This window comes from Pseudomonas sp. YJ42, from assembly GCF_047225135.1.
Classification (GTDB): Bacteria; Pseudomonadota; Gammaproteobacteria; order Pseudomonadales; family Pseudomonadaceae; genus Stutzerimonas; species Stutzerimonas stutzeri_E.
Genome location: NZ_CP178378.1, coordinates 4067164 through 4121483 on the forward strand (window position 1 = coordinate 4067164; position 54320 = coordinate 4121483).

Consider the following 54320-nt stretch of genomic DNA (forward strand, 5'->3'; position numbering starts at 1 on the left):
ATTCACCAAGGCTTGGCAGGCTGTCGCCTTCCTCCAATCGCTTCAGTGGCGGTCTGACCAGGCTCAGCGGATAGGGCGCCACCGCAAGGTCGGCGACCATTGCCGCTTCTTGCCCGGCGCACTGCTCGCTGGAGTAGGCAATGCGATAGGGACGGCCTGCGCGGTCCAGTGCGTCCAGTGCCTGTCGTCGCCATGCGCATTCAGGGCTCGAAAGGGCCAGTGGCAATGGGTTGCGCTCGACCGCGACACCTCCGGCGCGGCCGGCCCAGACCAGGGGCTCGCTGTGAATGACCTCGCCGCGCGAGTCGTCCTGTCCGAGGTTTCCAACACTGACGATCGCGACGTCCAGTTCGCCGGCATCGATGCGCTGGATCATGTCGACACTACGGCCGACCGAGACATTCACTTCGATGCCTGGATGGGTTCGGGCGAACAGTGACAGTAGCCCGGGCAGGATGTGCGTGCCGATATCAGCCGGGGTGCCAAAGCGAACCCGTCCGCTCAGCCGCGGGGCGATGAAGGCGCTGACTGTCTCTTCGTTAAGCTTGAGCAGCCGTCGTGCATAACCCAGCAGTCGCTCGCCTTCGGCGGTAAGCGCAATGCGTCGGGCCTCGCGAACGAACAGTGCGCAGCCGAGCATGGTCTCGAGTCGTTTTATCTGCATGCTGACCGCCGAGGTGGTTCGAAAGATCTGCCCCGCCGCGCGCGTGAAGCTGCCACTTTCGGCAATGGACACGAAGGTGCGCAACACATCGATCTCAAGCAGGGGCATGGCTGATTGGGGGAGCTCTTCCGGCATTCCGGGCATGGGGCTGTCCTTCAATTTTTCTGAACCGACAGTTCTATTGTAGTCGTTTGTCTGAATCGTCAAGGGCGCTCAAGCTGATTCTGTCGATCACGAGACGGTCGGCAGGCATCGGGTGCGTCTACGGCACCCTCTTACAGGCAGGAGGATGCGATGCGTCATTCTGAACGAGAGCAACAGTGCGATAGGGTCGACGACCGGCCTCGGCCGGCGATGCCGGAGTTCTATATGCCGGCGATGTGGCCACTCGAGCTTCAGCAAGCGGTGATCGACTGGTTCGTCGCCTGGCGCAGGCGCCGTTTATACCAGCGCCTGCTCAGGCTCAGTGATCGGCAGTTGCGCATGCGCGATTTAAGCCGGCCGCGGTTGATCGAGAAGTTGCAGATGCCGCTTCGACAAGCGGTGCAGGAGCAGCGCTGCCGGCGCGGTGGCTAAGGGATGTGAGCTTCGTTCCGCGCGGACGAGACGGGAGCGGACCTACGGCTTACGTGCGATCAACACGGCGCGCATCGGTGCTGGAAGCCCTTCGATGGTTTTGCTGTGATCCTGCGGATCGAGGAAATCGGGCAGCGACTGATAGCGCATCCAGTCGGTGCTGCGCTGCTCCTCGACGCTGGTGACGCTGACATCGACGCAGCGCACATCAATGAAGCCGGCGCGGCGCAGCCAGCATTCCAAGGCGGCCACCGAGGGCAGGAACCAGACGTTGCGCATCTGCGCGTAACGATCTTCAGGAACCAGCGCTGTATGTTCGTTGCCCTCGACCACCAGGGTCTCCAGCACCAGCTCGCCGCCTTTGAGCAGGCAGTCCTTGAGGTCCAGCAGGTGATCGATGGGCGAACGCCGGTGGTAAAGCACGCCCATGGAAAACACCGTGTCGAAGCCTTCGAGCTTCGCCGGCAGTTCTTCCAGGGCCAGCGGCAGATGCCAAACAGGCTGCTCGGCAAGATAGCGCTTCATGGCGTGGAACTGGCAGAAGAACAGCCAGTTCGGGTCGATTCCGACAATCGAGTCGGCTCCTGCGCCAAGCATGCGCCACATGTAGTAGCCATTGCCGCAGCCGACGTCGAGGATGCGCTTGCCGGTAAGGTCAAGGTGCGGCGCTACTCGATCCCACTTCCAGTCCGAGCGCCATTCGGTATTCACGTGCACGCCGAATACATCGAAGGGTCCCTTTCGCCAGGGCGACAGGCCAAACAGTGCATCGTGGGTGATGGCGCGTGTTGCCTCGTCGCAATCGGCGTCCAGCCGGAAGGCATCGCGCAGTTCGACGGTGTCAGGCTGGATGTCTGGTAGCGCATCGACCGCGCGGCGCCAGCGCGGCAAATCGCCATGCCCCATGGCGAGCTTGGCGTCGAGTTGCTGCTGCAGACCATTTGCCCAGGCCGCCAGCGGGGTGCCGGCCAGACGCCAGGCGAGAGGAGTCAGGTCGAAATTCATGGCAGCGCGATCAGGGAGGCGAAATTCAGGCATTGAAACCAGGGCACGACCTTCGAGAAGCCAGCGTCCAGCAAGCGCTGGCGGTGAGTCGCCAGACTGTCGGGCTTCATCACGTTCTCGATAGCGCTGCGTTTCTGGGCGATTTCCAGTTCGCTGTAGCCGTTGGCACGCTTGAACGCGATGTGCAGATCGGTCAGCAACGCCTGCTCCTGCTCGTCTTCGAAGCGCAGCTTTTCCGACAGGATCAACGCGCCGCCGGGAACCAGTGCTTCGTGGATGCTGCTCAGCAGGGCCGGTCGCTGTTCGCGCGGGATGAACTGCAGGGTGAAGTTGAGCGCCACCAATGAGGCCGGTTGGTATTGCAGCGTGAGGACATCGGCGTCAATTACCTCCACCGGCAGTAACTCTTGGAACATCGAATCCTGAGCGTGCAGGTACTCGCGGCAGCGCTCGACCATGGCCGCGGAGTTATCGATGGCGATCACCCGGCAATTGTCCGCCTTTACGTGCCGGCGCAGCGCCTGAGTGACCGCGCCCAACGAGCAGCCGAGATCGTAGAGGTGAGTATTGGGCTGAGCGAACTGCGCGGCCAGCACGCCGATGTTCTCGACGATGGTTGGATAGCCCGGCACCGAGCGTTTGATCATGTCAGGGAACACCCGCGCCACGTCTTCATTGAAGGTGAAATCCTGGGGCTGGGCGAGGGGCTGGGCGAACAAGCGGTCAGGGTCGTGGATCACGGCGGCGTTTGGGCAGGCTGAAAAACAGGGGCCGTAGTGTACCGGAAAGCTCGGTGGATCGCCGGTGCTGAGTGGACAGCCGGCGCACCGAGGACCGGGTGCCCGATCACTGCACCTCGATGCGGCAGTCGAACAGGCCGGCCGGTTCCGCCTCGTTTTCCCAAGGGCGCTGATAGGTGAGGTAGAGGCGCCCGCTGCCGTTGTTGGCGGCCTCGAAGCGCCAGGTCGAAACGCCGTCGCCACCGATCAGGTCGTTCTTGGGTGAACTGAATACTTCCGGGCCGAGGCTCTTGAGCTGCTCGGACGAAACTTCGCGAAGGCTCCAGCGGTAGCCGCTGGCCGGGTTGCTGGGCAGGCTAAGAATCAGCGTCTGGCCAGGCTGCATAGACAAAGGGCAAGCCGTGTCGTCGCTCAACGCGACGCTGCTGGGTGGGGCGCCGGCGCAGCCGGCGAGCGCGAGCAAAACAGCAAACGGCAACAGGCGGGGCAGGGATCGAAGCATGGGCGACCGACTCGGTAGGAAAATGGAAACGCTCGGCGTCGGATGAAACCTTAAGACGCTGACGGCCGACCGTAAAGGTGTCATGCCGATTGCCGAGGCGTTCATGTCGTTCCGGATGCGGCGTGCCGAGCGGGCCAGCGATGGCCCGCTCGGCGGGTGATCAGAACAGTACCTTGACGACATCCTGGAAGCGCTTGGCGAAATGCATCGTCAGGCCGTCTTTGAGGTAGTCCGGCAACTCTTCGAAGTCGCCGCGGTTGAGCTCTGGAATGATCAGTTCGTAGAGCTTCAGGCGCCGCGCCGCGATGACCTTCTCGCGCAGGCCACCGATGGGCAGCACGAGGCCGGTCAGGGTCAGTTCACCGGTCATGGCCACGCCCTTCTTCGGCGCCTGGTTACGGGCCAGCGACAGCAGCGCGCTGGCCATGCTGATGCCCGCGCTGGGGCCGTCCTTCGGCGTCGCGCCTTCGGGCACATGCATATGCACGAAGGCTTGATCGAAGAACGCCGGATCGCCTTTGAATTCCTTAAGATGGGAATTGATGTAGCTGAAGGCGATCTCAGCCGACTCCTTCATCACATCGCCGAGCTTGCCGGTGAGCTTGAAGCCGCGGTTCAACGTATGGATGCGCGTTGCCTCGATCGGCAAGGTTGCACCCCCCATGCTGTTCCAGGCGAGGCCGGTGACCACTCCGACCCCGTGGAGCAGCTGTTCGGGGTGCCAGTACGCCATGCCCAGGTAACCTTCGATATCCTTTGGGCCGATCTTGATCTTGCTGTCCGGTTCCTCCAGCAGCTTGACCACTGCCTTGCGCACCAGCTTGCCGAGCTGCTTGTCCAGCTGCCGCACCCCGGCTTCGCGCGCGTAGCCTTCGATCAGGTTGCGCAGAGCGCTGTCGCTGATCGCCAGACGGTTTTTCGGTACGCCGGCACGCTCGAGCTGCCGTGGCCAGAGATGGCGTTTGGCGATCGCCAGTTTTTCCTCGGTGATGTAACCCGATAGCCGAATGATTTCCATGCGGTCGAGCAGCGGCCCGGGAATCGAGTAGAGGCTGTTGGCCGTACAGACGAACAATACCTTGGACAGGTCCAGGCGCAGGTCGAGGTAATGATCGAGGAAGCCGACGTTCTGCTCCGGATCGAGGGTTTCCAGCAGCGCTGACGCCGGATCGCCCTGATGGCTGTTGCCCAGCTTGTCCACCTCATCGAGCATGATTACCGGATTCATCACCTCGACTTCCTTCAGCGCCTGCACCAGCTTGCCGGGCAGGGCGCCGATATAGGTGCGTCGGTGGCCCTTGATCTCCGCTTCGTCGCGCATGCCACCGACACTGAAGCGATAGAAGGGACGGCCCAGCGATTCGGCAATGGACTTGCCGATGCTGGTCTTGCCCACGCCCGGCGGGCCGACCAGCAACACGATGGAACCCGCGATCTCGCCGCGGAATGCGCCGACGGCGAGAAATTCGATGATGCGGCTCTTGATGTCGTCGAGGCCGGCGTGATGCTCGTTGAGTATCTTGCGCGCGCGTCCGAGGTCGAGCTTATCTTCGCTGTACAAGCCCCAGGGCATCGATGTGGCCCAGTCGAGATAGTTACGGGTCACCGCATATTCCGGCGAGCCGGTTTCGAGTACCGAGAGCTTGGTCAGCTCATCGTCGATACGCTTCTGCGCGGCAGGCGGCACCACTTTTCCTTCCAGGCGCGAACGGAATTCGTCAGCATCGGCGCTGCGGTCGTCTTTGGTAATGCCCAATTCCTGCTGGATGATCTTCAGTTGCTCTTTAAGGAAGAACTCGCGTTGGCGCTCGCCGATCTTTCGGTTCACCTCGCCGGTCAGCTCCTTCTGCAGCTTGGCGACTTCGACCTCCTTGCGCAGCAGCGGCAGGACCTTTTCCATGCGCTTGAGCACCGGCACGGTGTCGAGCACCTCCTGTAGCTCAAGGCCGGGTGCGGTGGTCAGGGCGGCGGCGAAATCGGTCAGCGGCGATGGCGCGTTCGGGCTGAAGCGATTGAGGTAGTTCTTCAACTCCTCGCTGTATAGCGGGTTGAGCGGCAGCAGTTCCTTGATCGCGTTAATCAGGGCCATGCCGTACGCCTTGACCTCGTCGCGGGGGTCTTCGTCGCTCTGCGGGTATTCCACCTCCACCAAATAGGGCGGCTTGCGCCGCAGCCAGCCGCGAATTCGCACGCGGGCCACGCCTTGCGCGACGAACTGCAGCTTGCCGCTCTCCTTGGATGCGTGGTGCACACGGACCATGGTGCCGTGTTCGGGCAGGCTGTCCGGGTCGAAGCTGGCAGCGTCCTGTGCTGGGGTGTCCATATAGAAGAGGGCCAGGCGCTGATGCGGTGTCTTGGAGACCAGTTCGAGGGTTGCCGCCCAAGGATCCTCATTGACGATCACTGGTAGCACCTGCGCCGGGAAGAAGGGGCGGTTGTGCACCGGGATGATATAGAGCTTGTCCGGCAAATCCTGGTCGGGCAGGACCAGCCCGGTGGAAGACATGCTCTGCTCGAATTCCTGATTGCTGTCGTCGTTCATGAGGCACCTGTCTCGAGTAGATGCTTGTTAGATGGGTATCGTCGGAATGATTTCAATCTATTGACCTTTTGCCCGTTTGACCCGGCTGGGAAAAAAACGGCGGCTCCGGTACAGTGCGCCGATACTCAGGTGCCTCGATATATGCTCAACGCCCGCCTGCTTCGCCTCGATGACAAGGCCCACGAACACGCGCACGACTACCATCAATTGGTCCTGTCGTTGTCGGGCAGTGCCGAATTCGAAGTGGATGGCTCAGGAGGCGAGGTCTGCCGCATGCGTGCCTGCCTGGTGCCGGGCCATGCCGACCATGAGTTCGCCGGCAAGGGCGATAACCGCATGTTGATCATCGATCTCGACGATCAGGATTTGAGCGCCGACGATCCGCGGCTGCTGGTTCAGCTGTTCGAAACGCCGCGTTATCCCGTGCTGGATGCCGATTTCCACAACCTGCTCAATTACGCGGGTGCCGAGCTGGCCCGCTACGGCAGCGATCCGCTGCTGGCGCGGGCGTTGGGTGGAGTGCTGTTGCGCGCCGTGCACCTGCGGGTGTTCGGCGAGGCGACACGCCAGCCCACCGGCCCGTTGGATATCGCCCGGCTGGACGCTCATATCGAAAGCAACCTGGCGCGCCGCATCACCGTTGCCGAGCTGGCACAGGTAGCCTGCTTGAGCCCTAGCCACTTCCATGCGCAGTTCAAGGACAGCGTCGGCCTTACCCCGCATCAATACCTGCTCAAGAGCCGCCTCGATCGCGCGGCCCGACTACTGCGCGAGAGCCCGCTACCGCTGGTGCGGATTGCCGAGGAGTGCGGTTTCTCCAGCCAGAGTGCGCTGACCACAGCGACCCGTCGTTATCTCGGGCTAACGCCCAAGCGTCTGCGATGCAGTGACAGCTGAAGCGAGGAAAAACGCACCGATCCGGTGCGTTTTGCTTTACGGAGATATTATTTCGCGCTGCTCTAGCGAACTTTCATGACGGTTCGTTTGCTGGAGTAGAAAGCCGTAGTTTTTTGTAAAAGTTCCGTAGATTTGCGCAACAACGCAAAACCCTCTCGCCGTAGATTCCCCTACCCGTTTGGCGGCCATCGCAGTGCAATCACTGGCGCGAGCGACCCGCTGGCCCTGATTCAACACAACAACACTCCACGAGAGGAGCGGCGCGATGTTCAAAGCCGGTCAAGTCTTGCAGGGCGATTTCGCCAATCTGAAAGCCGCCGAATTCTTCCCCGTCATAAGCGCCAACTACAGCGTTGACGAGGCAGCCTATCTCACCGAGCTGCTGCAGCTCGCCGACCCAGGTGACGCCGGGATCGAGGCTGTCCGCCGCAACGCCCGCGCACTGATCGAAGACGTGCGCGGCCGGGACAACGCCGTCGATACGCTCGACGCGCTGCTGCGCCAGTACAGCCTGGATACGCACGAGGGCCTGATGCTCATGTGTCTAGCCGAAGCGCTGCTGCGCGTGCCGGATTCGGCGACGGCCGATGCGCTGATTCGCGACAAGCTCAATGCGGCCGAGTGGGAACGCCATCTCGGCCAGAGCGATAATGTGCTGGTCAACTTCGCCGCCTGGGGGCTGGTCATGACCGGCAAGGTGGTCGATCCGGAAAATGCCGACGGCCGTCCGAAGAATGTCATCGGCCGGCTGATCAAGCGCTCCGGCGAGCCAGTCATCCGCGCTGCGATGAACCAGGCGATGAAGCTGATGGGCAAGCAGTTCGTGCTGGGTCGCAGCATCTCCGAGGCGCTGAAGAACGGCCGCCCCGAGCGGGAGAAGGGCTACACCTATTCCTTCGACATGCTCGGCGAAGCGGCGCTGACCGCCGAGGATGCACGCAAGTACATGGCTGACTACCGTCAGGCTGTCGAGACTGTCGGTGCCGAGCCGCAAGTCGGTTCCGGCCCGCGTCCGTCGGTGTCGATCAAACTGTCGGCCCTGCATCCACGCTATGAAGTGGCTCAGCGCGAGCGAGTGCTCACTGAACTGTTCGAAAGCGTGCGCGAGCTGGCAATCCTGGCGCGCCGCCTGGATGTCGGCATCACCATCGACGCCGAAGAGGCGGATCGCCTCGAGCTGTCGCTGGAGCTTTACGAAAAACTGATGCGCGACCCGGCCATCGCCGGCTGGGGCGAGTTCGGCCTGGTCATCCAGGCATACTCCAAGCGCTGCCTGCCGGTGCTGGTCTGGCTGACCCTGCTGGGTAAGGAGCTGGGCGCGCGCATCCCGCTGCGGCTGGTCAAGGGTGCTTACTGGGACACCGAGATCAAGCAGTGTCAGGTTCAGGGCTTGAACGGCTATCCGGTATTCACTCGCAAGGAAGGCACCGACACCTCCTACCTGGCCTGCGCGCGCTACTTGCTGTCCGAGCACACCCGCGGCGTGATCTATCCGCAGTTCGCCAGCCACAACGCGCACACCGTCAGCTGCATTCTGTCGATGGCCGACGAGCTGAAAGTCCCGCGCGAGTTCGAGTTCCAGCGCTTGCATGGGATGGGCGACGCACTGTACGACACGGTGATCGAAAAGCATCGCAAGAACGTGCGCATCTACGCCCCGGTCGGTGCCCACAAGGACTTGCTGCCCTACCTCGTGCGGCGCCTGCTGGAAAACGGCGCCAACTCGTCGTTCGTTCATCAGCTGGTCGACCCGCGCGTGCCGGTGGACACCCTGATCGACCACCCGGTGACCCAGCTGCGGCAGTTCAGGACCCTCGGCAACCATCGCATCCCGCTTCCACCGGCGCTGTACGGCAACCGGACCAACTCGCAAGGCATCAACATGAACATCCAGACTCAGTGGAACGACCTGTCCAGCGCCTACCAGACCTTCCTCGGCCGTCAGTGGCAGGCCGCCCCGGTGATCGGCGGGCAGAAGCTCACCGGTGCGCCACACAAAGTGCACTGCCCGTATCAGCTCAGCCAGGAGGTGGGCACCGCCCAGTTCGCCACCGCTGAGCAGGCCAAGCAGGCCGTCGACGGCCTGGCCGCTTTCTGGCCGCGTTGGAACGCCACACCGATCGAGCAACGCGCACAGGTCCTCGAGCGCCTTGGTGACCTGCTCGAAGCCAACCGCGCCGAGCTGATGGCGATGTGCACGTTGGAAGCCGGCAAGACCTTGCAGGACGGCATCGACGAAGTCCGCGAGGCCGTGGATTTCTGCCGTTACTACGCCCTGCAGGCTCGCCTGAAACTCGGTCGTGAAGAACTCAAAGGACCCACCGGCGAGCGCAACGAACTGTTTCACGAAGGCCGCGGCGTATTCGTCTGCATCAGCCCCTGGAACTTCCCCCTGGCGATCTACCTCGGTCAGATCACCGCAGCACTGGTCGCCGGTAACACCGTGCTGGCCAAGCCCGCCGAGCAGACCAGCCTGATCGCCGCCCGTGCGCTGGAGCTTATGTTCGAGGCCGGCCTGCCCAAGGATGCCATCGCCTTCCTACCCGGCGACGGCGCCACCTTGGGCGGTGTCTTCTGCCGTGATCCGCGTGTGGTCGGCGTGTGCTTCACCGGCTCCACTGATACCGCGCGCATCATCAACCGCCAGCTGGCGGAGAAGGAGGGCGCCATCGCCACCCTGATCGCCGAAACCGGCGGCCAGAACGCGATGATCGTCGACTCCACCGCGCTGCCTGAGCAGGTCGTCAAGGATGCGGTCGGTTCCGCCTTTACCAGCGCCGGCCAGCGCTGCTCGGCTCTGCGCGTACTCTATGTGCAGCGCGACATCGCCGATCGCGTGATCGAGCTGATCAAGGGCGCCATGGCCGAGCTGAAGGTCGGCCCGACTCACTTGCGTGAGAACGATCTGGGCCCGGTGATCGATGCCGAGGCGCGCGAAGGGTTGCTGGCACATATCCAGCAGCTCAAGGCCGAAGGCAAGCTGATCGCCGAAGCCAAGCTTCCGGGGAGCCTGAACGGGCATTTCGTCGCGCCGGTGGCGTTCGAGATTGGTGGGATTCACGAGCTGAAAAAGGAACAGTTCGGTCCGGTGCTGCACGTGGTGCGCTTCGACGCGGCGGATCTGGAGAAGGTCGTTGCGGACATCAACGCCACCGGTTACGGCCTGACGCTCGGCGTGCACAGCCGCAACGAGGAAACCGCCGAGCGCATCGAGGCACTGGCTCGGGTCGGTAACCTCTACGTCAATCGCAATCAGGTGGGCGCCGTGGTCGGTGTGCAGCCGTTCGGCGGCTGTGGTTTGTCCGGCACCGGCCCGAAAGCCGGCGGTCCCAGCTACCTGCTGCGCTTCGTCAACGAGCGCACCACCTCCACTAACACCACCGCTGTTGGTGGTAACGCGTCCTTGCTGTCGCTGGGTGACGACTGATCGTCGACTCGGTTAAAACGTCCGGCGGCTCGGTTCAGAGACCGCCGGTTCACTAGAACAATCAGAACAGTTGGCGGATCGCTCTTCCGCCACTGATGGGCTCAGGTGAGCCCGTCCCGGTGATGGCGCGAACCGCCATCGCCCTCTGCCAGGTGGGATCGGGAATACCCTCGCGCCCATCAACAACAACTAACGAGGGAACAAAATGAGCATCAGTACTCCCACTTTAATCACGTTCGTGATCTACATCGGCGCCATGCTGTTAATCGGCTTCGTCGCTTACCGTGCCACCAAGAACTTCGATGACTACATCCTGGGGGGACGTAGCCTGGGAAGTTTCGTCACGGCACTGTCGGCCGGCGCTTCGGACATGAGCGGCTGGCTGCTGATGGGCCTGCCGGGGGCGATTTTCGTTGCGGGCTTGTCGGAAAGCTGGATCGCCATCGGCTTGATCGCCGGTGCCTGGCTGAACTGGCTGTTCGTGGCCGGGCGCCTGCGCGTGCATACCGAGCGCAACAAGAACGCGCTCACGCTGCCTGACTATTTCTCGCACCGTTTCGAAGACGACAGCCGGTTGCTGCGTATCTTCTCGGCGCTGGTCGTCCTGGTGTTCTTCACCATCTACTGCGCCTCCGGAGTTGTCGCCGGCGCCCGTCTGTTTGAAAGCAGCTTCGGCGTGCCGTACGACCTGGCACTCTGGATCGGCGCGGCAGCGACCATCCTCTACGTGTTCATCGGCGGCTTCCTCGCCGTGAGCTGGACCGACACCGTGCAGGCCACGCTGATGATCTTCGCGCTGCTGATCACGCCAGTATTCGTGATCCTGGCGCTGGGCGACATGGGCGCTGCGATGGATACCATTGCCACGCAGAACCCGGCCGCGTTCGACATGTTCAATGGCCTGTCCTTCGTTGCCATCGTTTCCTTGCTGGCCTGGGGCCTGGGTTACTTCGGTCAGCCGCACATCCTTGTGCGCTTCATGGCCGCCGACTCGGTGAAGACCATCCCCAACGCCCGCCGCATCGGTATGGCCTGGATGATCCTGACCCTCGCCGGTGCGGTCGCCGTGGGCTTCTTCGGTATCGCCTACTTCGCGGGCCATCCGGAACTGGCCGGTCCCGTTTCCGAAAACGGCGAACGTGTATTCATGGAACTGGTGAAAATCCTGTTCAACCCCTGGGTGGCGGGCATCATCCTTTCGGGTGTTCTGGCTGCCGTGATGAGTACCCTTAGCGCTCAGTTGCTGGTCAGTTCCAGTGCGCTGACGCAGGATTTCTACAAGGCCATGTTGCGCAAGAATGCTTCGCAGACCGAGCTGGTTTGGGTCGGCCGCGCAATGGTCTTGCTGATCGCCTTCGTTGCCCTTGGCATCGCGTCCAACCCGGACAGCAAGGTGCTGGGCCTGGTCTCCTACGCCTGGGCCGGCTTTGGTGCCGCTTTTGGTCCGGTGGTACTGATTTCGCTGCTGTGGAAGAACATGACGCGCAATGGCGCGCTGGCCGGCATGGTCGTTGGTGCCGTCACCGTGGTGGTCTGGAAGCAGTTCATCGGTCTCGGTCTTTACGAAATCATTCCGGGCTTCATCCTCGCCAGCATCGCCATCGTGGTATTCAGCAAGGTGGGGCAGGGCGCTTCGACGACCATGATCAAGCGCTTCGAAGACGCTGAGCGTGAATACCAGGGGCACTGATCGCTATCGCTGGTTGTAACGACAAACGAAAAACCCCGCTGCCAGCGCCCTGGCAGCGGGGTTTTTTACGTTGGAGCCTTGTTCCGGGCTCAATCGTCAACGATCAGATTTTCGCGGTCGTCCTTGGCTCCTGCGGCAATCAGATGTTCTGCTTGGTCCTCGGTGATATGGGTGTTGGCGCCGCCGATGTGCGCGACGGACATGCGCGCGTTCGGGTCAGTGCTTACACGCGTGTCCATTATGGCGCTGCGGTAGGTGGTACCTTCGACTGTGGTGGAACAGGTGCCGGTGGCGGTATCGATCGTGACGGACATGGCGGACCTCCAGAGATGTCGAGTGGAGCGGCACTGGACGTGCGCGACCCTTATTCGTCTGACCGCTACAGCGCCGATCCGTTGCCCTGAACCATGGAGCCGGGAGAGGCAGCGCGGGTGCGATCGGCGAAAGGATTACGCTGAGCAAAACCTATGCGGGTGGCGGCGGAAATGTCTTTTTTTGCGGCGGCTTCCGGGCCACGTATATGGTCGTTATGTCCTGCGGCTGCCCCTGCTAAGAGGCGGCAAAACCATCCGGTCACGGGCGAAAGCGCCAAGCAGACGCTATCCTTGAGCTACCGGGCTATCCGTTGCTGGCGCTGTGCAACCTAGCGTTTGCGTATCGTCAGTGGAGGCGGGGCTCCTCCGCAGCACAAGGACATTCTAATGAACGTGAGCACTCCGACCCTGATCACCTTCGTGATCTATATCGCGGCGATGATCCTCATCGGCTTCACGGCCTATCGCGCCACCAAAAATTTCGACGATTACATCCTGGGCGGTCGCAGCCTCGGCAGCTTCGTCACGGCCTTGTCGGCGGGGGCTTCGGACATGAGCGGCTGGTTGCTGATGGGCTTGCCGGGCGCTGTGTTCGTTGCCGGCCTGTCGGAAAGCTGGATTGCCATCGGCCTGATCGCCGGTGCCTGGTTGAACTGGCTGTTCGTTGCTGGACGGCTGCGTGTGCATACCGAGCACAACCATAATGCACTGACGCTACCTGACTACTTTTCTCACCGTTTCGAGGACACCAGCCGCCTATTACGGATCTTCTCGGCCCTGGTCATTCTAGTGTTCTTCACCATCTACTGCGCCTCAGGCGTCGTCGCCGGCGCGCGTTTGTTCGAATCCACCTTTGGCATGTCCTACAACGTGGCCTTGTGGGTAGGGGCGGCGGCGACGATTCTCTATGTATTCGTTGGCGGTTTCCTTGCTGTGAGCTGGACCGACACCGTGCAGGCGACGCTGATGATCTTTGCGCTGCTGATCACGCCGGTGTTCGTCATCTTCGCCCTTGGCGACATGGGGACGGTGATGAACACCATCGCGGCGCAGGATCCCTCGAATTTCGACATGTTCAAAGGGCTGTCCTTCATCGCGATCATCTCCCTGCTGGGTTGGGGGCTGGGGTATTTTGGCCAGCCGCACATCCTGGTGCGTTTCATGGCAGCCGACTCGGTGAAGACCATCCCCAACGCCCGCCGCATCGGCATGACATGGATGATCCTGACGCTGACCGGCGCGGTTACCGTGGGCTTCCTCGGCATCGCCTATTTCGCGGACAACCCGACGCTGGCGGGTGCGGTCACCGAGAATGGTGAGCGTGTGTTCATGGAGCTGGTCAAACTGATGTTCAATCCCTGGGTCGCTGGCATCATCCTTTCTGGCGTACTGGCCGCAGTGATGAGCACGCTCAGTGCGCAGTTACTGGTCAGCTCCAGCGCCCTGACGCAAGACTTCTATAAGGCCTTCCTGCGCAAGGGCGCATCGCAGACCGAGCTGGTTTGGGTTGGTCGTGCCATGGTGCTGTTGATCGCGTTGATCGCTATCGGCATCGCGTCGAACCCGGACAGTAAAGTGCTGGGCCTGGTGTCCTACGCCTGGGCTGGTTTCGGCGCTGCGTTCGGTCCGGTGGTGCTGATTTCGCTGGTCTGGAAGCGCATGACCCGCAACGGCGCGTTGGTCGGGATGCTGGTTGGAGCGATAACCGTGGTGGTTTGGAAGCAGTTCATTGGCCTCGGTCTGTACGAAATCATCCCGGGCTTCATCCTCGCGAGCCTTGCCATCTACGTGGTGAGTCTCATGGACAAGGAGCCAGCCGCGTCCATTCAGCAACGTTTCGAAGTGGCAGACGCGGAATATCGTGCAGGTTGAGCAGGCTCTTCGGATCATCGCCATGGCGATGACCCCGTCGTGCTCGGGTTTTAACTGATCGCGGCATTAAGCCTAAAGATGGCCTGTCGTTAATTCGCGCAGCGGTGGATACTGTGCCAGGCGCCAGGGCATTGGCGCCCCGTTAGGAAATTCAGGAGTATTCCGATGAAAGCGCAATCCGTGATGATGACTCGCGCAATGGCCGTCGTGCTGGCGGCTTTCTTGATGACCGGCTGCAGCCTGCGCCTACCGGGCGTCGGTATCGACATCGGCGACGGTGGCGGCCATGGCGGCACTCACTGCCCTCCAGGACAGGCAAAGAAAGGCAACTGCTGAACCGCAGCGTCTTCACCGGGCCGAGTCGCATTGCCTCTCGGCCCACTTCAACGCATCACCTTGCTGTCGGCGCCCTGCCGATTCGCCCCGTGCAACTCCGCCTTCGTTCGTTATTCCCTCTTGGTACGTCTAAGCGCCAGTCCTCGCCACTATAAGCGCGGCGACACCCCGCGTATTTCCGATATGAAACTCGCCGGTCACCTCCTGAATATCTGCTGTGTTTGACAGGTCGAAGCTTTCTGCCACGGTTAGTCAACGTGCGCGTTGTGCTTCCGCCCGGCAATCGCGGTAAAGCTCGCATCGATAGAACAACAACAATAATTGAGGAAATTCACATGCTCCCAGATAAGTTGGCTTCAGCTTGCGCGCGCGTCGTTGCCGGCCTGATGTTGGTAGGCACGATCGGAGTCGCCGTCGATGTTCAGGCCCGGACGAAGCCGATCAAGCCACCGCTGTCACACAGCGATTCGCGACTACAGGACTCGCGGACCTTCGTACCGGTCGAATCTCCGCTGGCGCCTTTTCCCGGTCTGCCAAGCGAGCGCTGGACTGGCGTCTATCAGGGCTCGTCCTACCAGATCGAAGTACCACCGAACTGGAATGGCATGTTGGTGATGTACGCGCACGGCTATCGCGGCACGGGCCCGGAACTCACCGTGGGGCCGCCGCCGATCCGACCATGGCTGCTGCAACAGGGCTATGCCTGGGCTGCATCCAGCTACAGCAAAAATTACTACGATGTGCGTGCTGGCATTGAGGACACCAACGCTCTGGCGCTGGCCTTCAGCAGCCTGACCGGCAAGGCGCAGCCGACCAAGACCTATATCACCGGCCATTCCATGGGCGGGCACGTCGCAGCGGCCGCGGTCGAGGCAGAGACCTATGCCACCGCCAACAATCCGGTGCGGTATAGCGGTTCGGTGCCCATGTGCGGCGTCACCGGGGATGTCTACGAATTCGAGTATCTGATGAACTTCACCCTGGCCGCCCAGCATCTGGCAGGCCTGGGGCCGACCACGTTTCCGGCCACCGATTTCCAGGCCAAGCTGCCGCAGATCATCGGCGCGCTGTGGAACAACTATCCGACCGATCCGTCATCGCAGGGTGAAAAGCTCGAAGGCATCGTCCGAGAGCTCAGCGGTGGCGAACGCCCGATCTTCGCCGAAGGCTTCCGCACCAGCTTGCAAAGCGTCGTGCTGGGTACCGGTGGTCGAGACGGTTCGGTCGACGGAATTCTCGCCGATTCGCTCTCCGGCAACCTTGCCACCCGCTATCAGTTCGATACGAACAAGGCGATGTCCCGCGAGGAACGCGAATTCAACGATTCGATCATCCGTGTCATTGGCCATCCGCCGGCCAATAGCATCCGCCCAGACGGCCTGCGCTGGATCCCGGTGGTGAACGGCCAGTTCAACGTACCGGTGGTCAGCATCCATACCCTGGGCGATCTGTATGTGCCGTTCAAGCATCAACAGATATATCGCCGCAACGCTGAAGCCAACGGCAACGGCGATCTGCTGGTGCAACGTGCCATTCGCGCCCCGAGCCACTGCGATTTCAGCTATCAGGAACAGGTCGACGCCATGGCGGCGATGTTGCAATGGGAACAGCAGGGCATCAAGCCGGCCGGAGATGACGTGATCAACCCGCGCGTCGTCGCTAATCCTGCATATGGTTGCCAATTCACGCGCAATGAGGGCATTCCGACACGCGAATTGCTGCCGGCTTGTCCGGGTAGCTGATGCCGCAGGTGTCCTGAACGAGAAAAGCCCTGCTTGTGCAGGGCTTTTCTATTGGAGCGGGGCGATTCCTTTGTGTTTATGCTCGCTGCGTTGCTTTCATGTGACTTCTCGCTGGGGCTCCGTCTCGTTTCGGGCATTGCATGTCAGCGCTTTCGGCTCCTCGTCGATGCCCGATACCCCGAGCTGAAACGCGTGAGTGCACCTCGATTCGATAACGGGTGGGTTATTGCTGGACGACGCTCGCAACGTTGCCGCTACCGTTCTGAATGATAGCGGCGGCGGTATTTTCATACGTGAACGTCTCCTGCCTGAGGAAAGCCTGGTTGCCATCACCTGACTGGCTGATGAGCGCCTCATGCATATGGAACCCCTGATAGGCATCGATCTGGTTGTTGGATCCGACCTGAGCGATATCCAGGCTGTTGTCGTCGCCAACCTGCGAAATGTCGACCAGGTTATAACTCCCTTCAGAATATCCACTGATGCTCGAGCCTTGCCCGACGAAGCGCGCATTAAGCTCGTTGCCGGTGCCCCGCTGGGTATAGTCCAGCGTGCTGTAACCGTCGCCCGCTTCGATCTTCGCTATGTTGGCAACACCAATCTGTTGAAGGGCTACGTCGCCTGCTGGGTAACGGCCGGAGATTTGCTCGATGTCTGCCTCGTTGGACGTGCCTTCTTGTGCGACCACCGCGGAACCGCCACCGAAGCCATTGCTCACCTGTTCAAGCTGCACCCGGTTTGCCGTGCCGGTCTGCTGAATGTCCGCCGTGCTGAAACCGGACTGGGTCACTTGAACCGCGTTGCCCTGGCCGATGGAAACCACATCGAGCTGGTTGCCTACCCACGTCTGTATGGCATCGAGTTGGTTGCCACTGCCGTCCTGATGAATCGTCGCGGTACTAGCGAGCTCGTCATGGTGTTCATGCTGTTCGAGCGTGGCGCGGTTGGACGACCCGGCTTGATAGACATCCGCACTCGCCATACCCGGCCGGCTTCCATTCACCTGGTAGATCTCGGCTGAGTTCAGCGAGCCAACTTGCTCCACGCTCGCCTGGCCTCCCCTACTGGTGCCGGACTGGTCGGTGAGCGCGCTGTTTTGAGTACCATTCTGATAGATAAAGGAGCGCTGCATGATGCCGCTCTGCGTCTGCTCTGCGCTGTTGTCGGTGCCGTGCTGCTCTATCTCAGCCACATGTTCGCTAGCCAATATGCTGCCGCTCGCTATCAGCAAAAGCGCTGCAGCCAAAGGAGTTATTTTAAGCATTGGAAACCTCCTGTTCGCATTGGATGAGCTCCGTACATCACAGGCGAAGCAAGAGGAGTGTTGTCGGTTCGTTTATATCTCGGTATAGGTAAATAGAGTCAATTTCATGGCTGAACGGGATTAGCTCTTCACGGCATAAGCAACTTTATTCTGCATGAACACGGTCGGGTCTACGGCTTTCAAGCTGCGTTCCGATGGATATCCACTGTCGGTTAGCACTGCACCGCCCGTATCGAAACGATGAAAAAAGAGTCTGGTTAATTTCGCTTTGTGCGAAAGCAGAGGTCATCGCTCCAGACCCTGTAGGCGATGAAGTCTGCGAGGCGTAAGACCGCAAATGAATAGTCCCGTCTCTCTTTTGATTCAATGGAAGCGCTTATCCGCCGAAATACACCACCATTCTGAGATGCCGGTGTTCATCCACCACCAGCGTTTCATGGCGCAAGTCCTGTCGCTCGGCATTGGCCGTCAGGACCGATCCAATCCCGCGCCGCGCCTCCTCGCTATCGTGTGTCTCCCACCAACGCCTAAAGTCGGCCGATAGTTCATTGAGGTCCTCGATTAACGCCAGCATCGCTGGATCCTGCGGAGCAACGGCAAAGTCATAACGGAACTGCGCCAGTAGCTTGGGCGCATCATCCCGCCAAGCGGGCAGACGTCGTCGCATGTCGGGATCGGCAAACACCATGCGCAGGATATTGCGGACCTCGCGCTGCCGAGCACTGAAATCGAATAAAGCATCGGCCGCTGCATTCCAAGCAATGACATCCCAGCGCAGGTTGAGCACATAGGCAGGTTTTGTCGCCAAATCGTCCATTATTTGTTGGATGAGGGGGGTGACCGACGACCAGTGATGGGCCTCTGGAGGAGGCGGGCGTTTGTGGGCCAGAAGAAACAGGTGGCAGCACTCGGCGTCGTCGAGCTTTAGCGCGTGAGCCACGCTCAGCAAAAATTTCTCCGATACCTGAATATCCCGCCCTTGCTCGAACCAGGTATACCAAGTCAGCCCCACGCCAGCCTTCGCTGCAACTTCCTCTCGGCGTAGGCCCGGCGTCCGGCGCCGCCCATGTGAGGGCAGGCCAACGTCGGCCGGCGTCAGTTTCTTGCGGTGCCAGGTAAGAAATTCGGACAACTCGTTCTTGGTGCGGTTGAGGCTTCGCTCGATCATGGCTATTGCCACCAGTAATAGGATAACTACTTAAATTGTACTAACACTTGATCGCTCCGAAGATGAGACCTTCCGCAACCAAGCCGGGCAAACCGGGAGGTCACACTTGAATACATCTGGCGATTCAACCCTTAAAACCGAAACCTTCCAGGCGCATGGCCAAGCCGCTGAAAACCGCGCGAGTAACCGTGAGTGGCTTGGGCTGGCGCTGCTGTCGCTGCCTACCATGTTGCTTGGGCTGGACATGACACTCTTGCACCTGGCCTTGCCCGCGCTGGCGGTTGATCTGCGGCCGACAAGCGCGCAAACACTTTGGATCGTCGATGCCTATGGCTTCATGATCGCTGGGTTTCTTATCACGATGGGAACGCTAGGTGATCGCATAGGGCGGCGCAAATTGCTCATGATCGGCGCAACTGCTTTCGGGGTCGCCTCCGTAATGGCGGCCTACTCGACTAGCGCTTCCATGCTAATTGCCGCACGCGCCGTGTTAGGTGTCGCGGGCGCGACCCTGATGCCATCAACACTGGCGCTAATCAGCAACATGTTTCTTCACCCCCATCAACGCGCGCTTGCCATAGGGATATGGGCCACCATGTTTGCGCTGGGCATGGCCGTTGGGCCCGTGTTGGGTGGCGGCTTGCTTGAACACTACGGGTGGGGGGCTGCATTTCTCGTCGCGCTGCCGGTCGTGGGGCTTTTGCTGGTAGCCGCCCCGTATCTACTGCCGGAATACAGCGCTCCGCAACAAGGGCGTCTGGATCTGCCTAGCGTCGCGCTGTCGCTGCTGGCTTTGCTCCCGATCATCTATGGCATCAAGCAAATCGCCAAGGATGGGATAGGAGCCAGCGCCGCGCTTGGCATCGCGGTCGGGCTGATATTCATGTTTGTTTTCATCCGGCGGCAGCGCCTATTGGCCAGTCCGCTCGTCGATCTCAGCCTGTTCTCCAGTAAGGCAACTAGTGTGGCCTTATTGGTGCTCCTGGTTGGCCTGATAGGCGTCGGCGGGACGATGTTGCTAGTGACTCAGTATCTGCAGCTGGTGGCTGGACTGTCACCGCTAGTCGCAGGGCTGTGGATGGGGCCGCCCGCTCTCGCCATGCTGGCGGCAGGCATTACCGCACCGCTGCTTGCAAGGCGCATTCGGCCAGGCCATGTCATAGCGGGAGCGCTGGGCCTATCTGCAGTGGGCTATCTGATGTTGGCCCAGCTCGACAATTCGCCCCATGGGGTAACCTTGGTAACGGCATCGTTTTCGCTGGTCTACCTTGGCTTGGGCACCATTGCTGCGTTGGGAACGGATCTGGTAGTAGGGGCAGCACCTGCCGAAAAGGCAGGATCTGCCTCGGCTATGTCTGAGACGGTGCAGGAGCTTGGCTTGGCGGTAGGCATTGCCGCGCTGGGTAGCCTGACGACCGCTGTTTATCGCAACAGCATGGCCGACCAGCTCAGCGGGTTAATGGCGCAGGATATCCAGCATGTGGTATCGGACAGCCTCGCCGGCGCCCAGTCGGTATCGCAACAGCTACCCGCTGGTGTATTGGAACAGGCGCAAGCAGCATTCGTGATGGGGTTCAATGTAGCTGCAGTGACCAGCGGCATCAGCATTGCTGTGCTGGCTGGGCTGGCGGCAATCAACTTACGACATATCGGCTTGAGCGCTGACACTTCCTCCCAAGAATCCAATGATCGCCCCCCGTTTAGTTAGAAGGCACGCCTATTTGCGTAACGGGAGCGGGTAGCAAGCATCGCGATACTGCCATCGATCCGTTGAAGAACCGCGAGGAAAAGAGGGCAGATTGATTTTTCTGCCTCCCCCGCCTAGTCAACCGATGACATCACTCGGAACAGGCGAAACCCCAAACGAAGAAGTTCTGCAAGTAGGGTTTTTTATCTGGAGCGGGCGAAGGGAATCGAACCCTTTTGCTTAGTGTGTCGTTCCGTCTCAAAGCGTGTCGTTACGGGGTTTCCGGCTGATCCAACTGCTCGTTTCGTCGCAATGCGTCACAGTGATTTCGACAGTTTTTCGACAGTAGCTAACATCTGAGTGCTCAAGCTTGTCTTGCACACTGCGTTGAGATATTTGTAAATAACTGAAAGTCATGGGGTTTTAACCTTTGTGATGTTCTGTCTTGCGTACCAGCCTTAGCCATGGTGTGATGTCATAACGCTATTCCACTAATTGCTTTAGATGGTCAAGGACGCTACGAATGGCAAAGATTAAATTATTAGCAACTATATCAAGCGAATTTGGTATTTCTCCCGATCGTTTAGATGAGCTAGACATAATAGATACTCAGCTTACGGTAGATACCCATCTGTTCATCGACCCTCTTTTACTGCCCTCTAGCAAGCACGAAGAAATGTCTGTTGGTGCGGCAACAGCTTATGAACAAAGATTTGAGTTCATCGTAAAGCTTTTAACGGCATCTAAAGCCCAGGGGGATTTGCCTTGGAGGAAGGCTGCGAAACTTTTCAGCTTTTCTGAGGTGAGCTGGACATGCTTAGGCTATAGCGCATCTATCCGTGGTGCAGGCTTCGGGCCAGAGCTTTCAGCTACGACATTAAAAACGGCATCAGAAATCGTTAACCTGGGAATTACCGATATCGATTTCTTCATGGGGTTGTCTTTGCTCGAAGAAGGCATAGGTCCAGATCGCATTAGTGACATGACAACTAATATAATAATTAATAATCTCGTTGATTTTACCTTGCGTGTGAATGCTATTCTTGGGATTCCAACCAAAAAGTTTTTGGTGGCGGGACGCGAAGTTAACTTGCCTTTGAATCCTTATACTCAAGAGCAGTTGATCTTTGTGCCTAGGGATATAGTGAGAGATTTGCCAATCGCAACGGATTGGAGCGATATAGCTCGTGTCTCGAAAGAGAACGAAGATTATCGAGAAAAAGTTAGTGGCGGAATTGGAAAGATATGGTCAACGATGACCAAGAAGAAAAAAAGTGAGCTTAAGGAGTCTGCGCTAAAAAGCAAGGAGGCGTTTGAGCAAGTCTTGGAGCTTTTGCATGAAGTACCTAAGAAGCCCTACGATTTTGATGCAGATACTAACGGTGAGCACTTCTGGATTAAGCTTCTCGACATTGCCCACAAGCATCCTATGGCGGGAGCGCTTGCGACCAATCCTTCAACAATTGCTGAAGCTAAAGCTCTTGTTGTCAAAATTATAGAACAATTCCAAGATTTAATAGAAAATAAAGGAATCTGGAAAGAGCTCTGGACCGACGATGAGAAGCCGCGAAAGGAGAAAGCTGCGCAACGACTATTTTTCTCGATAGCTTACTCTTATTGCAAAGCTAATAATTTAGATATTACTCCAGAGGCTGATTCTGGGAATGGACCTGTTGATTTTAAATTTTCAAAAGGTTTTGATGTTCGTATTGTGGTCGAAATTAAGCTTTCTACAAATTCGTCATTAGTGCGTGGTTACACTAGTCAGCTCGAGATTTACAAGAAAGCAGAAGATACCGTGGAGGGTGTCTATCTGGTTATCGATGTCGGTCATATCGGAAATAAGTATGGTGATATTCAAAGGATTAGAAGGGAGGCTATCGACCAACATGAGCAGGTATCAGCGATATACCTTGTCGACGGCAATCGAAAGGCATCAGCTAGCAAGAGATAATTAGCGGTGCTCCTTCTCTGCGGAGAGAGTCGGCCGTCACGGCAAGTAATTGTTTTCGGCAGCACATGCCGGTTGGTATCGGCTACATATTCGCTTGAACGCAACCTTCGCACCTTTACGGCAATCGCGGTAGATCAGAGAGCCGCGTTTGTAGTTTTGGCACACGCTGTTGAAGTCGATCTGGTCGTTTATGACCATCCACTGGAACTGGCCGCCAACACGCTGCTTCTTATGGCCGTTCTCCCAGCTCCAGTTGCTTAGGTGGGTCTCACGGCTTACCGAGCGCTTGTGTGTGCTGCTGGACGAGTTGGATGCGTAGTAGCGGGCCGGTGGTGGCTGCATCGTGTTGGCGACTGGGCGGGGGGTGTAGTTTTCGTCGCTGAAAGAGGTTTGCTTGCGTTCTATCGCGCGCGCTGAGGCCTCTTCGAACCACTCGATCTCAGCCTGGGTCAATGGGCGTTGCCCTTTTGCTTCAGGCGCCGCTGATGGTTTCGGTGTGCCGTGTTGTGCCAGCGGAGGTTCGCTAACCGCGTGGGCGGGCTCTGTCGGCTCTTGGTTGAACCAGGTTTTGCCTGTGACATTAATGCCCGACTTGATCTGGTTAATGTCCTGCGCAATAGGATCTGAAAACAAAGCTGCTAATCCCAGCAAGATCACCGATCCAATACCCAATATAGCTACGAAACGCCATGGGCTGTCTTTCTTCGTGCTGCGTAGATGCTCGGGCGCATCGTCCCAGTCTGATTTCATGTCGCCTCCTTGCGTTTGCCTATGAAATAGATATGTGGCTCAAGTCGGAGCTGTAGCTTTCAATTCCGCTGCTATCACGAGTATCAATAACAGCAGTAGAGCTATGCATACAAAGCCGACGAAGGTAGGTAGAAAATACAAATAGCTATTGGTGTCCTTGTAGCGCCCGAATGTCAGCATCTTCAGTACCCAAAGGCCTAGTCCCCTAAGCGCAACCTCGAATATAAGTCCGATGATCGTTTCCATGTTATATTTGGCTTCCTTGCTCCGGAAGGGCGCTAAATAATCTGCCCACTTTGTCTGTGCCGTTTTTAGTTGACTTGGCGAGCCTAAGGGCCGAATAAGAGTATTTGATCTGAGTGATGGCTCTCAGACGGCTTAAAAGTCAGCTCTAGAGTCGAGTCATCAAGCCATATTTCGGTTATCTCAGCATTTGCTTTTATTCCGGAGTCAAATGAAATAAATAAATACGCTTGATATGTCTGATGGTGAACTTTTGTTAACTCATAACTATCTAGGTAAGCGTAGGCTTTATCTTCAGGATCCCAAGGGGAGTTATCATAGTCGATGATTGAATAGGTCGCTGCGATCTGTAGATTGACTGTTAACTGTATTTCACTGTTTTCCGTGCTCGCATCGATTACGTTATACGAAGCAATCTCTACTTGTTGTACGTCAAGTTCGGTAATTTCGTAATCGCTATCATTTAGATCATCGCACGAGTAATCGGCATCTTTGAATATATTTTCTAAAGCTTCTATTACTTTAGTCTTTATATTTTCAAAGGCGCCGACTGCTAGTTTGGTTGGCTGTGCGAGTTCTTCGGTGTATCTGTTTACGAGGCCAACCAGGTCTTCGATTTTTTCGAGATAGATTAAGGAATCTGGAAATTCATCGCAGTATTCCCGCATATCACTGTCATTGCTTATTACATAAACCGGCATTAATCGATTTTCTGCCGTAATTCTTATTGCTTCTAATGCAAAAGCATCTGGGAATTCATGTTTTTTCCCCGAATTTTGGAAAGGCGGCTTTCCAGAAAAATATCGATCAAATACCAATTTCGAATCAACAAGATTGGTAGGTAGTATTTCAACGTCTTCGTATGATTTAAATTTTTCGTATTTTTTATAAATTGTGTTTAGCGCTTCACTTTTATCGATATCTGAAAAAATTCCCGAACACGGATAGTTCGGTAGATTCCTTAAAAATACATGCTCCTTTCGTATTTTTTTGAGTGCAGCGATCGATTCGTCTAGTTTGAGAGATATGTGCTTCGTTATTTCTCGATCAATTACTTCGGGGAGTAATATTCTTATGTGGCCCTTTTCTAAAAATTCTTCTATTTTTTCTAGAATATGTTGGCCAAATTGAAACTGCTTACTCTGAAAGGAGGAAGTATCTATGAATACGAGTCCGGATCTCAGCTCATTATCATCACTCATTCTTGAACCCTCTCTTTTGGGCATACCAGCGCTTAGCCACTTCCGTTGTGATCGCTATCCCGCGTTTTGATTGGGCAAGTTTGAATGAGCTTCCTCATAGCCTGGAGCTAGCTGGCCTCTCGCTGGATCGACCTCACCTTTCCAAAGCCAAAGCTCATATTGAGGAAAAGCTTTGAGCAATTCTTCCATATCCTCAATACGGGTCTTGACCTTCATATCCGTGGCTACGGTCTGCCATCGGCGTCGATTCTTAATTGCCGACGCCTGGGCCAGTCGCGCCGGTCCGATATATCGAACAAGCGTTCTTAAACGCTCTTCTATCATTCCAAAATGCTCTAAAAAGCACTGACGAAATATTTGAGTGACGAATAATTCGTCTGTAGTATTTCGCTCAGTGACGAATTATTCGTCAATGCAGGCATGCATAAATTGCAACGAATAGTGACGGAACGAGCATGGAACTGGAAGAGCTAGAACCTTCAAAGCTGATCGGCCCGCAGCAGGACGTGGAAACCGTCGAATCCTGGGCGGAACGCAATGGTCTGACATGCTCCATGGCCCGCGCCTGGGTCTACCGGGGCGTACTCCCCACTGTAAAACTCGGCAAGCGCCGCATGATTAACAGTGCGCTGCTGCGTAGCTGGCTGCTGGAACAGGAGTGGACCGCATGAATCCTCCTCTCTATACGCAAGCCGCCTTCGCCGCTCTGGCCGGTGTGTCTGTTGAAATGGTCGCCGGTTGGATCAGGACTGGCGCCGTCGAGAGCGTGAAGCTGGGCAAAACCCGTATGGTGCGTTTTCCGGGGGTGAACCAATGAGCCGCACTGACCCGCAATTCAAGCTGCGTATGCCTGCGGCACTCCGCGCCCAGGTCGAACGGTCCGCTTGGGCTGAACGCCGCTCCCTAAATGCCGAAATCGTCATTCGCCTGGAATCATCGTTCTCCCAGGTTGCGCCAAGCGCCAGTGAACAGGAGCGCTCCGAATGATCCGCTCCGTCTACGGAAAGCCAGGGGAGGGGATGACTTATGAACCTGTCCAACTATCTGCGCCTGCCGCACCCCGAGGACTGCGCCTGCTCTGTCTGCTGGTCCCGACGCGAAGTGGCGAAACCCGCTCGCTCCCGGTCCACACCCTGCGCCCAATGCCGCCCCGCATCTGTGCAGCCGATTCGCACAACAAGGATGGGCAAGATCGCTGGTGTCTGGACAGTCCTCACTTCGGAATGGGCGGTGATACCGGCCTCTACCTGCGCGAAACACACGCCACCCGACCGTCCGCCGAAGTATTGGAGCGTTGTGTTCGACACCGGCAAACCCACGCCCTACGTGCCGATCCACGAACCGTTCGAGCTGGAGGCCTGAGCCGTGGCTAATCAAGAACAACACGCTGACTTCTTCTGGCGCGTCTATCTGCCCATCGCATTGCTCGCGGTGGTGATCTTCGGCTTCCCCTGGTTGGCGATGAAGATCAGCCAGCATCGCGACGGAGCCAAGCCCGATAGCGTTCCCGCAAAAACAACCAACACCGAGGCCGAACAGGTCCAGGGCCGCGCTCCCGGCTTGTCCGAACACGCTTCACCGTTCGGAAAAACGGAAGCACGGGCGGAGCGCATCCTTGACCCTGCAGGAACAGAAAAGCCTTCGCTCGTGAGTGTGGGGCAGCTTCTCCGCCCCGCGCTCCCGAGCCCTCGGCGGCAAGAGTGGGATGACAAGGGCAAAGCCCTTGGTGTTAACCAACTAACAGGCAACCGCAACGCGAAGTTTTAACCAGTAGGCCCAGTAACAAACCAGCAGTGGCGAATTTTGAAAGTTCGTCTGCTCGGGATCGCTCGGCCTGCAAAAAGCGAAGACGCGCAATCAAGCGCAACTAGAGAGAGGAAACACAGATGGCACGTTCGACTATGGAAGTTGCATTTCTCGGCACTCAACGCTTCGACGGTGAAGCGGGCCAGAAGTACATCAAGGTCTTCTACGGCGACGAACCAGACGGCAAGACCGAACACGGCCTTTCCATCATCGGCATGGCAGCAGCAGACGAAGTAGCCGATGAGATCTTCGCAGCCGGTGCCCACTTCGAGCCGCTGCAACTGGTGCGCATCCACTTCGAGATTGCCCGTGGCGGCCAGAACAAGGGCAAGAACCTAGCCCTGCAACTGGAAGCCGTGAAACCCCGCAACAGCACCGAACCTGCCCGCGCCGCTGCTCAGCCGAACCCGGCCAAGCCAGCCGACCCAGCCAAAGCCAACTAAGGGGAGGGGCGGACCATGCTGATGGGTGACCGCGTTATCTGCGACTGCTGCGGCAACGACATGGGCAAGCTCATGAGCCTGCCTGCACCGCAAAGCGATCTGCTGCCTGATCTGCGGTTGCCGCCCCATTTCGCCGTCTGTCCCGACTGCGAACCCCTCGAACAAGCCACCGACCTCCTAGAGGCCGGTGCATGAATTTCCTCGCCTGTGACGGTGACTGGCTGCAAGGCGCTGACGGTACGCCCGTCTGCTCCGGGTCGCTGGTTGCCCTCACGGTCGAGGAAATGCAGAGCCTCTACGGCGCTGCACTGTCCTGGGAACAGGTCTCCGAACTACAGGCTGAGGCCATCGTGCTCTTTGCCACCGTGTTCGGATTTCTGGTCCTCAAAAAAGTCCTGAAACAGTGAGGTATCACCCATGCAACTGAACAAGCACTTCATCAAGAAAATCGGCGTTGGCGCTGCTGCCGCGCTCTCCACTTTGGCTGGCACCGTGTACGCCGCTGTTCCACCGGAAGCAACCGGCGCACTGGATGAGGCTGGCACCGATGTCGGCACCATCGGCTGGGCCGTGTTCGCCGTGATCATCGCCGCCATGGCGTTCAAGTACATGCGCCGCGCCCTGTAACCCAGGGTTGCGCACCGCACGTGCCGAAGCAAACAAACCCCGCTCCGGCGGGGTTTTCACTTCCGAGGGGAACGCCAACATGAGTTACCAGCTGTACGTACTGATCCTGACCACCCTGGCGTTCTATCTCGTGTTTTTTGGGCGGGTGTAGGGATGACCATCATGAGAGTGCTGCTTGCCTTTGCCTTGTTTGCGCTGGTCGCGCCGGCCCAGGCGGCAGACTTTACCTGGACCTCATCCTTGGGGCAGGGAAACATCCTGAACCCTCGCGAGCATTGTTTGAACATGCCTGAGGGCAAGGACTTCACCTTTCTGGATGGTAGCGGTCGTCCGGTATCAACACCTACGTTCTCCGCCAGATGTACTTGGCGACGGCCTGGATATATGTCCTTCGAATCGGTTGGTTATGAGGCAAGGGGAACCTGTGAAGCTCCATCAGTTATTGATTCGGATGGTAAATGTGCAGCCCCTGCCAGCGCCTGCGAAGCCACCAACGGCCAAACCATCCTTCACCAGCACCTGATCAAGAGTGCTGTCGGTCAGCCTTCGACCGAACCTCCAGGCAGCGTCTGCGCTAATAGCTGCCAATACACCTGGGGCTTCACCGCGCCGACCAATGTCTATGCCTACACCAGCGGCAATCCCCCTGGCATTTTCGGCTCCTATGAATACAAAAGCGCCGGGCTGGAGTGCACAGGCGGCGAACCGACTCGCACCGCGCCTGCTGGCACAAGCGACACCACCAACCCCGACGACACGCCAACGCCAGATCCCGACAACGCCTGTCCTGAGGGCTACGTCTGGAACGGGGCGTTTTGCAGCAAGGAACCCCCGAAACCCTGTGACCCCGAGGTCGAGGTAGGCGGCTGCGATGACGCTGAAAATCCCGACCCGGAAGATCCGACCGACCCCGAAGATCCCGGCGAAGGGGATGGTGACGGCGATGGCGATGGCGATGGCGATGGAAGCGGTGACGGTGATGGGTCAGGGGATGGCGAAGGCAACGGCGAGGGAGACGGTGAAGGGGATGGCTCTGGTGACGGCGAAGGAGAAGGTGAAGGCCAGTGCGACCCAGCCACCGATCCAGATAAGTGCGTGAAGCCCGGCGTCACCGGTGAAGCCTGTGATGCGCAGATGAGCTGCAAGGGCGATGCGGTCCAATGCGCGATTCTCAAGCAGCAAAAGCAAATGCGCTGCAACGCCGAAGAACAGGCCAATTTTGAAAACAAGAAATCCGATATCGAAGGGCTGTTCCAGGGCGAAGAGTTCGAGCTGAAAGAAGCTGAGGTTAACGCGCCGAGCTTCATCAGTGGCGCTGGGCGCTTCCTGCCGTCCGGTTGCCCCTCACCCGAGAGCATGAACTTGCGCTCTAGCGGTGGCCGCACCCTGCAAATCAAATATGAACCCCTTTGCCAAGCGGCTACGGACATGTCCTGGCTGATCGTCGCCTTTACCGCAATGTTCTGCGCCGTCTACGTGGGCCGCGCCTTTGGAGGTGCCTGATGCATTTTTACTACCTCGCCATGCTCGCGGTAATGATCGTCAAACCGCTGGTGATGATGGTCCTGCGGGTGCTTGGCATCGGCATGGTCAGCTACCTCGGCATTAACTTCGTGATCGGTGAGGCGAAGGATTACATGCTCGCCAACATGGGCAACGTCGCTCAGTCGATCCAGATGATCCTGGGGCTGGCAAAGATCGATGTCGCACTGAACATGTACTTCGCCGCCATCACCACGCGCCTGGTGCTGAGTGGCATCGACAAGCTTGCTGATCGCCGCACCAAGCTTGGCAACGTCACCACCTTCACGGCCTGATCCCATGCTTATTATCCGCACGGGTAAGCCGGGGCACGGCAAGACCCTCAACACCATCCGCGAAGTAGATCAGAGCGCCCACGCCCAGGGCCGCGTCGTCTATTACCACAACATCAACGGCCTCAAGCCCGACCAGCTCAAAGCCAGCTGGTTCGTGTTTGAAGATCCGGAGAAGTGGTTCGAACTACCGGCCGACGCGATCATAGTGGTCGATGAGGCCCAAGGCTGGTTTGGCTCACGCGATCCAAGGGCTCGGCCACCGGAGCACATCACCCGCTTCGAAACCATGCGTCACCAGGGCCATGAAGTGCATCTGGTCACGCAAGATCCGCGCTACCTCGATGTACACCTTCGCCGGCTGTGCAACTCGCATATCCACTATTGGCGCGTCTTCAAGTCCTCCCAACTGCTGCGCTTCGAGTCGGAAGTGGTGGTGGAAAAGGTCGAGGTGAAATCCAGCTTCAAGGATGCCGACAAGAAGTCGCTGCGGCTGGATAAGAAGTACTTCGGTGCCTACACCAGCACGAACGCCAAGCACCATTTCCAAACCAAGGTGCCGACCAAGTTCCTGTTGGCCGCGGCGGTGATCATCGGGGCGGGGTTCTTGGTGTATCGCGCCTATGCCCGCTACGAGCAAGAGAAGACCGCACCGGAAACAGCAGACCACATCGGCGCGCCGATTGAATCCGAAAGCATGGTCGATCAAGCGAAAAGCGTCGTTGGGTCCTTCATCAACCCCATCGGCGGGCAAGGTGCAGAACAGCCGCAAACCCTCGAGCAATACCTCGGGTCGCGTGTGCCCCGGATTCAGGATGTGCCCGGCTCAGCACCGATCTACGACCAGCTGAACGCCCCGCAATCCTTCCCCAAACCCATCTGCATCGCCACGACCGACCGGGATCTGATAGGCCGCAACCGACGGCGCATGAGCATCGGTGACACCGATGACGGGCTGACCGGCTGCCGCTGCAATACCCAGCAAGGCACGTTGCTGGAGGTGTCGTTCGAGTTCTGCATGACAGTCGTGCAGAACGGCTACTTCGACCCGACGAAGCCCGACCGAGGCTCGATGCTGGATCAGAGCCGGAACAACCCGCTACCGGCACCGCAGCCGGTTGCACAGCCTCGTCAGGACCAGAACGAACCCCAGGGCACCCGGTTTACCCGCGTGCCGTACGAGAAGGGGCAATTCCTGTGGTGAAGACCGTCAGCGCGTCCTTGGCACGCACGGCGAGGCACGAGCCGGCGTGCTGCGCGCGCTGACGTCCCTGTAACACGTCAGATAAACCAGTTTGAACAGTGTCGATTCGTTGCTATTTGGAGCACTAGAAAATGAGCGTTAAGGACCAAATCAGAGTTAATCGCCAATTCGAAGAAACGCCTGATGGGCGTCTTTTCTTCGACCATATGACCGCAAAGCTCACCGACCTGACAGGCGTTCGTCTGCTGCGTTGTGGTGTCGATACGGTCCGTCAGCTTTACCGCGGGCTGATTCGACCGGAAATCATGGTGCTATTCGAGAAACCGGGTGCCTTGGTCGAGTTCGCTGGGCAGATCTGGCATTCCGGTCGGGTAGGGCGTGATTCGGGCTACCAGTACAAACTGCAAAACGCTGATCTCGGTTTCATCCTGCTTATCAAGAACTTCAACGCCAAGCTCGACAGCATCGGCCCACACCTGAAAATCGAAGTGTCGCCCCATGCCATAGACACGCTGTCGCCTGAGCGTCTGCAAGAGCGCATGGATTATTACGCTGCCGCAGTGCTGACCCACAGGGAGCGTAACCAGTGTGCCGTTCACCTCGCGTTGGATCTCCAAGGCTGGAAGCCTCCGGTGGATCTGGTAGCGCGCCTGCACTGTCGCGCCCGGACACACCGCGATATTTCGGGCATCAATGAAATCAACTGGGCAACCAAGTCCAGCGTTTACGGGCGTGGAGAAACGTCCATGTTCGGCTCTGCCGGAGGTGTTCAGCTCTGCATTTACAACAAGACCGAACAGGCCCGCGCTACCGATAAGCTCGATTTTTGGGAAAGCGTCTGGCGTCGTCGTGATTCATTCGATCAGGCTGACCCGGATAACTACGATCCAAAGGCGGACGTTTGGCGCGTCGAGCTGCGCTACCACCATTCGGTCATCCAGCAATTCGCTAGCGGATCGATCAGCGCTAAGACCGGCGAGGCCATCGAAACGGATTCATTCGCAGCGTTCTCGGCCCATCTGGACGGCCTGTGGCGCTACGGGCTGTGCCAGTTCAAGTTGCTGCATCGGCCTGGGCAATACGAGCCGATCTGGACGTTGATGCGTGATGACGTGCGGGTCGATGTAGCGGTGGATTCACTGGTCGATGAGACGGAATACAAGCGCTACTACAAGACTAGCCGTGGCTTCAGCGGCAAGAACGTCGAGTTATTCCTGGGAAACTTCGTAAGCCTGCTGGCACGGGAGCGAGTGGGCGCTAAAACCGCATTTGATCGACTGAAGGAATGGGAATGCTGGCCGGTGATTCGTGATCACTACGCGTCCAAGGATATGACGGAGCGTGATCTGTACAACCACATCAAGAACCTACTCCAAGAGCGGCATGTGCGGTGGGGTAGGGCGGTCTGATGTCGATCGAGCAACTGCCTGACGGTCGATGGAAAGTCGATGTTGAACCGGTGAAAGGGCGTCGTTTTCGCAAAACACTGAAGACGAAAGCGGAGGCTCAGCGCTTCGAAGCGACTTGTCGAACCCTGTGCGTTCAGTCGAACAACTGGGCACCCAGGCCAAAGGACAGGCGAAAGCTGTCTGAGCTGGTTGGGCTGTGGTTCGATTTGCATGGAATTTCGCTTACCGATGGGCTGCGTCGTGCTGCGATTCTTCGTGCTTCGTGCAAGGCGTTGGGCGACCCGGTTGCCAGTACCGTCGACGGTGCCAAGATCGCCGCAGTGCGTGCCCGCTGGATGGCAAACGGAGTGACCGGCAAGACGGCTAACAATCGGCTTGGTTACCTGAAAGCGGTCTACAACGAGCTGCACAAGCTCGACGTTATCGACTATCCGTGCCCGTTCTCGCGGATCAAGCCCGTCCGGTTGCAGGAACGCCCCTTGGCCTACCTGACCAAGCCGCAGATAACCGAACTGCTCGATGCCCTCAAAGCACGCTCCACCTCTCCGCATCCCGCCCTTGTTGCGCGGATCTGTTTGGCGACCGGTGCTCGATGGGGTGAGGCTCAGGCGTTGCGACCAGATCGGATTAGAGGCAATGCCCTGGTGTTCGCCAATACCAAGTCGAAGCGAGTGAGGATGGTCCCGGTGACGGCTGAGCTGGTGGCCATGATTCAACAGCACTGGAAGCAGCATGGTCTGTTCACCAACTGCATCGGTGTATTTCGCCAGGTGCTTCTGTCGACCACGATCAATCCGCCTCGGGGCCAAGCGAGCCATATCCTGCGTCACACCTTCGCCGCTCACTTCATCATGGGCGGTGGCCACATCGTGACTCTGAAAGAGATCCTGGGGCATGCATCGCTGAACATGACGATGCGCTACGCACATCTTGCTCCCGAGCACTTGAATGATGCGATTAGGCTAGGACCGTTGACACAGCTCTAGCATCGCCAGTAAATGCATGCCTTGATTGGTTGCATAGGGCAGGGAAGCAATATGAAATTCCGATATCGCATCGTCCAAGAGTTGATCGTCGTCGTCGGAACCGGTGGCGTCCCTTTGGTAGTTGCTTATTGGTTTGGCGGAGCTGAGCTTTTAGGCAAGCTTTTTTCGGCGTTCATGCCCGACAGGGTCTACGTTTTCTATCTAGTGCTGCTCCTAATCCCTTTCGCCGTGATCTCTTGGCTAGATCGGAGTCTTTGGAAAAGAACGGATACGCAACGGGCAGTTTGGGCTTTCGCACGGTCGACACTGGGTGAGTTGAGTTCCGGGATCTTCGGTTTGTGGCGAGCTATATCTGGCGCGTTGCTAGGCATGCCTTTTCTTTGGTTTCTAATCGAGCCGGAAACCTGGCAGTTTGAGAAATCGCTAGAGCTATTTGCCATTGGCTTGCTCGCTTTCGCAGAGTGCTGTGTTTTCTCGTGGGCAAATTTTTACGTCCACACTAACTGGGCAACGCCTTCCCCCCGGCGAGCGCTTTTCGACACTTCTTCGACACCACTAATCAGCGGAAACAAAAAAGCCCTGTAAAAACAGGGCCTTATCGTTCGGTATCTGGAGCGGGCGAAGGGAATCGAACCCTCGTCATGAGCTTGGGAAGCTCAGGTAATGCCATTATACGACGCCCGCTCAGGGGGGCCTTTGTACCAGAAGGCCGTGTGGAAATGAAGCGGGCGTGAGGGCTTTTTCGGTGAGTGGGTTAGATCTGTGCGGTCTCGGCGGCGGTCAGTGTTCGGTAGCGGCCAGGGGTGAGGGCGGTATCCAGGGTCAGTGGCCCCATGCGCTCGCGGTGCAGGGCGGTGACCTTGTTGTTGAATTGGCCGAACATCCGTTTGACCTGATGGTAGCGACCTTCACGCAGAGTCAGGCGTGCCTGATGCGAGTCCAGTAGTTCCAGTTTGGCAGGCAGGGTGGTGAGGTTCTCGAAGCGAAAGTAGAGGCCTTCGGCAAAGCGATCGACACACGCCGGGTCGATGGGGTCTTCGGTTTCCACCAGGTAAGTTTTACCTAGCTGGCTTGAGGGTTGGGTTAGGCGGCGCGACCAGAGCCCATCGTTGGTGATGATCAGCAGCCCGGTGGTGTTGAAGTCTAGCCGTCCGGCGATGTGCAGTTGGTCCTTGTCGGGTTCGTGCAACAAATCCAGTACCGTTGGGTGTTGCCGATCGGATGTCGCACTGACGCAGCCAACCGGTTTGTTCAGCATAAAAAATCGAGCAGGCTTGCCTGCCTGCAATATTTCACCGTCAAGTTCGACGCGGTCGAAGAGGCGGACCTCATGGGTGCCATCGCAGATGATCTTGCTATTCACCGACGCGCGGCCCGAAGCCAACAGCAGGCGTGCCTGACGATGGCTGCAGTGGGGCAGGTTGGCTAGAAAGCGGTCGAGGCGCATCAGGATTTTGTAGGCAGCTCGCCACGCGCGCAGCGCTGGCAAATACAGGCTTTGTTCAGCGCGTCGTCAGGAATCTGTTCACTGGCTTCTGGCGCGATTTCAGCGCTGAAGCACCAGCAAGGCTGCGTTGCGGTAGCCGGGTTGCTGAGGCTGCATTGATTGGGTTCGCCGCAGACCGGGCATTTACTGGAATCGAGCGTGTGAGTCATAACCGCCTCCAGACAGTGGCTGCGCATGATGGTGGAGCGGCCAATCGGGGCTCGAAGCGGGAGACCGGCGTTGCGCACGGCTCCCGCACTGTCACCTCGTTACTTGACGCGCTGCCCTGGTTTGGCGCCGCTGTCCGGGCTGAGTAGATAGATTTCTTCGCCGCCTGGGCCCGCTGCGAGCACCATGCCTTCGGACACGCCGAATTTCATTTTGCGCGCCGCGAGGTTGGCGACGTAGAGGGTCAGTCGGCCTTCCAGCTGGCTCGGGTCCGGGTAGGCGCTCTTGATGCCGGAGAACACGTTGCGCTTGGCGTCGCCGATATCCAGCGTCAGGCGCAGCAGCTTGTCTGCGCCTTGGACGAATTCGCATTTCTCTATCAGGGCGATGCGCAGGTCGACTGCCGCAAAGGCGTCGAAGCCGATCTCAGCTGCCAGCGGCTCCTTGACCAGCTCGCCGTTGCCTATGGATTGGGCGGCGGCTTCGGTGGAGGCGAGGTCTTCCTTGGACGATTCGATCATGGCTTCGATTTTCGCGGGCTCGATACGGGTCAGCAGTGGCGTGAAGGCGTTCAGCTGGTGGTTGCTCAGAAGCTCGGCGTGGTCGTTCCAGGTCAGCGGCTCGACATTGAGGAAACGCTCGGCGTCCGCTGCCAGATTCGGCAGCACCGGCTTGAGGAAGATCACCAGCTGGCGGAACAGATTGACACCCGTGGCGCAGATCGCCTGGACTTCAGCCTGTTTGCCTTCCTGCTTGTTCAGCGCCCAAGGCGCCTTGTCGGCAATCCAGGCGTTGGCGCGATCGGCTAGGCCCATGATCTCGCGCATCGCTCGGGCGAAGTCTCGGCTTTCGTAAGCTTCGGCGATCGACGGGGCGGCCGCGCGGAAGGCATCGGTCAGTTCGGGAGCGGCGTTGTCCGCTACCAGCAGTCCCGCGTTGCCCTTGTGGACGAAGCCGGCGCAGCGGCTGGCGATGTTGACCACCTTGCCGACCAGATCGGAATTGACCTTCTGCACGAAGTCTTCGAGGTTGAGGTCGAGATCGTCCACACCACGGCCGAGCTTGGCGGCGTAGTAGTAGCGCAGATACTCGGGGTTCAGGTGTTCGAGGTAGGTGCGCGCCTTGATGAAGGTGCCGCGTGATTTGGACATTTTCTGACCGTTCACCGTCAGGTAGCCGTGCACCGCGACGGCGGTTGGCTTGCGCAGGCCCGCGCCTTCGAGCATGGCGGGCCAGAATAGGGTGTGGAAATTGATGATGTCCTTACCGATGAAGTGGTACAGCTCAGTGGTCGAATCCTTCCTCCAGAAGGCATCGAAGTCTAGCTCCGGGTGGCGCGCGCAGAGATTCTTGAAGCTGGCCATATAGCCGATCGGGGCATCCAGCCAGACGTAGAAGTACTTGCCGGGCTCGCCTGGGATTTCGAAACCGAAGTAGGGGGCGTCGCGGGAAATATCCCATTCGTGCAGGCCCGCATCGAGCCACTCGGCGATCTTGTTCGCCACCGAGTCTTGCAGGGTGCCGCTGCGCGTCCACTGCTTGAGCATCGCCTCGAAGTCGGGCAGTTTGAAAAAGAAGTGCTTGGAGTCGCGCAGCACCGGCGTAGCGCCGGAAATGGCCGAGCGCGGATCTTTCAGTTCGGTGGGCTCGTAGGTCGCGCCGCACTTCTCGCAGTTGTCGCCGTACTGGTCCTCAGCGCCACACTTCGGGCAGGTGCCCTTGATGAAGCGGTCCGCGAGGAACATGCCTTTCTCGGGATCGAAATACTGGGTCACCGAGCGGGTGGCGATATGTCCGGCGTCGCGTAGACGCGTGTAGATCATCTCGGACAGTTCACGGTTCTCTTCGGAGTGGGTCGAATGGAAGTTGTCGAAATTGACCAGGAAATCGGCGAAATCTGCACTGTGCTCGGCCTGCACATTAGCAATCAGCTGTTCGGCGGTGATGCCTTCCTTCTCGGCACGCAGCATGATGGCCGAGCCGTGGGCGTCGTCGGCGCAAACATAAATGCACTGGTTGCCGCGCAGTTTCTGAAATCGCACCCACATGTCCGTCTGGATGTACTCGAGCATGTGGCCAAGGTGGATCGAACCGTTGGCGTAGGGCAGGGCACTGGTAACGAGGATCTGGCGAGCTTCGGACATTGGAGATCTGCAGTCGGGATTGCGAAGTGAGTCAGTAACTATAAAGGTGCGGCGCTTTTTTTTCATCCGCACTGGCGCGGCCGGTGCTGGTCGAATACCGAGTGCCGCGCCATGTTGACGCGGTTGATGAGCCCATACGGCGCCACGGGGTAAGATGCCCGTCTGTTTTACTAGGTTTTCTTGGGAGTAGTCATGACCGTCACACGCGAAGCTGTGGAAGCCGTACTGCGTCAGTACACCGACCCGAACCTGAACCAGGACCCGGTAGCGGCCGGTTGCCTGCGTTCGATCGATATCGAGGGCGATCGCGTCAGCGTAAGGCTTGAACTCGGTTATGCGGCCGGGTTGTTTCGCAGCGGATGGGCGCAGATGTTGGCCATGGCCATCGAGCAGCTCGAAGGTGTGACACACGCCGATGTAAAGGTCGATTGCATGATCCAATCGCACAAGGCGCAGGATCAGCTGGAAGCGCTGGGCAATGTGAAGAACATCATCGCCGTGGCGTCAGGTAAGGGCGGTGTGGGTAAATCTACTACCGCTGCCAACCTGGCACTGGCGCTGGCGCGTGAAGGTGCGCGTGTAGGCGTACTGGATGCGGATATCTACGGGCCGAGCCAGGGCATTATGTTTGGCATTCCCGAAGGCACCAGGCCTGAGATACGCGATGGCAAAGCATTCATCCCGCTTGAGGCGCACGGTGTACAGGTCATGTCGATGGCCTTCCTTGCGGACGACAAGACGCCGATGGTCTGGCGCGGCCCGATGGTATCCGGTGCGCTGCTGCAACTGATCACCCAGACGGCGTGGAATGATCTCGACTATCTCGTTGTGGATATGCCACCGGGTACGGGTGATATCCAGTTGACGTTGGCGCAGAAGGTGCCGGTGGTTGGTGCCGTTATCGTTACGACACCCCAGGACCTGGCGCTGCTGGACGCCAAGAAGGGCGTGGAGATGTTCCGTAAGGTGAACATTCCGGTGCTCGGTGTGGTGGAGAATATGGCCATTCACATCTGCTCGAATTGCGGGCACGCCGAGCATCTGTTTGGTGAGGGTGGCGGTGAGAAGCTGGCTGCCCAGTACAACGTCGAGCTGTTGGCCTCGTTGCCACTGTCGATGGCCATTCGCACCCAGGCTGATGCGGGCAAGCCGACCGCCATCGCCGATCCGGAAAGCCAGATCGCGATGATTTATCAGCAGATGGCCCGTAGCGTAGGGGCGCGGATTTCCCAGAGCGGGCAGATCATCGCGCAATCGATGCCGAACATTTCCGTGTCCGACGATTGATATGATCAGCGGGTGGCGCATGGCGCCGCCTGTCTCTGGATGTCAGGTTTCACGAATCGCAGGCATAAAAAAGCCCCGCCGAAGCGGGGCTTTTTCAGAGAAGCCTCAGGTTAGATAACCTGAACTTCCTCAGCTTGCATGCCCTTCTGGCCGCGGGTAGCGACGAAGGAAACTTGCTGGCCTTCTTTCAGGCTCTTGAAACCGTCGCCTTGGATGGCGCGGAAGTGTACGAAGAGGTCGTCACCGGATTGCGGAGTGATGAAGCCGAAGCCTTTTTCATCATTGAACCACTTAACGGTACCGGTTTGGCGATTGGACATTTGAATGTCTCCTTGAACGATGTAGAGATAATTTGAACGGGCAAATACCCCGAACGGTGACTGTGTGCAAGGAGTTAGGAGTCGTAGCAATGATCGGATCGAAATCTAAACATGTAGCGATTCACGGTGACACATGCAGCAGCAGCCAATGAAAGATACTCCATTTCTGTCGCAATGCGAGCATTATTTTCAGTTTCCGGCCAAAGCGTCAGAGATGCGACGCAAGGTCCTGAGTCGCGGCCTTTGAACCGGCTTCATGGCCTCGGTAAGATGCGCACCTTATCTAAACGCCCACCAGCCAAATCAGGACGCCCGCCATGAGCATCAAATCGGACAAGTGGATTCGCCGGATGGCCCAGGAGCACGGCATGATCGAGCCCTACGTCGAGCGTCAGATGCGCGGCGAGGGCAGCGAGCGCCTGATCTCCTATGGCGTGTCCAGCTATGGCTACGACGTACGCTGCGCCGACGAATTCAAGATTTTCACCAACATCAATTCGGCAATTGTCGACCCGAAAAACTTCGACGAGAAGAGCTTCGTGGACATCAAGAGCGACGTCTGCATCATTCCGCCGAACTCGTTCGCGCTGGCCCGCACCGTCGAGTATTTCCGTATTCCGCGCAACGTGCTGACCATCTGCTTGGGGAAAAGCACCTACGCCCGCTGCGGCATCATCGTCAACGTGACGCCGTTGGAACCCGAGTGGGAAGGGCATGTCACCCTGGAGTTTTCCAATACCACCACGCTGCCGGCAAAGATCTATGCCAACGAGGGCGTAGCGCAGATGCTATTTCTGGAGTCGGATGAAGAATGCGAGACGTCCTACCGCGATCGCGGTGGCAAATATCAGGGTCAACGAGGCGTGACGCTGCCCAAGGCGTAAGCCGTTCGGGATGCTCTGATTCCTTCTTAAGAATGCGGATGGTAGCTGTTGCTGCCATCCGCATTTTCATTCCAGGGCTGGCTCGTCACGCCCCGTTCATCACCAAGGCAGCGCTTCGCCTTGGTAGTCGATGAAGCGGTGGCCGCGTTGTCCGGCGGCGCGCTTGACCTGCTTGACCATGCCGCGGCAGCTGGTTTCGATGTCCAGCGGCGCTTCCGCCCCGCCCATGTCGGTCTTCACCCATCCCGGATGCATAGAAAGCACCGTAAGACCCGTATCTTCGCCAAGCTCTGCAACGAAGGTTCGGGTCAGGTGGTTGAGTGCCGCCTTGCTCGCACCGTAGAGCGGCATCCCCATTCCAGGACCGGTTTCAACGCTGCCCATGATCGAACTCATGAATGTAATGACGCCCATGCGCGGGTCGACCAGGGCGCGCATGCGCTGGGCCAGTCGCACCGGCGCGATCGCGTTGGTCACAAATAGCCGGCGGACGTCTTCGTCAGTGGCGGTATCGGCCGAAAGCGTGCGGGAGCCCGAGATGCCTGCGTTGATATAGAGCACGTCCAGTGTGATGCCGGACAATCGTTGGGCGAGGGCGTCGACGCTGGCCGCATCGTCGATATCCAGCGTTTCGATACGGATATCCTCGACGGCCTTCAGCTCTTCTGCGCGCTGTGGATCACGAACGGTTGCAATCACCTGCCATCCGTCGCGGGAGAACTGTTCCACCAGGCCCAGGCCAAGGCCGCGTGATGCACCGATGATCAGGACTGTATTGGGCATGGGAAAGCTCCAAAATAGGACGGGCTAGCAAGCATAGCTGATGTCGCCACTGCGTTCGTCCGTGCGGCCCGCCTGGCTCGTATCGCTATCTCCTGAAACGAAAATGCCCGCATCACTGTGATGCGGGCATTTTCGTTGCGAGCAGCATGGGCCGGGCGGGCCGCCCCATACTGCAGTCTGGGGCTCAGCCCGCGAAGTTTTTCGCGACGAAGTCCCAGTTGACGATGTTCCAGAACGCTTCGACGAACTTCGGACGCGCGTTGCGGTAGTCGATGTAATAGGCGTGTTCCCAGACATCGCAGGTCAGCAGCGGCTTGTCGCCAGCGGTCATCGGGTTGCCGGCACCGATGGTGCTCGCCAGGCCGAGGCTGCCGTCGGACTTCTTCACCAGCCAGGCCCAGCCGGAACCGAAGGTGCCGATGGCGGTTTTGGTGAACTCTTCCTTGAACTTGTCGAAAGAGCCGAAGGAGGCGTTGATGGCATCAGCCAGAGCGCCGGTCGGCTGGCCACCGGCGTTCGGCGCCATGCAGTTCCAGAAGAAGGTGTGGTTCCAGACCTGAGCGGCATTGTTGAAGATGCCACCGGATGAGGTCTTGATGATGGTTTCCAGATCCTTGCCTTCGAACTCGGTGCCTGGGATCAGGTTGTTCAGGTTGGTCACGTAGGCCTGGTGATGCTTGCCGTGGTGATATTCGAAGGTCTCGGCGGAAATGTGCGGCTCGAGGGCGGTTTTTTCAAACGGAAGCGGCGGCAATTCGAAAGCCATGGTGTATCTCCTGCTCAGGTGTCGAGAATAGATGCGGCTCGGAAGGAGGCAGTCTGCGCTGGTTACCAGCGCCTCGCGGAACGGAGAAACTACTGCACCGATGTTCGTCCGTTTACGCCTGTCTTTCCCTTCGCCAGCTACATGCGTGCGCATTCTTTCGGCCGTTCACGGGCGGCCGTAATAGCGGACTGAAGCGTTCCACTTCATGCCCGCGAACCAAGGATCATAGCACCCACCCTGAGGCAAAACCACGCGCCAACTGTGTGGGAAAGCGGAGGCCAGAGCCACTTGGTTGAGGCTTATGCGGGCTTGTTGCTGCTTGAAGCCCTCTGCGTGGACCGCTGATAGAAGCCGGTGTTCCTCAGGCGAGAACAACCAGCTGCGCGGCGACGAAAAACATCATTCCCGCCACACCCAGATCGATTAGCCGCCAGGTCAGCGGTCGTGCGAGCCACGGCGCAAGCCACGCGCCGCCAAGGGCGAGCAGCAGAAACCACACAGTAGATGCACTCGCGGCGCCGAGCGTATAGGCGCCTGGCTCGGGTTGTTGAGCACCTAGCGAGCCAATCAGCAACACCGTGTCGAGGTAGACGTGTGGGTTGAGCAGGGTGACGGCCAGCGCGGCGAGCAGAACGTTCTGCAGCGATCGCGGCCGACGCTGGGCATCCTCCTGCAAAGCCTGCGGGCGTGCCGCGCGATGCAATGCCATTGCGCCGTAAAACAGTAGGAAAATCACGCCTCCCCAGCGTGTGATCTGCAGCAGCAAGGGGCTTTGCGCCAGCAGCGCCGCGAGCCCGAAAACCCCCATGCTAACCAGCAGAATATCGCAGAGGATACAAAGGGCCGCGACAGACAGATGGTGTTCCCGGCGCAAGCTCTGCGCCAGTACGAACGCATTCTGGGCGCCGATGGCGATGATCAGGCCTGCCGTGACCAGTAAACCGTTGAAGTAGCTCTGCCACATAACGCTCTGCCTTTGCATTGAGAGAATGCTCGCAGTCTCCGGGGAGTAGGATTATAAGGAAAACGAAATATGGTAATGGTGCATAAGGAATTCTAATGCTCGATTACAAGCTCTTGGCTGCGTTGGCAGCGGTGGTCGAGCAGGCCGGATTCGATCGGGCTGCTCAGGCGCTGGGGCTGTCGCAGTCGGCGGTGTCGCAACGCATCAAGCTGCTGGAGGCACGACTCGGGCTACCGGTCCTGCTGCGTGCGTCGCCACCCCAGCCGACCGAGATTGGTCGTCGGCTCCTCAATCATGTGCAGCAGGTGCGGTTGCTGGAGCGTGATCTTCAGGGCCAGGTGCCGGCGCTGGCGGAAGGCCGATTGCCCGAGCGGCTGCGCATCGCCCTCAATGCCGACAGCCTCTCGACTTGGTGGGCTGATGCGGTGGCACCGTTCTGTACGACGCACGGCGTGGTGCTCGACCATGTATTGGAGGACCAGGACGTGGGTCTCAAGCGTATGCGAGCGGGGGAGGTGGCGGCTTGCGTATGCGCGGTGGAGCGGCCCCTGGCGGGGGCTCGCAGTCAGTTTCTCGGAGCCATGCGCTATCGCGCATTGGCCAGTCCGGCATTCGTTGCCCGACATCTTGGGGATGGCGCGTCGGCAGACGCATTACTGCGGGCACCGGCGATCGTGTTCGGCCCCGATGATCAATTGCAACATCGCTATCTGGCTTCGCTGGGGCTGGTCGGTGCCTTCAGCCATCACCTGTGCCCGTCATCCGAGGGCTTCGTGCGCTTGCTCAAGAGCGATCTCGGCTGGGGGCTGGTGCCTGAACTTCAGGTGCGTGGGGAACTCGCCAGCGGCGTGTTGGTCGATGTGTTCCGGGGTATGCCCATCGACGTGCCGCTTTACTGGCACCACTGGCGCAATGGCGGTGCATTGCTCGCCGAACTCACGCAGCAGCTGACAAGCTCGGTGAGGCAATGGCTGGTGGATTGATGGGGTTCAGCTCACGACACGCTGGCCACGATAGATGCGCACCGACGGCTCATGTCGCCCATGGCTCCTGGGAGGTGAAGGCTTCGTCACGACGGGTGGAGGCATATCACTGTAGGTCGCCAGCTGCTTGCCGAGATCGCGAGTCGTTTCGTCACTGGAGCAAAGACAGGCGGTCAACATCGCCTGGATCACGTCGGGTTGGCTCAGGCGGATATCCAGTTGCTGTTCCTCGCGCAACCGACGTCGCAGATGTTGCATGCAATCCAGCACAGCCTTGTTGAACTCCATGATGATTCGTTCTCCTGATCATGCCGTCGTCCGGATCCTTGGCCCGACATCCGTGTCGGAAAGCGCTATCCGCTGGCATGGCTGACGAAGCAACAGGCGTACCAGTTCTCGATTTTGCCGCCGTGACATGGACGGAATTTTGCCGAGGCCAGGCGTGGCTGGGCTTATGCAACGGTTGAATCGTTGCCGGAAGCACGACGTGCCGGCGCTCTCGAACCACCCGCTGCGCCTGGACTGCACGATCTTGAGCCGTCGCAGCGTGATACGCCTGTTGACGGTGCAACTTATGGCAAACGATGCCGCTGAAGTGACTCGGTTGAATCGTTATACTGCGCGTTGTTTCTCGCTTCGCGCCACTTAAAGGTACTCCATGCGCAACGATGCTCACGATGAACTGGACCACGTACCCAGCCTGACCGCCGGCCGTGACCGCAACCCCTATCCTGCGCCGGAGTTCGAGCCGATCAGCAAGCCCGTTGAGCGCGACCCGGACGACACGCGGCCAAGGCAAAAGCGTCGTGCGGTCAGCACCGCTCCGCTGTGGATCATGATCGTCGCGCTGTTCGCCTCGCTGGTAGCGCTGGGCTGGTGGAACCAGCAGCAGGTCTCCAGGCTCGAGGCGCAGCTGGTAGCCACCCAGGAAAGCTTTGCGCGTATCAGTGAAGACGCCACCGGCCGGCTGCAAGATATTTCTGGGAAGATCGTTGCGACGGAATCCAACGTCACCACCGAAGGCGAGGCTTTAAAACTGCGGATCAAGCAGCTGGAAAAGCAGGCACTGGATCTGGCTGAGCAGCAGCGAGCGATCACTACCCAGCAGCAGAGCCTGACCGGCAAACAGAGCAATCAGGATCAACGCCTGGACGAGCAGGGGATACGCATCGAACGTGTCGCCACTGACGTGCGCGGCCATCAATCCACCACCGCAACGCTAACCGAAACCATCAAGAGCCTCGCCAGTGAGCAGGCGGCGCTCAAGTCGTCGGTAGCGAGGCTGAAAGGTTCGGTGGATGGCTTGAGCACGCTATCCGCCCAAGTCGGTGGGTTGGAGAAGCTTCCCGCTCGGGTCGACGGGCTGAGCAAGGATATCGCCGCGCTGAAGCAGCAAGGCGGCGACAGCCAGGCCATCAGCCGGCTCGAGCAGGATGTGCTGGTTCTGCGCAGCGAACTGGATAACCGGCCGGCAGCCAAGCCTGGTGTCAATACGTCGGAGTTCGATTCGTTCCGCGCTCAGGTGACCCGCACCATCAATGGCTTGCAAGGCCAGATCGCCAACCTGCAGCAGCAGATCGACCAGCGCTAACGTGAGGCAAAAAAAAAGCCGCTGTGCATGAGCAGCGGCCGGGCAAATCAGCCAACGAGGAGTAACGGTTTACAGATCCAGCGCCAGTGACACGCCGATTCCCTGGTTGCGGTTGTCATTGCCCTGGTAGTTGTAATTGGCGCGCAGACTCAGCCCCGTCGTCAACTGGTGGGCGACGCCCACAGTGAAGCGAGTCTGACTGCCGGTGGGCGTGGCACCTGGCAGCTCGAAGCTGTTGTTCTCCACGCTGTTCAGCGACATGCGCAAGTCTTCACGCTCGTCATCTTTTCGTTCCACTTCGCGGGCCACTTCGGCAAACACGCGGGTGCGCTGCGTGAGGGCATAATTGCCGAACAGGCCGACCGATAGGCGCAGCGACTCGAGCTCCTGGTCCTCGTAACTCAGGGCCGTCGAGCTGGCGCCTTTCTCGCTGTAACCATCCACTTCGACTTTCTGATAGCTGGCGCCGACAAATGGACCGAACTGCAGCGGATCGCCGATGTGCATTAGATTGAAGCCGGTCTTGGCCGACGCGCCCCAGAGCACGCCTTCGGTACTGCCTTTCTCGGAACGTTCCGCTATCCCCAAGACAAAGGTGCGCTTCAGGTCGTCGTAATCCAGATATCCGGCGCTGACGTTGAAATCCGCGAAGAATCGGTCCTGCTGATAGCCGGCGAATGCACTGGCCAGATAGCTGCGCATGGCGTAATCCGAATCGTCTTCGCCGAGGTTTAGCGTGTTTTGCGCCAGCCCCAGGCTGAGCCCCGCCAGCCAGCTGTCGTTGACCCGGTTGGTCACGCCGACTGCCAGGGTCGGGCTGTCGCCGTCTCCGCCGCCAAAACCGTCGTACTCCGGCCGGTTGTAACCGCCCTGGACGAAGGTGCGCCACGACCCGATCGATTGCCAGTTACCGCGTTGCGCAGCCAGTTCGTTATCCAGCATTTGCAGGTGATTGCGTAAAGCCGAGCGGCCCATTTCCGGCAGCAGCGACACCTCTGCAGGCGCGGACAGAATCGAATAGATGTAGTCGGCGCCGATCTGGTGAACCGCGGTGGTCGGATGCACGCCATCGTTGAACAGCAGGCGGCTCGGGTCGGCGTTGAGGTTGGTGTTGTTGACCGGGTCCGTAAGACCGTAGGTCGGGTCGCTCGCGCAGCCGTCGCCACTGAAGCAGACTGCGGTCTGATCGATCGTCGCATCAAAGCCGAAACGGGCGAGGTCGGCCCTCACTTCCGAGAGCAGCAGGCGGTTGTTCAGCAGCACGTAGTTGCCACTTTGAGCCTGAAGCCCGGCCGCGAGTTCGGCATTGAAGCTGTCGCTCAGGCCGTTCAGCAGGCTGCCCAAGCCCGGCAGGCTGTTACCCAGCGGTGTATTGCCGACATCTGGAAGGTCGGAGATGACGATATAACGGGCGCCGGCAGCCTGTAGGGCGCCGACGGCGGCTACCATGTTGGCGGCTGCCTGTGCCATCGTGACCGGATAGCCATTCTGGACCAGTTGGAAAATGTCGTTGGCGCCGCCATTGAGGTAGTACAGCCCGTTCGGGTCGACCTGCGGATTGTCCACCAGATAGCCCAGGCGGCGGCGAGGAGGCAGCCCAGCAGCGGCAACTGTCGAGAAGCCGACAAGCGAATCGAGAATCTGATCCGAACGGTAACCCCCTACCGCATAGTTGGTACCGTCCGGGTTACCGGTCAGAAGGGCGGGCAGCAACGGCGTCGATGGCAAGGACTGCAGACCCAGGCGGTTGGCGAGTAGCTGAGTAGCAACCCGGCCGGCATATTCGCTGTTGTCTGCCGTGTAATCGGGGCCGGTGCGGTTGGTGAAACGCAGACCGCCTGTCGGATTTCCGCCCAGCAGCGGGCTACCTGCATCTGGGAAGTTGCCAGCGTCGCTGAGGGAGTCCCCAAAATTGACGAACTGGCTGTACGGGCTGGTTTGCGCCTGGGCTGCAATGGACGTCCCGGCCAGCAAAATAGCGAGAGCAAGGGGTTTGAGGGTGTTCTGCACGGAGGCAACTCCTAGTTATTTTTATTGGCAGTCGGGAGGCTTATAGCTCCGTAACCCAAACTAATCCCGACAGTTATTCGACATAAGCGCTCTAAAGCGTCATTTTTTTCGCAGCGGCCTTGTCCCTCTTAAGGAGTACTGGGCTCTGCGTCCGCGATTGGTTGGGCTTGTGCGGATAGAACTTCATAGTCCGCTCTCTGGTATTGGCGATGTCGGCCGTTAACTGGGTGAGCAACCCGGGCCGCGCACGGTGATATCGAAGTGATATCATTGCCGACGGCTAATGCCCAGGCGTGGCTGGCCTTAACAACCTCCATTCGGTGATTCTGAAATGCCGTCCTTGATCGACTTGTTGTCGAGCCGCCTGGCGTCCTTGCTGCCCGGTGAGCTCAAGCCCGACGAGTTCATGAAACTGATCGTTCCTCACCGCCACTCGATGCTGCTGACCCAGCGTCGCGCGACTCTGATCGTCAACCGCGTCAGGCTCTTTGCGTTCCTCTTCGCCGTCTTGACGCCGGTGTGGGGAATCATCGATCTGATGGTCTTCAGCTACCCGTTGTGGCTCGGTCTGGCAACGTTCCGCCTGCTCGCCTGTGCGGCCTTCGCGTGCCTGCTGCTGTTCTATCGACCCAGCGGTAATCTGTTCGATGCCTACCGCGCCTTGGCGCTGCTGTTCGCCATCCCCACTGCGTTCTATATCGCTTCGCATACACTGCTTGGCGGCTATCAGCTCACGCAGCTATCCGCGGTGGTGGCGACAGGCTATGCCTTTCTACCTTTCGTGCTGATGGCTGGGCTGGCGATATTTCCGCTCACCCTGGTGGAGAATGTTGTCATGGCTTGCGTCTTGCTCCTGGCGCACGCGTTGGCCGGTTATCTATCGTGGGCGACACTGAACTGGCCTTCCTTCGCCGGCGGCTTCTGGTTGCTGATCTTGATCGCTGCGGTCACGGCACTCGCCAGCCTCAGTCAACTGGCGTTCATGGTCGCGCTGGTACGTCAGGCGATTCGTGATCCGCTCACCGGCGTCTTCTCCCGTGGTAGCGGGCAGGAGATCCTCCAGCTGCAATGGGATACCGCGCGACGCCACGACACCGGTCTTGCCGTTGCCTTCATCGATCTCGACCATTTCAAGTCGATCAACGACACCTTTGGTCACGAAGCCGGGGATCTCATGCTGCGTGACTGCACCCAACACATGCTGGCCAGCCTGCGCAGCACCGACACCTTGCTGCGTTGGGGCGGTGAAGAGTTCGTTGTGATCATGCCTGACACCGATCTGGAACACGCTCGCCTAGCGCTCGTTCGCATGGTTCGCAACGGTCTCGGAATGCGGCCTGACGGCAATGCCCTGACGGCCAGTATTGGCCTGGCCGAGCGCTGCGTCGATTTCGCCGAAAGTGCCCGAGAGCTGCTCGACATCGCCGACAAGCGGATGTACCGAGCGAAAACCACAGGCCGCAACCGGCTCTGCTCCGGGACGGATGGCGTGGATGAATCCGAGTTGCCGTTTTCTTAGGGTGAGCGCTGGTCTACCGAGAACACATGCTTGAGGTAAGAGACGAAGGCCTCGTCGCGGCACATGGTTTTGCCCGGAGAGTCGGAGATCTTTGCCACCGGCTGGCCGTTGCAGCTGGTCATCTTGATTACCATGTTGGTCGGTTCGACGCCCGGTATGTCGCAGGTCAGCTGGGTGCCGATGCCGAAACTGGTCTTGCTGCGCCCGGCGAGTGCGCGATAGATGCCAAGGGCCTTGGGAATATCGAGACCATCGGAAAACACCAGCTGTCGGGTCATCGGGTCGATGCCGAGGCGTTGGTAATGGGCGATGGCCTTTTCCGCCCACTCGATGGGGTCTCCCGAATCGTGGCGTAGTCCGTCGAACAGCTTCGCCAGATACAGATCGAAGTCGGCGGTGAAGGCGTCCATGGTGATGCAATCGGTAATGGCGATGCCCAGCGCGCCGCGATATTCGCGAGCCCAGCAATCCAGCGCCGCGCTCTGGCTGTCGATAAGCCTGGGCCCCAGTTGCTGGTGCGCCATGATCCATTCATGCGCCATGGTGCCCATCGGTTTGAGATCGAGTATTCGGGCCAGATGGACGTTGCTGGTGCCAACGAAATGACCGGGGAAGCCTTCTCTCAGCCGTTCGACGACCATCGCCTGCACCGCAAAGGAAAAGCGTCGGCGGGTACCGAAGTCGGCGAGCTTGAATCCTGCCAGCTCTTCAGGGGTGGCTTCGTCGCGCAACCATTGGAATTTTTCATCTAGCCGTGCTTCGGCTTGTTCGAGGGTAACGTGCCGATAGCGTGTCCGATTGCGCACCTCGCTGATGATGGCCAGCAGCGGGACCTCGAACAAAATTACGTGAAGCCAGGGTCCGCGCAGGTAAACCACCAGTTCGCCGGCTTCGAGCTCGACCCTCACATAGCGCAGATCGAAGCGAAACAGCCCGAGAAAGCGAATGAAATCCGGCTGTATGTAGGGAATCGCATCGAGGAAGGCGAGCTCGTCCTGGCTGAATGTAAGCTCGGCGAGCGCTTCTATTTGCTGTCGGATGTCGTCCAGATAGGGCGCCAGATCTTCTTCAGAGCGGCTACGGAAGGCCCATTCCACTTCGGCATTGGGGTAATGGTGCAGCACCGCCTGCATCATCGTCAGCTTGTAGTAGTCGGTGTCCAGTAGGCTCTGGACGATACGGTCGGAAAAAATGCTGACGCTCATGGGGCTGCTCCAGGACGGCGGGTTGGTATCAGGCTCCTCCGATACCTTCGATCACCTTACCGGTGCCGCCGCAGTTTTGGCATTCCCCGGGCTCATCACGACCACTGCCGTTGCATGCAGGGCAAATATTTTCGCCGGTACCGGGCGTGCCTGGCGCTGCTTGATCACCAGGGTTGGTTGGCACTGCTCCGTTTTCTTCATCGTCCATGCCTATGGTTCCCCACGGAAATGTCTATATTTAACTCTCATGCTAAGTAGTGATCGGGTCGTACTCTGTGTGTCGGTTTATTGTCGCAATACAGCACGCGGCTAACTTTTACTTAATAGTTAAAAAGAAAACGTTTTAAACAAAAAAGGCAAAGGGTTTAACCTTTGCCTTTTTATGGCGAGACAAATCAGCTATTGCTGTTGCGTCCACCGCCGTGGCTGTTCTGTCCACCTTTACGGCCTGCTTCCGAGGCCTTTTCCCGGTCGTTGGCAAAGTTGCCGCCACTGTTGTGGCCACCTTTCTTGCCAGCTTCCGAGGCTTTTTCGCGATCGTTGGCAAAGTTGCCGGGGTTCTTGTTTGGCATGTCTTTTTCTCCTCAATGGATACAGACGCTAAAGGGTCGATAAACTCATCGGCCTTCATGGTTTCAGAGCTCGGTTTCGTCTCAGGAGTTTCCATTGGCGAACAAACGGCAGACGAATGGTTATCGTGGCTAGTTGGAACTATGTCGAGTGCAAAGTTAAGCGAAACGGCAATGCTATTAGTACAGCAAGTTACATCGAACTTGCTGCCACATTGATTTCACGCCGCCAGTATCAGTTGACGCTGCGCGAGCAAGCGCATCACATAGCCGATCTTGAGCGCGGTGGGACCGAGAATCACCAGCGCATGGCAGGCAACCACGGCACCGAGCGGCAGATGGCGGTCGAACATGTACGCACCAGCGACGCCGGACAGAAGCAATACCAGGCCGATCGTCATGCAGAGATTGGCGATAACGAGCAGGCGATGCGGATCAAAGGGTTGCAGGGTCATCGGAATTCCCTCATGACGATGGGCTGATTTGAGGGGCAGCGGCAGGCTGACCCTCCCGAACTCACTCCAGCGCCGAAGCCGGGCCGAAAAACTCGTAGCGGGTCTGCTGCTCCGGTACTCCCAGCGTCCGCAACTGCCGGCGAATCGCCGCCATGAAGGGTTTTGGACCGAGGAAATAGGCGTCCAGATCGCGGTCGGCAGGCAGCCAGGCATCCAGCCGTTCCTCAGTCATCAGACCAACAGCGTCCGGCTGGTTGTCCTCGCCCTGATGTTCGTCATAGCAGTAGAAGCGCTTGAGATGCCCATGCCGCTCGGCCAGTGCGTCGATCGTCTGGCGGAACGCGTGGCTGTCGGCATTGCGAGTGCAATGGATGAAGTGGATCGGTCGTTCGGTGGCGACGGCTTCCTCGAGCATTGCCAGCGTCGGGGTAATCCCTACACCGCCACTGATGAGCACAAGGGGCTTGTCGCTGGGCTGCAGCGTGAACTCGCCAGCGGGTGCAAACAGCTCGAGGCTTTGGCCTTCTTCCATGCGATGCAAGGCATTGGACGCCACTCCGCCTGGCTCGCGCTTGACGCTGATGCGGTAGTCGCGGCCGTTGCTAGCGGCAGACAGCGAATAGTTGCGGCGAATCTCCTGACCATCCACTTGAAGGCGCAGGCCGATGTATTGCCCGGGCTTGTGCCTGACCACTGCACCGCCATCTTCCGGTTCCAGGTAGAGCGAGACGATCTCTGCGCTCTCGGCCACTTTGCGGGCGAGTCGGAAGCGTCGCGCGCCGCGCCAGCCGCCGGGGGCATCGGCCGTGGCGCTGTACAGCTGTTCTTCAGTGCCGATGAGAATGTCGGCTAGCTGGCCATAGGCGGCGGCCCAGGCATCGATCACCTCGTCGGTGGCTATCGCTTTGCCGAGCACTTCGCGAATCGCGCGCAGCAGACATGAACCGACAATGGGGTAGTGCTCCGGCAGTACTTGCAGAGCGACATGCTTGTTGACGACCTGGGAAACCAACCCGCCGAGCTGGTCCAGACGATCGATATGCTTGGCGTACATCAGCACGCCATTGGCCAAGGCACGGGGCTGGTCGCCGCTGGCCTGGTGTGCCTGGTTGAACAAGGGACGTACTTCGGGGTGTTCGGCCAGCATTAATTTGTAGAAGTGATTGGTCAGCGCTTCACCACCGGTTTCCAGCAGCGGGACGGTGGCTTTGATCAGGGCACGTTGTTCAGCGCAAAGCATGGATAGGCTCCAGATGATTGGGACGCCTGTCTCTGATGTACGGTGCGCAATCAAGCGCTGCACGGACAGGTTGCCCTATCTCTTTCAATAACCGTTCCAGCTTGGAATTGACCAGAATCAAGGGCTTGCGCAGCGGAGGGGTGATTTAAACCCCTATTAAGAGGGTTCGCGGAACCCTTATCGGTCATAACTACCATTTTTTTCTTGCCCCGAGTCATTGACCGAACCGCTATGCCGCGCTGGTGTTCTATAGCAATGACTATTAGCAGGCTTATGGAGGCAAGTATGGAGAATTACCACATCATGCACGACGGCGACCGCTGGGTACTGCGCGAGGAAGGAGACAAGCGAGCGCTACTCGAGGCCACGACCAAGGAAGACATCATCAACGAGACCCGCGACTACATGAAGCTGCGTACCGCCTCGGTGAAAATCCATACTCAGGATGGCCAGATCGAAGAGGAGCGGACCTACCCCCGCGACCAGGATCCTCGCGCGACCAAGGGTTGAAATCAGGCGAGTCGTATATCGAGTCGGTGCTGGGCCAGCCGCACGCCCAGTGCCACAGTCCAGCACGAGAGAATGAAAGGCATGGTCAGCGCGGGCAGGCCCAGCTGATCGAAAACCAGCTTGGAGCCTATGGCCAGCGCGATGCCCAGCGCTGGCATCAGCGCAGATCGGTGCATCTGGCTCAGCGCCAGAGCTGCCAGCGCCGGGTTATAGCCGGCCAAGCCGGCCAACGCCTGCGATTCCGTTATGCCAGTCAGCAACGCGGCATATACCCCGACGGCCGAGCCACATAAGGCCCACAGCCCGGCGCGTCGATCGGCGATCAATACGGCCAGTAGCAGGCAAAGCCCCGCCGCGGGCTCACCGAGAAACATCACCTGACCCATGCCGCTCGCCATGGCGCCTATGGCAACCAAACCATCCAAGCCGGATTCGTGCGCTCGAGCGTCGGCGACCGAGCCGAGCATGCCGGCCCCGGCCAAGGCCAACCAGCCGAAAAGTACGAAAGCCAGAGTGAACACTGCTGGCCCTCCACGTTCGCGCATGGTTTGCAGCAAGCGCCGCTGCAACAGACTGGAGAGCGCCCCGGCCAGGGCCACCAGTAGCAGTGCGGGTGCCGACGGTCCCAGCACAAGGGTGATCAGCAGTCCCAGCAATGTCGAGTTGTAGCCGTAGAGGCCACTCTCGATATCCTGGCGTTCATAAGCCAGGCATCGGGCGGTAAGGGTTCCGCTGATCAGGCCGAGCAGGCCGCCGGGCAGCAGCGAAGGCGCGTACAGGCTGATAGTGACAAGGATCATCAACCCGCAGACCGGATTCGCCTGCAGAAAAATCTGGCTGACGCCGTTGAGCAGCGCATGTAATGCAGGCGGCAGGTGGATGCGGCGCATGGTGGGATATCTATACGCGAAGCGGGCGATTGGGGCGGCAGCTGGCGCCTCGCCTGCATGGCAGATGCAGGCGAGGGCACCGGTTAGTTGAGTGTCTCGATTCGCAGAGAATTGGTCGTGCCCGGCTGCCCCAGGGGCACGCCTGCGGTGATCACCACGGTGTCGCCGGTGCCGGCCATGCCCTGTGCGCGAGCGATATCCAAGGCGTTCAGGCAGACGTGCTCCATGTCGTGCATCGGTGCATCGATTACCGAATAGACCCCCCAGGCCACGGTCAGTTTGCGTGCGGTCGCCACGTTGGGCGTCAGGCTGAGAATCGGTGTGCTCGGCCGTTCGCGCGAGGCGCGCAGGCTCGAACGGCCGGACTCGGTGTAGTTCACCAGCACCGCGACCGGCAGGATGCCGCTGATACGGCGGATGGCGCAGCTGATGGCATCCGGCAGCGTGGCTTCGGCGTTGGGCCGATGCACGTCGAGCTGGGCCTGGAAGTCAGGACCGCTCTCCACCTGGCGGATGATCTTGCTCATCATGCTCACCGCTTCGAGTGGGTAATCGCCGGATGCGGTTTCGGCCGAGAGCATCACCGCGTCGGCACCTTCAGCCACGGCGTTGGCGACGTCCGTCACTTCGGCTCGGGTTGGGGCGGGAGAGAAGCGCATTGACTCCAGCATCTGTGTAGCGACCACCACCGGACGGCCCAACTGACGGCAGGTGCGGACGATGTTTTTCTGGATGCGAGGAACATTTTCCGCCGGTACTTCGACTCCCAGGTCACCGCGCGCCACCATGATCGCGTCGCTCAGGCGGGCAATTTCGCGCAGATGCTGCACCGCCGAGGGCTTCTCGATCTTGGCCATGAGGAAGGCGCGGCCACCGATCAGCTCGCGGGCTTCGTGAATGTCCTGTGGACGTTGGACGAACGACAGCGCTACCCAGTCGACACCCAGATCCAGGCCGAAGGCCAGATCGCGCCGATCCTTCTCGGTCAGCGGGCTGAGTTCCAGTACCGCTTCGGGCACGTTGACGCCCTTGCGGTCGGACAGCTCGCCACCGGCGATCACTCGTGTGTCGATGGCATCGGCGTGCTTGGAAACTACCGTCAGGCGCAGGCGGCCATCGTCCACCAGCAGGCTCATGCCTGGCTGCAGCGCATCGATGATTTCCGGGTGTGGCAGGTTGACCCGCGTGCGGTCACCCGGTGTCGGGTCGAGGTCCAGGCGCAGCGTCTGGCCGCGGGTCAGCTGTATCTTGCCTTCGGCGAAGCGGCCGACGCGCAGCTTTGGGCCTTGCAGGTCCATGAGGATGCCGATCGGCTGATTCAGCTGGCGCTCCACCTCGCGAATCCAGGCGAAGCGCTCGGCATGGTCGGCGTGCTCGCCATGACTGAAATTGAGACGGAACAGGTTGACCCCGTTCTCCACCAGCTCGCGCACGTCATCGATGCTGCGGGTGGCAGGGCCCAGGGTGGCGAGGATCTTGACCTTCTTGTCGGGTGTCATGGCAGGCTCTATCGGCAGTTGTTTTTATGAAACGCGTGTAACAGACGTGCGTAGCAGCCGCCCGCTAGCGGGGCGACTGCAGGATAAGGATGGCGCGGAAATCGTTGACGTTGGTGCGGGTCGGGCCGGTCACCAGCAGGGCGTCGAGCGCCTGGAAATAACCGTAGCCATTGTTGTTGGCCA

Annotated in this window: 56 protein-coding genes, 1 tRNA gene and 1 pseudogene (2 of these 58 only partly in view); 30 read left to right on the forward strand and 28 right to left on the reverse strand. The window is 59.0% G+C overall.

The genetic code is table 11. The features are described 5' to 3' along the window. Window positions 1–799: the 5' portion of a LysR substrate-binding domain-containing protein gene (locus tag ACL0K2_RS18760; protein ID WP_239611580.1), read on the reverse strand. The gene continues 95 nt to the left of window position 1, outside the view; 799 of the gene's 894 nt are visible here — the first part of the coding sequence; its start codon is at window positions 797–799; its stop codon lies beyond the left edge, outside the window. A 159-nt stretch (window positions 800–958) separates the two neighbouring features. Here ACL0K2_RS18760 and ACL0K2_RS18765 point away from each other — a divergent pair, with 159 nt between their 5' ends. Further along, window positions 959–1240 carry a hypothetical protein gene (locus ACL0K2_RS18765; RefSeq protein WP_080890550.1) on the forward strand — a complete coding sequence of 94 codons (282 nt, stop codon included), beginning with the start codon at window positions 959–961 and terminating at the stop codon, window positions 1238–1240. Between the two features lie 42 nt (window positions 1241–1282). Here the strand turns inward: ACL0K2_RS18765 and cmoB are convergent, their stop codons facing one another. The 4 genes from cmoB to lon form a co-directional block, all read right to left on the reverse strand. Continuing rightward, complete coding sequence (cmoB, locus tag ACL0K2_RS18770; protein ID WP_239610801.1) at window positions 1283–2245, reverse strand: tRNA 5-methoxyuridine(34)/uridine 5-oxyacetic acid(34) synthase CmoB; 963 nt, start codon at window positions 2243–2245, stop codon at window positions 1283–1285. Then, on the reverse strand, window positions 2242–2982 hold the full coding sequence (cmoA, locus tag ACL0K2_RS18775) for a carboxy-S-adenosyl-L-methionine synthase CmoA (RefSeq protein WP_196298640.1): 741 nt from the start codon (window positions 2980–2982) through the stop codon (window positions 2242–2244). Before cmoA ends, cmoB begins: the two co-directional genes overlap by 4 nt. Window positions 2983–3091: 109 nt before the next feature. Then, complete coding sequence (locus tag ACL0K2_RS18780; protein ID WP_045161026.1) at window positions 3092–3487, reverse strand: protease inhibitor I42 family protein; 396 nt, start codon at window positions 3485–3487, stop codon at window positions 3092–3094. A 160-nt stretch (window positions 3488–3647) separates the two neighbouring features. Continuing rightward, the gene (gene lon, locus ACL0K2_RS18785; RefSeq protein WP_413043196.1) at window positions 3648–6029 is read right to left on the reverse strand and encodes an endopeptidase La; all 2382 of its coding nucleotides are present in this window, start codon (window positions 6027–6029) and stop codon (window positions 3648–3650) included. A 141-nt stretch (window positions 6030–6170) separates the two neighbouring features. Here lon and ACL0K2_RS18790 point away from each other — a divergent pair, with 141 nt between their 5' ends. The 3 genes from ACL0K2_RS18790 to putP (ACL0K2_RS18800) all read left to right on the forward strand — a co-directional run bounded on the left by ACL0K2_RS18790 (window position 6171) and on the right by putP (ACL0K2_RS18800) (window position 12043). Next, a complete protein-coding gene (locus ACL0K2_RS18790) occupies window positions 6171–6926 on the forward strand; it encodes an AraC family transcriptional regulator (RefSeq protein WP_045161029.1) in 756 nt (251 codons plus the stop codon). A 265-nt stretch (window positions 6927–7191) separates the two neighbouring features. Then, the gene (gene putA / locus ACL0K2_RS18795; RefSeq protein ID WP_045161030.1) at window positions 7192–10353 is read left to right on the forward strand and encodes a bifunctional proline dehydrogenase/L-glutamate gamma-semialdehyde dehydrogenase PutA; all 3162 of its coding nucleotides are present in this window, start codon (window positions 7192–7194) and stop codon (window positions 10351–10353) included. A gap of 205 nt (window positions 10354–10558) precedes the next feature. Further along, window positions 10559–12043 carry a sodium/proline symporter PutP gene (gene putP, locus ACL0K2_RS18800; protein ID WP_045161031.1) on the forward strand — a complete coding sequence of 495 codons (1485 nt, stop codon included), beginning with the start codon at window positions 10559–10561 and terminating at the stop codon, window positions 12041–12043. 89 nt (window positions 12044–12132) lie between these two features. Here putP (ACL0K2_RS18800) and ACL0K2_RS18805 read toward each other — a convergent pair whose 3' ends face one another. Continuing rightward, window positions 12133–12357, reverse strand: coding sequence for a DUF3203 family protein (locus ACL0K2_RS18805; protein WP_239610799.1), 225 nt, complete (start codon window positions 12355–12357; stop codon window positions 12133–12135). Window positions 12358–12744: 387 nt separating this feature from the next. On the opposite strand from ACL0K2_RS18805, the gene putP (ACL0K2_RS18810) reads away from it, so the two are divergent. The 3 genes from putP (ACL0K2_RS18810) (at window position 12745) to ACL0K2_RS18820 (ending at window position 16307) form a co-directional block, all read left to right on the forward strand. Continuing rightward, a complete protein-coding gene (gene putP, locus ACL0K2_RS18810) occupies window positions 12745–14229 on the forward strand; it encodes a sodium/proline symporter PutP (protein WP_045161033.1) in 1485 nt (494 codons plus the stop codon). A 183-nt stretch (window positions 14230–14412) separates the two neighbouring features. Next, window positions 14413–14565, forward strand: coding sequence for a hypothetical protein (locus tag ACL0K2_RS18815; protein ID WP_230623572.1), 153 nt, complete (start codon window positions 14413–14415; stop codon window positions 14563–14565). Between the two features lie 335 nt (window positions 14566–14900). Next, a complete protein-coding gene (locus ACL0K2_RS18820) occupies window positions 14901–16307 on the forward strand; it encodes an alpha/beta hydrolase (RefSeq protein WP_413043197.1) in 1407 nt (468 codons plus the stop codon). 223 nt (window positions 16308–16530) lie between these two features. Here the strand turns inward: ACL0K2_RS18820 and ACL0K2_RS18825 are convergent, their stop codons facing one another. Beyond that, the gene (locus ACL0K2_RS18825) at window positions 16531–17571 is read right to left on the reverse strand and encodes a hypothetical protein (protein ID WP_413043198.1); all 1041 of its coding nucleotides are present in this window, start codon (window positions 17569–17571) and stop codon (window positions 16531–16533) included. A 376-nt stretch (window positions 17572–17947) separates the two neighbouring features. Further along, window positions 17948–18739 (reverse strand): helix-turn-helix transcriptional regulator, encoded by a 792-nt coding sequence (locus ACL0K2_RS18830; protein ID WP_045161036.1) that lies wholly within the window; start codon window positions 18737–18739, stop codon window positions 17948–17950. Between the two features lie 226 nt (window positions 18740–18965). Between ACL0K2_RS18830 and ACL0K2_RS18835 the strand changes: the two genes are divergently transcribed. Continuing rightward, window positions 18966–20447, forward strand: coding sequence for an MFS transporter (locus ACL0K2_RS18835; RefSeq protein ID WP_413043199.1), 1482 nt, complete (start codon window positions 18966–18968; stop codon window positions 20445–20447). A gap of 502 nt (window positions 20448–20949) precedes the next feature. Next, a complete protein-coding gene (locus tag ACL0K2_RS18840) occupies window positions 20950–22380 on the forward strand; it encodes a hypothetical protein (RefSeq protein WP_413043200.1) in 1431 nt (476 codons plus the stop codon). A 36-nt stretch (window positions 22381–22416) separates the two neighbouring features. Here ACL0K2_RS18840 and ACL0K2_RS18845 read toward each other — a convergent pair whose 3' ends face one another. Together ACL0K2_RS18845 and ACL0K2_RS18850 are read right to left on the reverse strand one after the other, a co-directional pair. After that, on the reverse strand, window positions 22417–23130 hold the full coding sequence (locus ACL0K2_RS18845) for a hypothetical protein (RefSeq protein WP_413043201.1): 714 nt from the start codon (window positions 23128–23130) through the stop codon (window positions 22417–22419). 329 nt (window positions 23131–23459) lie between these two features. Further along, window positions 23460–24575: a PIN domain-containing protein gene (locus tag ACL0K2_RS18850; RefSeq protein WP_413043202.1), complete on the reverse strand. Its 1116-nt coding sequence runs from the start codon at window positions 24573–24575 to the stop codon at window positions 23460–23462. A gap of 455 nt (window positions 24576–25030) precedes the next feature. Here ACL0K2_RS18850 and ACL0K2_RS18855 point away from each other — a divergent pair, with 455 nt between their 5' ends. From ACL0K2_RS18855 to ACL0K2_RS18925, 15 genes are all read left to right on the forward strand, one after another. After that, window positions 25031–25246, forward strand: coding sequence for a DNA-binding protein (locus ACL0K2_RS18855; RefSeq protein WP_102847489.1), 216 nt, complete (start codon window positions 25031–25033; stop codon window positions 25244–25246). Next, a complete protein-coding gene (locus tag ACL0K2_RS18860; RefSeq protein WP_413043203.1) occupies window positions 25243–25392 on the forward strand; it encodes a hypothetical protein in 150 nt (49 codons plus the stop codon). The genes ACL0K2_RS18855 and ACL0K2_RS18860 overlap by 4 nt, the downstream gene beginning before the upstream one ends. 29 nt (window positions 25393–25421) lie before the next feature. Continuing rightward, entirely contained in the window at window positions 25422–25562 is a 141-nt protein-coding gene (locus tag ACL0K2_RS18865) for an Arc family DNA-binding protein (protein ID WP_413044492.1), read from the forward strand. 39 nt (window positions 25563–25601) lie between these two features. Further along, complete coding sequence (pflM, locus tag ACL0K2_RS18870) at window positions 25602–25937, forward strand: lysogeny maintenance protein PflM (protein ID WP_413043204.1); 336 nt, start codon at window positions 25602–25604, stop codon at window positions 25935–25937. Window positions 25938–25940: 3 nt separating this feature from the next. Next, on the forward strand, window positions 25941–26342 hold the full coding sequence (locus tag ACL0K2_RS18875; RefSeq protein ID WP_413043205.1) for a hypothetical protein: 402 nt from the start codon (window positions 25941–25943) through the stop codon (window positions 26340–26342). Window positions 26343–26461: 119 nt separating this feature from the next. Next, entirely contained in the window at window positions 26462–26824 is a 363-nt protein-coding gene (locus ACL0K2_RS18880; protein ID WP_413043206.1) for a hypothetical protein, read from the forward strand. 21 nt (window positions 26825–26845) lie between these two features. Continuing rightward, entirely contained in the window at window positions 26846–27019 is a 174-nt protein-coding gene (locus tag ACL0K2_RS18885; protein WP_413043207.1) for a hypothetical protein, read from the forward strand. Continuing rightward, window positions 27016–27231, forward strand: a complete 216-nt coding sequence (locus tag ACL0K2_RS18890; RefSeq protein ID WP_046162624.1) for a hypothetical protein — start codon at window positions 27016–27018, stop codon at window positions 27229–27231. The genes ACL0K2_RS18885 and ACL0K2_RS18890 overlap by 4 nt, the downstream gene beginning before the upstream one ends. A gap of 10 nt (window positions 27232–27241) precedes the next feature. Then, the gene (locus ACL0K2_RS18895; RefSeq protein ID WP_046162623.1) at window positions 27242–27451 is read left to right on the forward strand and encodes a major capsid protein; all 210 of its coding nucleotides are present in this window, start codon (window positions 27242–27244) and stop codon (window positions 27449–27451) included. 162 nt (window positions 27452–27613) lie between these two features. Continuing rightward, complete coding sequence (locus ACL0K2_RS18900; RefSeq protein ID WP_413043208.1) at window positions 27614–28954, forward strand: virulence factor TspB C-terminal domain-related protein; 1341 nt, start codon at window positions 27614–27616, stop codon at window positions 28952–28954. After that, window positions 28954–29268 (forward strand): DUF2523 domain-containing protein, encoded by a 315-nt coding sequence (locus tag ACL0K2_RS18905; RefSeq protein WP_413043209.1) that lies wholly within the window; start codon window positions 28954–28956, stop codon window positions 29266–29268. The genes ACL0K2_RS18900 and ACL0K2_RS18905 overlap by 1 nt, the downstream gene beginning before the upstream one ends. 4 nt (window positions 29269–29272) lie before the next feature. Next, window positions 29273–30469 carry a zonular occludens toxin domain-containing protein gene (locus ACL0K2_RS18910; protein WP_413043210.1) on the forward strand — a complete coding sequence of 399 codons (1197 nt, stop codon included), beginning with the start codon at window positions 29273–29275 and terminating at the stop codon, window positions 30467–30469. 131 nt (window positions 30470–30600) lie between these two features. Beyond that, window positions 30601–31878, forward strand: a complete 1278-nt coding sequence (locus tag ACL0K2_RS18915; RefSeq protein WP_413043211.1) for a hypothetical protein — start codon at window positions 30601–30603, stop codon at window positions 31876–31878. Then, window positions 31878–32864, forward strand: coding sequence for a tyrosine-type recombinase/integrase (locus tag ACL0K2_RS18920; RefSeq protein ID WP_413043212.1), 987 nt, complete (start codon window positions 31878–31880; stop codon window positions 32862–32864). The genes ACL0K2_RS18915 and ACL0K2_RS18920 overlap by 1 nt, the downstream gene beginning before the upstream one ends. A gap of 51 nt (window positions 32865–32915) precedes the next feature. After that, on the forward strand, window positions 32916–33449 hold the full coding sequence (locus ACL0K2_RS18925; RefSeq protein WP_413043213.1) for a hypothetical protein: 534 nt from the start codon (window positions 32916–32918) through the stop codon (window positions 33447–33449). Window positions 33450–33474: 25 nt separating this feature from the next. Here the strand turns inward: ACL0K2_RS18925 and ACL0K2_RS18930 are convergent. The 4 genes from ACL0K2_RS18930 to metG form a co-directional block, all read right to left on the reverse strand. Then, window positions 33475–33548, reverse strand: a tRNA-Gly gene (locus ACL0K2_RS18930). Window positions 33549–33618: 70 nt separating this feature from the next. After that, the gene (locus ACL0K2_RS18935) at window positions 33619–34311 is read right to left on the reverse strand and encodes a pseudouridine synthase (protein ID WP_413043214.1); all 693 of its coding nucleotides are present in this window, start codon (window positions 34309–34311) and stop codon (window positions 33619–33621) included. Next, window positions 34311–34547: a cysteine-rich CWC family protein gene (locus ACL0K2_RS18940; protein ID WP_413043215.1), complete on the reverse strand. Its 237-nt coding sequence runs from the start codon at window positions 34545–34547 to the stop codon at window positions 34311–34313. The genes ACL0K2_RS18935 and ACL0K2_RS18940 overlap by 1 nt, the downstream gene beginning before the upstream one ends. 72 nt (window positions 34548–34619) lie before the next feature. Then, window positions 34620–36662, reverse strand: a complete 2043-nt coding sequence (gene metG / locus ACL0K2_RS18945; protein WP_413043216.1) for a methionine--tRNA ligase — start codon at window positions 36660–36662, stop codon at window positions 34620–34622. 192 nt (window positions 36663–36854) lie between these two features. On the opposite strand from metG, the gene apbC reads away from it, so the two are divergent. After that, complete coding sequence (apbC, locus tag ACL0K2_RS18950; RefSeq protein ID WP_045161041.1) at window positions 36855–37949, forward strand: iron-sulfur cluster carrier protein ApbC; 1095 nt, start codon at window positions 36855–36857, stop codon at window positions 37947–37949. 110 nt (window positions 37950–38059) lie between these two features. On the opposite strand, the gene ACL0K2_RS18955 is transcribed toward apbC, so the two are convergent. Then, window positions 38060–38269 carry a cold-shock protein gene (locus ACL0K2_RS18955; RefSeq protein ID WP_003282211.1) on the reverse strand — a complete coding sequence of 70 codons (210 nt, stop codon included), beginning with the start codon at window positions 38267–38269 and terminating at the stop codon, window positions 38060–38062. Between the two features lie 317 nt (window positions 38270–38586). Here ACL0K2_RS18955 and dcd point away from each other — a divergent pair, with 317 nt between their 5' ends. Continuing rightward, window positions 38587–39153: a dCTP deaminase gene (dcd, locus tag ACL0K2_RS18960; RefSeq protein ID WP_045161043.1), complete on the forward strand. Its 567-nt coding sequence runs from the start codon at window positions 38587–38589 to the stop codon at window positions 39151–39153. 99 nt (window positions 39154–39252) lie between these two features. Here the strand turns inward: dcd and ACL0K2_RS18965 are convergent, their stop codons facing one another. The 3 genes from ACL0K2_RS18965 to ACL0K2_RS18975 all read right to left on the reverse strand — a co-directional run bounded on the left by ACL0K2_RS18965 (window position 39253) and on the right by ACL0K2_RS18975 (window position 41666). Continuing rightward, entirely contained in the window at window positions 39253–39936 is a 684-nt protein-coding gene (locus tag ACL0K2_RS18965; protein ID WP_413043217.1) for an SDR family oxidoreductase, read from the reverse strand. A gap of 184 nt (window positions 39937–40120) precedes the next feature. Next, on the reverse strand, window positions 40121–40702 hold the full coding sequence (locus tag ACL0K2_RS18970; RefSeq protein ID WP_045161045.1) for a superoxide dismutase: 582 nt from the start codon (window positions 40700–40702) through the stop codon (window positions 40121–40123). 361 nt (window positions 40703–41063) lie between these two features. Continuing rightward, on the reverse strand, window positions 41064–41666 hold the full coding sequence (locus ACL0K2_RS18975) for a LysE/ArgO family amino acid transporter (RefSeq protein WP_413043218.1): 603 nt from the start codon (window positions 41664–41666) through the stop codon (window positions 41064–41066). A 95-nt stretch (window positions 41667–41761) separates the two neighbouring features. Here ACL0K2_RS18975 and ACL0K2_RS18980 point away from each other — a divergent pair, with 95 nt between their 5' ends. Beyond that, complete coding sequence (locus ACL0K2_RS18980) at window positions 41762–42649, forward strand: LysR family transcriptional regulator ArgP (RefSeq protein ID WP_239610790.1); 888 nt, start codon at window positions 41762–41764, stop codon at window positions 42647–42649. 6 nt (window positions 42650–42655) lie between these two features. Here ACL0K2_RS18980 and ACL0K2_RS18985 read toward each other — a convergent pair whose 3' ends face one another. Beyond that, a complete protein-coding gene (locus ACL0K2_RS18985; protein WP_413043219.1) occupies window positions 42656–42937 on the reverse strand; it encodes a hypothetical protein in 282 nt (93 codons plus the stop codon). Between the two features lie 370 nt (window positions 42938–43307). Between ACL0K2_RS18985 and ACL0K2_RS18990 the strand changes: the two genes are divergently transcribed. Beyond that, window positions 43308–44240, forward strand: coding sequence for an ATPase (locus tag ACL0K2_RS18990; protein WP_413043220.1), 933 nt, complete (start codon window positions 43308–43310; stop codon window positions 44238–44240). Window positions 44241–44309: 69 nt separating this feature from the next. On the opposite strand, the gene ACL0K2_RS18995 is transcribed toward ACL0K2_RS18990, so the two are convergent. Then, window positions 44310–46250 (reverse strand): autotransporter outer membrane beta-barrel domain-containing protein, encoded by a 1941-nt coding sequence (locus ACL0K2_RS18995; RefSeq protein ID WP_413043221.1) that lies wholly within the window; start codon window positions 46248–46250, stop codon window positions 44310–44312. Window positions 46251–46581: 331 nt separating this feature from the next. On the opposite strand from ACL0K2_RS18995, the gene ACL0K2_RS19000 reads away from it, so the two are divergent. Further along, entirely contained in the window at window positions 46582–47769 is a 1188-nt protein-coding gene (locus ACL0K2_RS19000) for a GGDEF domain-containing protein (protein ID WP_045161052.1), read from the forward strand. Here ACL0K2_RS19000 and pncB read toward each other — a convergent pair. The 5 genes and pseudogenes from pncB to hmpA all read right to left on the reverse strand — a co-directional run bounded on the left by pncB (window position 47766) and on the right by hmpA (window position 51238). After that, on the reverse strand, window positions 47766–48974 hold the full coding sequence (gene pncB, locus ACL0K2_RS19005) for a nicotinate phosphoribosyltransferase (protein WP_413043222.1): 1209 nt from the start codon (window positions 48972–48974) through the stop codon (window positions 47766–47768). The genes ACL0K2_RS19000 and pncB overlap by 4 nt on opposite strands. 28 nt (window positions 48975–49002) lie before the next feature. Next, window positions 49003–49182 carry a hypothetical protein gene (locus tag ACL0K2_RS19010; RefSeq protein WP_080890551.1) on the reverse strand — a complete coding sequence of 60 codons (180 nt, stop codon included), beginning with the start codon at window positions 49180–49182 and terminating at the stop codon, window positions 49003–49005. 187 nt (window positions 49183–49369) lie between these two features. Then, window positions 49370–49528 (reverse strand): annotated as a pseudogene (locus ACL0K2_RS19015) (general stress protein); the annotation flags it as partial. 236 nt (window positions 49529–49764) lie between these two features. Continuing rightward, window positions 49765–49998 (reverse strand): hypothetical protein, encoded by a 234-nt coding sequence (locus ACL0K2_RS19020; protein ID WP_045161054.1) that lies wholly within the window; start codon window positions 49996–49998, stop codon window positions 49765–49767. A gap of 61 nt (window positions 49999–50059) precedes the next feature. After that, on the reverse strand, window positions 50060–51238 hold the full coding sequence (hmpA, locus tag ACL0K2_RS19025) for an NO-inducible flavohemoprotein (protein WP_045161055.1): 1179 nt from the start codon (window positions 51236–51238) through the stop codon (window positions 50060–50062). 285 nt (window positions 51239–51523) lie between these two features. On the opposite strand from hmpA, the gene ACL0K2_RS19030 reads away from it, so the two are divergent. Further along, window positions 51524–51748: a DUF2188 domain-containing protein gene (locus tag ACL0K2_RS19030; RefSeq protein WP_045161056.1), complete on the forward strand. Its 225-nt coding sequence runs from the start codon at window positions 51524–51526 to the stop codon at window positions 51746–51748. Between the two features lie 2 nt (window positions 51749–51750). Here the strand turns inward: ACL0K2_RS19030 and ACL0K2_RS19035 are convergent, their stop codons facing one another. The 3 genes from ACL0K2_RS19035 to ACL0K2_RS19045 form a co-directional block, all read right to left on the reverse strand. Continuing rightward, complete coding sequence (locus ACL0K2_RS19035) at window positions 51751–52638, reverse strand: urea transporter (RefSeq protein WP_045161057.1); 888 nt, start codon at window positions 52636–52638, stop codon at window positions 51751–51753. An 83-nt stretch (window positions 52639–52721) separates the two neighbouring features. Continuing rightward, window positions 52722–54137 carry a pyruvate kinase gene (pyk, locus tag ACL0K2_RS19040; protein WP_045161058.1) on the reverse strand — a complete coding sequence of 472 codons (1416 nt, stop codon included), beginning with the start codon at window positions 54135–54137 and terminating at the stop codon, window positions 52722–52724. A gap of 64 nt (window positions 54138–54201) precedes the next feature. Continuing rightward, window positions 54202–54320, reverse strand: the final stretch of a protein-coding gene (locus tag ACL0K2_RS19045; RefSeq protein ID WP_413043223.1) for a glycerate kinase. The gene runs 1153 nt beyond the window's last position; only the last 119 of its 1272 coding nucleotides appear in the window; its start codon lies off the right edge, out of view — the gene reads right to left on this strand; it ends in the stop codon at window positions 54202–54204.

Excerpts from the sequence above, each read along its gene's own strand:
- ACL0K2_RS18765 (WP_080890550.1), top strand. The coding sequence starts at position 959 with ATGCGTCATTCTGAACGAGAGCAACAGTGCGATAGGGTCGACGACCGG.
- cmoB (WP_239610801.1), bottom strand. The coding sequence starts at position 2,245 with ATGAATTTCGACCTGACTCCTCTCGCCTGGCGTCTGGCCGGCACCCCG.
- ACL0K2_RS18780 (WP_045161026.1), bottom strand. The coding sequence starts at position 3,487 with ATGCTTCGATCCCTGCCCCGCCTGTTGCCGTTTGCTGTTTTGCTCGCG.
- lon (WP_413043196.1), bottom strand. The coding sequence starts at position 6,029 with ATGAACGACGACAGCAATCAGGAATTCGAGCAGAGCATGTCTTCCACC.
- ACL0K2_RS18790 (WP_045161029.1), top strand. The coding sequence starts at position 6,171 with ATGCTCAACGCCCGCCTGCTTCGCCTCGATGACAAGGCCCACGAACAC.
- putA (WP_045161030.1), top strand. The coding sequence starts at position 7,192 with ATGTTCAAAGCCGGTCAAGTCTTGCAGGGCGATTTCGCCAATCTGAAA.
- putP (WP_045161031.1), top strand. The coding sequence starts at position 10,559 with ATGAGCATCAGTACTCCCACTTTAATCACGTTCGTGATCTACATCGGC.
- ACL0K2_RS18805 (WP_239610799.1), bottom strand. The coding sequence starts at position 12,357 with ATGTCCGTCACGATCGATACCGCCACCGGCACCTGTTCCACCACAGTC.
- putP (WP_045161033.1), top strand. The coding sequence starts at position 12,745 with ATGAACGTGAGCACTCCGACCCTGATCACCTTCGTGATCTATATCGCG.
- ACL0K2_RS18815 (WP_230623572.1), top strand. The coding sequence starts at position 14,413 with ATGATGACTCGCGCAATGGCCGTCGTGCTGGCGGCTTTCTTGATGACC.
- ACL0K2_RS18820 (WP_413043197.1), top strand. The coding sequence starts at position 14,901 with ATGCTCCCAGATAAGTTGGCTTCAGCTTGCGCGCGCGTCGTTGCCGGC.
- ACL0K2_RS18825 (WP_413043198.1), bottom strand. The coding sequence starts at position 17,571 with ATGCTTAAAATAACTCCTTTGGCTGCAGCGCTTTTGCTGATAGCGAGC.
- ACL0K2_RS18830 (WP_045161036.1), bottom strand. The coding sequence starts at position 18,739 with ATGATCGAGCGAAGCCTCAACCGCACCAAGAACGAGTTGTCCGAATTT.
- ACL0K2_RS18835 (WP_413043199.1), top strand. The coding sequence starts at position 18,966 with ATGTTGCTTGGGCTGGACATGACACTCTTGCACCTGGCCTTGCCCGCG.
- ACL0K2_RS18840 (WP_413043200.1), top strand. The coding sequence starts at position 20,950 with ATGGCAAAGATTAAATTATTAGCAACTATATCAAGCGAATTTGGTATT.
- ACL0K2_RS18845 (WP_413043201.1), bottom strand. The coding sequence starts at position 23,130 with ATGAAATCAGACTGGGACGATGCGCCCGAGCATCTACGCAGCACGAAG.
- ACL0K2_RS18850 (WP_413043202.1), bottom strand. The coding sequence starts at position 24,575 with ATGAGTGATGATAATGAGCTGAGATCCGGACTCGTATTCATAGATACT.
- ACL0K2_RS18855 (WP_102847489.1), top strand. The coding sequence starts at position 25,031 with ATGGAACTGGAAGAGCTAGAACCTTCAAAGCTGATCGGCCCGCAGCAG.
- ACL0K2_RS18860 (WP_413043203.1), top strand. The coding sequence starts at position 25,243 with ATGAATCCTCCTCTCTATACGCAAGCCGCCTTCGCCGCTCTGGCCGGT.
- ACL0K2_RS18865 (WP_413044492.1), top strand. The coding sequence starts at position 25,422 with ATGCCTGCGGCACTCCGCGCCCAGGTCGAACGGTCCGCTTGGGCTGAA.
- pflM (WP_413043204.1), top strand. The coding sequence starts at position 25,602 with ATGAACCTGTCCAACTATCTGCGCCTGCCGCACCCCGAGGACTGCGCC.
- ACL0K2_RS18880 (WP_413043206.1), top strand. The coding sequence starts at position 26,462 with ATGGCACGTTCGACTATGGAAGTTGCATTTCTCGGCACTCAACGCTTC.
- ACL0K2_RS18885 (WP_413043207.1), top strand. The coding sequence starts at position 26,846 with ATGGGTGACCGCGTTATCTGCGACTGCTGCGGCAACGACATGGGCAAG.
- ACL0K2_RS18890 (WP_046162624.1), top strand. The coding sequence starts at position 27,016 with ATGAATTTCCTCGCCTGTGACGGTGACTGGCTGCAAGGCGCTGACGGT.
- ACL0K2_RS18895 (WP_046162623.1), top strand. The coding sequence starts at position 27,242 with ATGCAACTGAACAAGCACTTCATCAAGAAAATCGGCGTTGGCGCTGCT.
- ACL0K2_RS18900 (WP_413043208.1), top strand. The coding sequence starts at position 27,614 with ATGAGAGTGCTGCTTGCCTTTGCCTTGTTTGCGCTGGTCGCGCCGGCC.
- ACL0K2_RS18905 (WP_413043209.1), top strand. The coding sequence starts at position 28,954 with ATGCATTTTTACTACCTCGCCATGCTCGCGGTAATGATCGTCAAACCG.
- ACL0K2_RS18910 (WP_413043210.1), top strand. The coding sequence starts at position 29,273 with ATGCTTATTATCCGCACGGGTAAGCCGGGGCACGGCAAGACCCTCAAC.
- ACL0K2_RS18915 (WP_413043211.1), top strand. The coding sequence starts at position 30,601 with ATGAGCGTTAAGGACCAAATCAGAGTTAATCGCCAATTCGAAGAAACG.
- ACL0K2_RS18920 (WP_413043212.1), top strand. The coding sequence starts at position 31,878 with ATGTCGATCGAGCAACTGCCTGACGGTCGATGGAAAGTCGATGTTGAA.
- ACL0K2_RS18925 (WP_413043213.1), top strand. The coding sequence starts at position 32,916 with ATGAAATTCCGATATCGCATCGTCCAAGAGTTGATCGTCGTCGTCGGA.
- ACL0K2_RS18935 (WP_413043214.1), bottom strand. The coding sequence starts at position 34,311 with ATGCGCCTCGACCGCTTTCTAGCCAACCTGCCCCACTGCAGCCATCGT.
- ACL0K2_RS18940 (WP_413043215.1), bottom strand. The coding sequence starts at position 34,547 with ATGCGCAGCCACTGTCTGGAGGCGGTTATGACTCACACGCTCGATTCC.
- metG (WP_413043216.1), bottom strand. The coding sequence starts at position 36,662 with ATGTCCGAAGCTCGCCAGATCCTCGTTACCAGTGCCCTGCCCTACGCC.
- apbC (WP_045161041.1), top strand. The coding sequence starts at position 36,855 with ATGACCGTCACACGCGAAGCTGTGGAAGCCGTACTGCGTCAGTACACC.
- ACL0K2_RS18955 (WP_003282211.1), bottom strand. The coding sequence starts at position 38,269 with ATGTCCAATCGCCAAACCGGTACCGTTAAGTGGTTCAATGATGAAAAA.
- dcd (WP_045161043.1), top strand. The coding sequence starts at position 38,587 with ATGAGCATCAAATCGGACAAGTGGATTCGCCGGATGGCCCAGGAGCAC.
- ACL0K2_RS18965 (WP_413043217.1), bottom strand. The coding sequence starts at position 39,936 with ATGCCCAATACAGTCCTGATCATCGGTGCATCACGCGGCCTTGGCCTG.
- ACL0K2_RS18970 (WP_045161045.1), bottom strand. The coding sequence starts at position 40,702 with ATGGCTTTCGAATTGCCGCCGCTTCCGTTTGAAAAAACCGCCCTCGAG.
- ACL0K2_RS18975 (WP_413043218.1), bottom strand. The coding sequence starts at position 41,666 with ATGTGGCAGAGCTACTTCAACGGTTTACTGGTCACGGCAGGCCTGATC.
- ACL0K2_RS18980 (WP_239610790.1), top strand. The coding sequence starts at position 41,762 with ATGCTCGATTACAAGCTCTTGGCTGCGTTGGCAGCGGTGGTCGAGCAG.
- ACL0K2_RS18985 (WP_413043219.1), bottom strand. The coding sequence starts at position 42,937 with ATGGAGTTCAACAAGGCTGTGCTGGATTGCATGCAACATCTGCGACGT.
- ACL0K2_RS18990 (WP_413043220.1), top strand. The coding sequence starts at position 43,308 with ATGCGCAACGATGCTCACGATGAACTGGACCACGTACCCAGCCTGACC.
- ACL0K2_RS19000 (WP_045161052.1), top strand. The coding sequence starts at position 46,582 with ATGCCGTCCTTGATCGACTTGTTGTCGAGCCGCCTGGCGTCCTTGCTG.
- pncB (WP_413043222.1), bottom strand. The coding sequence starts at position 48,974 with ATGAGCGTCAGCATTTTTTCCGACCGTATCGTCCAGAGCCTACTGGAC.
- ACL0K2_RS19010 (WP_080890551.1), bottom strand. The coding sequence starts at position 49,182 with ATGGACGATGAAGAAAACGGAGCAGTGCCAACCAACCCTGGTGATCAA.
- ACL0K2_RS19020 (WP_045161054.1), bottom strand. The coding sequence starts at position 49,998 with ATGACCCTGCAACCCTTTGATCCGCATCGCCTGCTCGTTATCGCCAAT.
- hmpA (WP_045161055.1), bottom strand. The coding sequence starts at position 51,238 with ATGCTTTGCGCTGAACAACGTGCCCTGATCAAAGCCACCGTCCCGCTG.
- ACL0K2_RS19030 (WP_045161056.1), top strand. The coding sequence starts at position 51,524 with ATGGAGAATTACCACATCATGCACGACGGCGACCGCTGGGTACTGCGC.
- ACL0K2_RS19035 (WP_045161057.1), bottom strand. The coding sequence starts at position 52,638 with ATGCGCCGCATCCACCTGCCGCCTGCATTACATGCGCTGCTCAACGGC.
- pyk (WP_045161058.1), bottom strand. The coding sequence starts at position 54,137 with ATGACACCCGACAAGAAGGTCAAGATCCTCGCCACCCTGGGCCCTGCC.